The 57,671-nt window shown below is 72.2% G+C and carries 45 protein-coding genes, 2 tRNA genes and 1 pseudogene (1 of these 48 running past the window's edge); 31 read left to right on the top strand and 17 right to left on the bottom strand.

Annotated elements, in window-relative coordinates; genetic code table 11:
• On the top strand, positions 1-137 hold the final stretch of the coding sequence (locus tag D1350_RS13055; RefSeq protein ID WP_240644079.1) for an iron-containing redox enzyme family protein. The gene continues 1,003 nt to the left of window position 1, outside the view; 137 of the gene's 1,140 nt are visible here — the last part of the coding sequence; its start codon lies off the left edge, out of view; its stop codon occupies positions 135-137.
• Between the two features lie 8 nt (positions 138-145).
• Positions 146-1,261 (top strand): annotated as a pseudogene (locus tag D1350_RS24840) (glycosyltransferase family 2 protein); the annotation flags it as partial.
• Here D1350_RS24840 and D1350_RS24835 read toward each other — a convergent pair.
• A complete protein-coding gene (locus tag D1350_RS24835) occupies positions 1,170-2,948 on the bottom strand; it encodes an NAD-dependent epimerase/dehydratase family protein (protein ID WP_338068171.1) in 1,779 nt (592 codons plus the stop codon). The pseudogene D1350_RS24840 and the gene D1350_RS24835 overlap by 92 nt on opposite strands.
• Before the next feature lie 56 nt (positions 2,949-3,004).
• On the opposite strand from D1350_RS24835, the gene D1350_RS13035 reads away from it, so the two are divergent.
• The 8 genes from D1350_RS13035 to D1350_RS13000 all read left to right on the top strand — a co-directional run bounded on the left by D1350_RS13035 (position 3,005) and on the right by D1350_RS13000 (position 23,231).
• Complete coding sequence (locus D1350_RS13035; protein ID WP_125776469.1) at positions 3,005-3,910, top strand: DNA-3-methyladenine glycosylase family protein; 906 nt, start codon at positions 3,005-3,007, stop codon at positions 3,908-3,910.
• A 189-nt stretch (positions 3,911-4,099) separates the two neighbouring features.
• On the top strand, positions 4,100-13,525 hold the full coding sequence (locus tag D1350_RS13030; RefSeq protein ID WP_164545166.1) for a type I polyketide synthase: 9,426 nt from the start codon (positions 4,100-4,102) through the stop codon (positions 13,523-13,525).
• Positions 13,518-18,110, top strand: a complete 4,593-nt coding sequence (locus D1350_RS13025; protein ID WP_125776467.1) for a thioester reductase domain-containing protein — start codon at positions 13,518-13,520, stop codon at positions 18,108-18,110. The genes D1350_RS13030 and D1350_RS13025 overlap by 8 nt, the downstream gene beginning before the upstream one ends.
• Before the next feature lie 27 nt (positions 18,111-18,137).
• Complete coding sequence (locus D1350_RS13020) at positions 18,138-19,334, top strand: cytochrome P450 (protein WP_125776466.1); 1,197 nt, start codon at positions 18,138-18,140, stop codon at positions 19,332-19,334.
• Positions 19,334-20,884: a GMC family oxidoreductase N-terminal domain-containing protein gene (locus D1350_RS13015; protein WP_125776465.1), complete on the top strand. Its 1,551-nt coding sequence runs from the start codon at positions 19,334-19,336 to the stop codon at positions 20,882-20,884. The genes D1350_RS13020 and D1350_RS13015 overlap by 1 nt, the downstream gene beginning before the upstream one ends.
• Positions 20,885-20,924: 40 nt before the next feature.
• Entirely contained in the window at positions 20,925-21,839 is a 915-nt protein-coding gene (locus D1350_RS13010) for an SDR family NAD(P)-dependent oxidoreductase (protein WP_125776464.1), read from the top strand.
• Complete coding sequence (locus D1350_RS13005) at positions 21,832-22,629, top strand: 4'-phosphopantetheinyl transferase family protein (protein ID WP_125776463.1); 798 nt, start codon at positions 21,832-21,834, stop codon at positions 22,627-22,629. The genes D1350_RS13010 and D1350_RS13005 overlap by 8 nt, the downstream gene beginning before the upstream one ends.
• Positions 22,626-23,231 carry a TetR/AcrR family transcriptional regulator gene (locus D1350_RS13000; RefSeq protein WP_125776462.1) on the top strand — a complete coding sequence of 202 codons (606 nt, stop codon included), beginning with the start codon at positions 22,626-22,628 and terminating at the stop codon, positions 23,229-23,231. Before D1350_RS13005 ends, D1350_RS13000 begins: the two co-directional genes overlap by 4 nt.
• A gap of 67 nt (positions 23,232-23,298) precedes the next feature.
• Here the strand turns inward: D1350_RS13000 and D1350_RS23770 are convergent, their stop codons facing one another.
• The 3 genes from D1350_RS23770 to D1350_RS12985 all read right to left on the bottom strand — a co-directional run bounded on the left by D1350_RS23770 (position 23,299) and on the right by D1350_RS12985 (position 25,124).
• Positions 23,299-23,532: an EF-hand domain-containing protein gene (locus tag D1350_RS23770; protein ID WP_164545165.1), complete on the bottom strand. Its 234-nt coding sequence runs from the start codon at positions 23,530-23,532 to the stop codon at positions 23,299-23,301.
• A gap of 68 nt (positions 23,533-23,600) precedes the next feature.
• The gene (gene cutA, locus D1350_RS12990; RefSeq protein WP_125776460.1) at positions 23,601-23,930 is read right to left on the bottom strand and encodes a divalent-cation tolerance protein CutA; all 330 of its coding nucleotides are present in this window, start codon (positions 23,928-23,930) and stop codon (positions 23,601-23,603) included.
• A gap of 27 nt (positions 23,931-23,957) precedes the next feature.
• Positions 23,958-25,124 carry an aminotransferase class I/II-fold pyridoxal phosphate-dependent enzyme gene (locus D1350_RS12985; RefSeq protein ID WP_125776459.1) on the bottom strand — a complete coding sequence of 389 codons (1,167 nt, stop codon included), beginning with the start codon at positions 25,122-25,124 and terminating at the stop codon, positions 23,958-23,960.
• A 158-nt stretch (positions 25,125-25,282) separates the two neighbouring features.
• Here D1350_RS12985 and D1350_RS12980 point away from each other — a divergent pair.
• The 8 genes from D1350_RS12980 (at position 25,283) to D1350_RS12950 (ending at position 32,707) form a co-directional block, all read left to right on the top strand.
• Positions 25,283-25,357, top strand: a tRNA-Arg gene (locus D1350_RS12980).
• Between the two features lies 1 nt (position 25,358).
• Positions 25,359-25,429, top strand: a tRNA-Glu gene (locus D1350_RS12975).
• Between the two features lies 1 nt (position 25,430).
• Positions 25,431-27,614, top strand: coding sequence for a hypothetical protein (locus D1350_RS12970; protein WP_125776458.1), 2,184 nt, complete (start codon positions 25,431-25,433; stop codon positions 27,612-27,614).
• Between the two features lie 42 nt (positions 27,615-27,656).
• Positions 27,657-28,865 (top strand): MFS transporter, encoded by a 1,209-nt coding sequence (locus D1350_RS12965; protein WP_125776457.1) that lies wholly within the window; start codon positions 27,657-27,659, stop codon positions 28,863-28,865.
• 46 nt (positions 28,866-28,911) lie between these two features.
• Entirely contained in the window at positions 28,912-29,649 is a 738-nt protein-coding gene (locus tag D1350_RS12960; RefSeq protein ID WP_125776456.1) for an NUDIX hydrolase, read from the top strand.
• A complete protein-coding gene (locus tag D1350_RS12955; RefSeq protein ID WP_125776455.1) occupies positions 29,646-30,509 on the top strand; it encodes a hypothetical protein in 864 nt (287 codons plus the stop codon). The genes D1350_RS12960 and D1350_RS12955 overlap by 4 nt, the downstream gene beginning before the upstream one ends.
• A gap of 96 nt (positions 30,510-30,605) precedes the next feature.
• Positions 30,606-31,541, top strand: a complete 936-nt coding sequence (locus D1350_RS23765; RefSeq protein ID WP_164545164.1) for a hypothetical protein — start codon at positions 30,606-30,608, stop codon at positions 31,539-31,541.
• A complete protein-coding gene (locus D1350_RS12950; protein ID WP_164545163.1) occupies positions 31,538-32,707 on the top strand; it encodes an adenylosuccinate synthetase in 1,170 nt (389 codons plus the stop codon). The genes D1350_RS23765 and D1350_RS12950 overlap by 4 nt, the downstream gene beginning before the upstream one ends.
• A gap of 31 nt (positions 32,708-32,738) precedes the next feature.
• Here D1350_RS12950 and D1350_RS12945 read toward each other — a convergent pair whose 3' ends face one another.
• Positions 32,739-33,281, bottom strand: a complete 543-nt coding sequence (locus D1350_RS12945) for a hypothetical protein (RefSeq protein WP_125776454.1) — start codon at positions 33,279-33,281, stop codon at positions 32,739-32,741.
• Positions 33,282-33,373: 92 nt separating this feature from the next.
• Here D1350_RS12945 and D1350_RS12940 point away from each other — a divergent pair, with 92 nt between their 5' ends.
• The 3 genes from D1350_RS12940 (at position 33,374) to D1350_RS12930 (ending at position 35,200) form a co-directional block, all read left to right on the top strand.
• Positions 33,374-34,405, top strand: coding sequence for a C2 family cysteine protease (locus D1350_RS12940; protein WP_125776453.1), 1,032 nt, complete (start codon positions 33,374-33,376; stop codon positions 34,403-34,405).
• A 61-nt stretch (positions 34,406-34,466) separates the two neighbouring features.
• The gene (locus D1350_RS12935; RefSeq protein WP_125776452.1) at positions 34,467-34,781 is read left to right on the top strand and encodes a hypothetical protein; all 315 of its coding nucleotides are present in this window, start codon (positions 34,467-34,469) and stop codon (positions 34,779-34,781) included.
• A 14-nt stretch (positions 34,782-34,795) separates the two neighbouring features.
• Entirely contained in the window at positions 34,796-35,200 is a 405-nt protein-coding gene (locus D1350_RS12930; RefSeq protein WP_125776451.1) for a pilus assembly protein CpaE, read from the top strand.
• 2 nt (positions 35,201-35,202) lie between these two features.
• On the opposite strand, the gene D1350_RS12925 is transcribed toward D1350_RS12930, so the two are convergent.
• From D1350_RS12925 to D1350_RS12915, 3 genes are all read right to left on the bottom strand, one after another.
• Positions 35,203-35,727, bottom strand: a complete 525-nt coding sequence (locus tag D1350_RS12925) for a 2'-5' RNA ligase family protein (RefSeq protein ID WP_125776450.1) — start codon at positions 35,725-35,727, stop codon at positions 35,203-35,205.
• Positions 35,728-35,825: 98 nt separating this feature from the next.
• Positions 35,826-37,298, bottom strand: coding sequence for a non-reducing end alpha-L-arabinofuranosidase family hydrolase (locus D1350_RS12920; RefSeq protein WP_125776449.1), 1,473 nt, complete (start codon positions 37,296-37,298; stop codon positions 35,826-35,828).
• 170 nt (positions 37,299-37,468) lie between these two features.
• Positions 37,469-38,482: a LacI family DNA-binding transcriptional regulator gene (locus D1350_RS12915; protein ID WP_125776448.1), complete on the bottom strand. Its 1,014-nt coding sequence runs from the start codon at positions 38,480-38,482 to the stop codon at positions 37,469-37,471.
• 224 nt (positions 38,483-38,706) lie between these two features.
• On the opposite strand from D1350_RS12915, the gene D1350_RS12910 reads away from it, so the two are divergent.
• The 3 genes from D1350_RS12910 (at position 38,707) to D1350_RS12900 (ending at position 43,322) form a co-directional block, all read left to right on the top strand.
• Complete coding sequence (locus D1350_RS12910; protein ID WP_125776447.1) at positions 38,707-40,335, top strand: GH39 family glycosyl hydrolase; 1,629 nt, start codon at positions 38,707-38,709, stop codon at positions 40,333-40,335.
• Positions 40,336-40,431: 96 nt separating this feature from the next.
• On the top strand, positions 40,432-41,883 hold the full coding sequence (mptB, locus tag D1350_RS12905; RefSeq protein ID WP_125776446.1) for a polyprenol phosphomannose-dependent alpha 1,6 mannosyltransferase MptB: 1,452 nt from the start codon (positions 40,432-40,434) through the stop codon (positions 41,881-41,883).
• Positions 41,880-43,322 carry a hypothetical protein gene (locus D1350_RS12900; RefSeq protein WP_125776445.1) on the top strand — a complete coding sequence of 481 codons (1,443 nt, stop codon included), beginning with the start codon at positions 41,880-41,882 and terminating at the stop codon, positions 43,320-43,322. The genes mptB and D1350_RS12900 overlap by 4 nt, the downstream gene beginning before the upstream one ends.
• Here the strand turns inward: D1350_RS12900 and D1350_RS12895 are convergent.
• Positions 43,303-44,076 carry an ABC transporter ATP-binding protein gene (locus D1350_RS12895; protein WP_125776444.1) on the bottom strand — a complete coding sequence of 258 codons (774 nt, stop codon included), beginning with the start codon at positions 44,074-44,076 and terminating at the stop codon, positions 43,303-43,305. The genes D1350_RS12900 and D1350_RS12895 overlap by 20 nt on opposite strands.
• 17 nt (positions 44,077-44,093) lie before the next feature.
• Positions 44,094-46,511, bottom strand: coding sequence for an ABC transporter permease (locus D1350_RS12890; protein ID WP_125776443.1), 2,418 nt, complete (start codon positions 46,509-46,511; stop codon positions 44,094-44,096).
• A 313-nt stretch (positions 46,512-46,824) separates the two neighbouring features.
• Here D1350_RS12890 and D1350_RS12885 point away from each other — a divergent pair, with 313 nt between their 5' ends.
• A complete protein-coding gene (locus D1350_RS12885; RefSeq protein WP_125776442.1) occupies positions 46,825-47,418 on the top strand; it encodes an LPXTG cell wall anchor domain-containing protein in 594 nt (197 codons plus the stop codon).
• Between the two features lie 264 nt (positions 47,419-47,682).
• On the opposite strand, the gene D1350_RS12880 is transcribed toward D1350_RS12885, so the two are convergent.
• Positions 47,683-48,627 (bottom strand): YncE family protein, encoded by a 945-nt coding sequence (locus tag D1350_RS12880; protein ID WP_125776441.1) that lies wholly within the window; start codon positions 48,625-48,627, stop codon positions 47,683-47,685.
• A gap of 125 nt (positions 48,628-48,752) precedes the next feature.
• On the opposite strand from D1350_RS12880, the gene D1350_RS12875 reads away from it, so the two are divergent.
• The 6 genes from D1350_RS12875 (at position 48,753) to D1350_RS12855 (ending at position 52,341) form a co-directional block, all read left to right on the top strand.
• Complete coding sequence (locus D1350_RS12875; protein WP_125776440.1) at positions 48,753-49,679, top strand: hypothetical protein; 927 nt, start codon at positions 48,753-48,755, stop codon at positions 49,677-49,679.
• A 135-nt stretch (positions 49,680-49,814) separates the two neighbouring features.
• On the top strand, positions 49,815-50,306 hold the full coding sequence (locus tag D1350_RS24135; protein ID WP_125776439.1) for a hypothetical protein: 492 nt from the start codon (positions 49,815-49,817) through the stop codon (positions 50,304-50,306).
• Positions 50,307-50,429: 123 nt separating this feature from the next.
• Positions 50,430-50,681, top strand: a complete 252-nt coding sequence (locus tag D1350_RS12865; protein ID WP_240644078.1) for a hypothetical protein — start codon at positions 50,430-50,432, stop codon at positions 50,679-50,681.
• Between the two features lie 31 nt (positions 50,682-50,712).
• Positions 50,713-51,162 (top strand): hypothetical protein, encoded by a 450-nt coding sequence (locus tag D1350_RS12860; protein ID WP_125776437.1) that lies wholly within the window; start codon positions 50,713-50,715, stop codon positions 51,160-51,162.
• Positions 51,163-51,213: 51 nt separating this feature from the next.
• Complete coding sequence (locus D1350_RS24915; RefSeq protein WP_420807810.1) at positions 51,214-51,441, top strand: DUF5959 family protein; 228 nt, start codon at positions 51,214-51,216, stop codon at positions 51,439-51,441.
• A gap of 180 nt (positions 51,442-51,621) precedes the next feature.
• Complete coding sequence (locus tag D1350_RS12855; protein WP_125776436.1) at positions 51,622-52,341, top strand: hypothetical protein; 720 nt, start codon at positions 51,622-51,624, stop codon at positions 52,339-52,341.
• Positions 52,342-52,635: 294 nt separating this feature from the next.
• Here D1350_RS12855 and D1350_RS12850 read toward each other — a convergent pair whose 3' ends face one another.
• The 6 genes from D1350_RS12850 to D1350_RS12825 form a co-directional block, all read right to left on the bottom strand.
• Positions 52,636-53,883, bottom strand: coding sequence for an SMI1/KNR4 family protein (locus D1350_RS12850; RefSeq protein ID WP_125776435.1), 1,248 nt, complete (start codon positions 53,881-53,883; stop codon positions 52,636-52,638).
• A gap of 170 nt (positions 53,884-54,053) precedes the next feature.
• Positions 54,054-54,377 (bottom strand): helix-turn-helix domain-containing protein, encoded by a 324-nt coding sequence (locus tag D1350_RS12845; protein ID WP_125776434.1) that lies wholly within the window; start codon positions 54,375-54,377, stop codon positions 54,054-54,056.
• Positions 54,374-54,745 carry a type II toxin-antitoxin system RelE/ParE family toxin gene (locus D1350_RS12840; protein WP_125776433.1) on the bottom strand — a complete coding sequence of 124 codons (372 nt, stop codon included), beginning with the start codon at positions 54,743-54,745 and terminating at the stop codon, positions 54,374-54,376. The genes D1350_RS12845 and D1350_RS12840 overlap by 4 nt, the downstream gene beginning before the upstream one ends.
• Before the next feature lie 604 nt (positions 54,746-55,349).
• On the bottom strand, positions 55,350-55,748 hold the full coding sequence (locus D1350_RS12835) for an NUDIX hydrolase (RefSeq protein ID WP_125776432.1): 399 nt from the start codon (positions 55,746-55,748) through the stop codon (positions 55,350-55,352).
• Between the two features lie 77 nt (positions 55,749-55,825).
• Entirely contained in the window at positions 55,826-56,557 is a 732-nt protein-coding gene (locus D1350_RS12830; protein WP_125776431.1) for a hypothetical protein, read from the bottom strand.
• The gene (locus tag D1350_RS12825) at positions 56,554-57,534 is read right to left on the bottom strand and encodes an MDR/zinc-dependent alcohol dehydrogenase-like family protein (RefSeq protein ID WP_125776430.1); all 981 of its coding nucleotides are present in this window, start codon (positions 57,532-57,534) and stop codon (positions 56,554-56,556) included. The genes D1350_RS12830 and D1350_RS12825 overlap by 4 nt, the downstream gene beginning before the upstream one ends.
• Positions 57,535-57,671: the final 137 nt, after the last annotated feature.

The raw sequence follows: 57,671 nt of genomic DNA, 5'->3' as shown, positions 1-57,671 counted from the left end.
TGTGGGGTGCGGCGGTGTGCCTCGCCGTCGAGGGCGACGTCGCCACACACGTCCTCGAACGGTGGCGGCGGGGCGAGCCCGCGCTGCGCGACCCGGCCGGCCCGCCGGCCCCGCACACGCGGACCGCCGCGGCCTGAGGGGCGTCATGGTCCCCGGAGCCGTGTACGTCCTCCCGCTGCGGCGGCAGCAGGTCGTCCCCGACGAGGTCGCGGAGCTCGCCGCCTACCTCGCCCGCGTCGCGGCCGTCCTGCCCGTCGTCGTCGCCGACGGGTCGCCGCCGCCGGTCCGCGCCGCGCACGCGCGGGCCTGGGGCGCGCACGCGCGCGTGGTGCCCGTCCCGACGCCCGCGCCCGGCACCAACGGCAAGGTGGTGGGCGTGCTGGCAGCGCTCGCGGCCACGACGGAGGAGCGGGTCGTCGTGGCCGACGACGACGTGCGGTACGACGCCGTCACCCTCGCCCGGGTCGCCGGGCTGCTCGACGACGCCGACGCCGTCGTGCCCCAGAACGTCTACCACCCGCTGCCGTGGCAGGCACGGTGGGACACCGCGCGCTGCCTCGTCAACCGTGCGTTCGGTGGCGACTACCCCGGCACGCTCGCCTTCCGGCGCTCCGCCCTGGGCCCGGCCGGGTACGACGCGGGCGTCCTCTTCGAGAACCTGGAGCTGCTGCGCACCGTCACCGCGCGGGGCGGGCGGGTCCTCCGGGCTCCGGACGTCTACGTCCCCCGGCACCCGCCCACCGTGCGGAAGCTCGTCGAGCAGCGCGTGCGCCAGGCCTACGACTCGTTCGCCCAGCCGGCCCGGCTCACGGCCGAGCTTGCCCTGCTGCCGGTGCTCGGCACGGCGACGTCGGCAGCGGTGCTGGGACGGGGGAGGGTGCGGGGGACCGGGGCCGCGGCCCTCGTCGTGCTGGCCGGGGCGGCGGTCGCCGCAGCGGAGACCGGCCGCCGGCGCGCCGACGGCTCGCGCCGCTTCCCCCCGACGGCGGCGCTCTGGGCCCCGGCGTGGGTGGCCGAGCGGGCGGTGTGCGCGTGGGCGGCGGTGGCGTGGCGCGTCCGCGGCGGCGTCCCGTACGCGGGCACGCGCCTGCGCACCGCCGCCCACTCCGTGGGCGGCCTCCGCGCGGGGGCGACCGCCGCGCCGTCGTCGCGCGGGGCCGAGGTCACCGTCACCGCCTGCCCCGACGGGCCGCTGCTGGTGCGCGGGCCTGCCAGGATCGTCGGCTCGGACGGCGAGCCGGTGGCCCGCCGTCGGGCGACGGTGGCGCTGTGCCGCTGCGGCGGGACCGCCGTCCCACCGTGGTGCGACGGCACCCACAAGGTGAACGGCTACCGCACCTGACCGCCGGCTCAGCGCCCGAGGTCGTCCGCCCCTCGCGGAAGGCTCGCTCGCGCGCGTACTGGTGGAAGCGGTCGAGCATCTCGATCTGCCCGCGGGCGCCGTCGACGAGCTCGTCGAGCTGGGTGGGGTCCAGCCCCAGGTCGCCCGCGTGCTCGCGCAGGGTCTGCCAGCCGCCGATCTTGCCGAGCACCGCGGACCGCATGAGCTCCGCCTCCAGCACCGCCGACATCGGCGACCGCCGTTCGAGCCGGCCGTTCAGCTTGAGCCTGCCGGCTTTCTCGCCGAGCCAGGCGGTCGCGGCGCGGTACCGGCGCGGCGGGAGCCCCAGCCGCTCGATCAGGTCGCGGTAGAGCTCGCGCTCGCCGCGCAGCTGCTCGGTGGCCTCGGCGAGCTCCGCGTGGAAGGGCGTGTCCCGGTAGCGGCGGGTCATGAGCTCCATGCGCTCCAGGCCCGCGGTCGCGCCCGTGAAGTGGTCGGAGAGGTACAGCCCGAACAGGTACCGGTCCATCGACCCCGGGATCCGCAGCTCCCCGGTGTGGCGGAGCGGCAGCACGGACGACCCCGGAGGCCGCGGCGTCGCCGGCCGGAGGGGAGCCGAGCGCAGCCCCTGCCCGGTCGCGATGCCCTCCAGCAGCTCCTCGACCGCCTCGGCGGCGGTGCGCCGCGGTGCCCAGCCCAGCTCGGTCCGGGCGCGGGTCGTGTCGAGCACGGGAACCGTCAGGGCCATGTCGAGCCAGCCCGGGTCGGCGCGGACCAGGCGGCCGTCGTACGCGGCGGCGAGGGCGGCTCGGACCACGGCAGGCGGCAGCTCGACCAGGCGGCCGTGGTCGACGATCTGGGCCAGGTCCTCGCCGCGGAGCAGGTCGTCCGCCGCGACGTTGAACGCGCCGCTCGCCCGCTCCGCGATCACGCGGCGGTAGGCATCAGCGACGTCGTCGGCGTGCACCGCCTGCATGCGCAGCCCCTCGGGCAGCGGCAGCGCGGGCAGGCGACCCCGCCGCAGCAGCTGCGTCGGCACGAGCGGCCCCAGGAAGTAGCGCACCACCGACTGCGCGGCGCCGGCCTGGAAGATGAGCGACGGGCGCAGCCGCGCCACCGTCAGGTCGGGGTGCGCGGCCTCCACCTCGTCCAGCACCCGTTCCTGCGCCGCCTTGTCCACGCTGTAGTGCGATGTCGGGATGCCCTCGGTGGGCCAGTCCTCCTGGCGCGGCTCGTCGTCGCCGACGGGGGAGTACGCCCCGACCGACGAGGCGACGACGAGCTGCGGCACGCCCGCACGGACCACCGCCTCGGCGACCCGCCGCGTGCCCTCCACGTTGGTGCGGCGCAGCAGGTCGCGCTCGCGGTTCGGCTGGACGAGCCAGGCCAGCTCGACGACGGAGTCCGCACCACGGAACAGGTCGGCGAGCTGACCGACCACGATCTCGTCGAGGTCCTCGGCCGCGATGTCCACCGACGCCCACTCGGCGTCCCGGTACGGCTCGGCGCTCCGGTCCGGCAGGCGGCGGGCGATCCCGAGGACGGACGCCACCCGTGGGTCGGTGCGGAGGGCACGCAGCAGCGCGGTCCCGACGTTCCCGGTTGCTCCCACGACGACGACGCGCATGTGGCCACGGTGGCACCGGTGCGTGTCGCACGCACGCGGCGTGTTCCACTGGGAACGTGCTCACCGTCCGCCACACGTCGCCGCGCCGGCTCGACGTCGCCCTGACCCTCGCGCCGCTCGCGCACGGTCCGGCGGACCCGACGTTCCACCGCGCCGCCGACGGGACGTCCTGGCGCACCTCGCTGCTGCGTACCGGGCCGGTGACCCAGCGGTTCGCGCCCGCCGGGCCGCACGAGGTGGAGGTGCGGCTGTGGGGCGACGGCGCCCGCGAGGCGGCCGAGGCGCTGCCCGCGCTCCTCGGCGAGGACGACGACCCCACGGGCTTCACCCCGCCGCCGCAGGTCCGGGACGCCCACCGCCGTGCGGCCGGCCTCCGGATGCCGCGCAGCGGCCGGGTGCTGGAGGCGCTGGTGCCCGCCGTGCTGGAGCAGCGCGTCCAGACCGTGACCGCGCACCGGGCGTGGCGGTGGCTCGTCACGCGCTACGGCACTCCTGCGCCCGGACCAGCGCCCGCGGGCCTGCGGGTCGTGCCCGACGCCCGCACCTGGGCCCGGATCCCGGTCTGGGACTGGCACCGCGCCGGCGTCGACCCCGGCCGGGCCCGTACCGTGGCGCGGTGCGCGGTGGTCGCGCCCCGGCTCGAGGAGGCGTGCGCGATGGCGCCCGCCGAGGCCCGGGCACGCCTGGAGAAGGTGCAGGGCGTGGGTGTGTGGACGTCGGCCGAGGTGGCGCAGCGTGCCTTCGGCGACGCCGACGCCGTCTCCGTGGGTGACTTCCACCTGGCGGGCGCAGTCGGCTGGGCGCTGACCGGCGAGCGGACCGACGACGACGGCATGCTGCGCCTGCTCGCCCCCTACGCGCCGCACCGGCACAGGGTCGTCCGCCTGCTGATGATCGCCGGGCGACACCGTGCGCCGGGCCGGGGGCCACGGCTGCCGATCCCCGACTACCGCGCCTTCTGAGGCGGTCGCCGCCGGGTCGTGGCGAACTCGTGAACGGTCCGTGACGCCTTCGGAAACAGTGGCAGAAGACTCGCTCGCGACCCTCTGACCTGGGTGAAGCACGCCCGAATTGCATATATATGCGTGCTAGCGTTGACAGCGTCAACTTGACGACGTCGATGTCTCACCTCGACTGGCGGATGGATGCACATGCTTATAGGAGACGTGCTCGCGGAGCGCGCCGGAACTCGTCCAGACAGCATTGCCTTTTCGTTCACCGACTCGGACGGCTCCCGTTCGACCGTCACGTACCAGGACCTGTGGTCGACCGTGCGTGCGATGGCCGGGACGCTGCAGGGAGCCGCGGCGACCGGTGACCGGGTCCTCCTGCTCTGCGACCCTTCCCTCGGCTACCTCCAGTCCTTCTTCGCGATCGTCTCCGCGGGCCTGGTCGCCGTCCCGGCCTACCCGGCGTCCGCCACCCGGCACGCCGACCGCGTGCGCCGCATCGTCGAGGACTGCCGCCCGGCGATCGTGATCGCCGACGTGCCGGAACCGTCGGACCTCCAGGCCCTGGGGCTGCCGGAGGGCTGTGTCTGGCTCGAGGTCTCCTCCGTGCGGGACGGTGACAGGCCCGAGGGCGCCGCCCCGTTCGCGCGGCCGGACCTGGCCGGGGACGACCTCGCCTTCCTCCAGTACACCTCGGGTTCGACCGGGTCTCCCAAGGGCGTGATGGTCAGCCACGCGAACCTGCTGAGCAACGCCGAGTCGGCGCGGACCACCTTCGGGTTCCACCCGGGCTCCGTGATGGTCAGCTGGCTGCCCCCGTTCCACGACATGGGCCTGATCGGGTGCATCATCACGCCGCTCGTGGTCGGCTTCCCGTGCCATCTCATGGCGCCGTCCACCTTTCTCCGGCGGCCGCTCAAGTGGCTCGAGGCGATCTCGGAGCTGCGGGCGACCGACAGCACCGCCCCGAACTTCGCGTACCGGCTCTGCGCCGAGCGGGTGGACGAGGCCGACCTGGGCTCCCTCGACCTGTCCTCCTGGACCAAGGCGATGAACGGTGCCGAGCCGGTGAGCGTCGAGGCGCTGGAGAAGTTCGCGCAGGCCTACGCTTCCACCGGATTCGTCCCCACGTCCTACCGCCCGTGCTACGGCATGGCCGAGGCGACCCTGCTCATCTCGGGCGGGCACCCCGGCGACAGCACGCCCCGCTCCGCCTCCCCGCAGCGGGCCACGACCGAGGCGGGCGGCGGGGAGTTCGTCTCCTGCGGCACCCCCGAGCCGCACGCCACCGTCCGGATCGTCGATCCGGCGACCGGGACCCCGGTGCCCGACGGCAGCGAGGGCGAGATCTGGGTGTCCTCGCCCTCGGTCGCCCGGGGGTACTGGAACAAGCCTGAGGCGACGGCAGAGACCTTCGCCGTGACGACGACGGACGGCGAGGGCCCGTTCCTGCGGACCGGCGACCTCGGGTTCCTGGACGGCGGCGAGCTGTTCGTCACCGGCCGGATCAAGGACATCCTCATCATCAACGGGCGCAACCTGTATCCCCAGGACCTGGAGGACGCCGTCCGTGGCTCCCACCCGGAGCTCACCGGACGCGCCTCGGCCGCCTTCGAGGACGACGGGCGCATCGTGGTGACGGTCGAGGCGGTGCCGGGCCGCAAGGTGACGCGCGAGGACCTGGGCGCGATCGCCCGGGCTGCCGCGACGGGCCTGTCCCGGTCGTTCGAGATCGCCAGCCCGCTCGTGGTGGTCCTCCGGCGCGGCACGCTGACCACCACGTCCAGCGGCAAGATCCAGCGTTCGTCCGCCCGGACCGCATGGCGCGACGGCAGCCACGCCGAGCGGACCATCGCGCGGTCCGACACGGGGGCTGTGACCGAGCCGGCCGCTACGCCGGCCGCTGAGCCGGCCGCTACGCCGGCCGCTACGCCAGCCCCGATGGCGACCGGACCCCGCCCGGGCGCAGCCGGGGTCCGCGCGGTGGTCCTCGCGGAGCTGGCCCGGGCGTCGGGCCACGGGCGACAGCCTTCACCGGCGACGCTCCTGTCCGACCTCGGCCTCGACTCGGTGAAGGTCGCCGCGCTCGCGACGGCGATCGAGGACCGCACAGGGATCGAGGTGCCGCTCTCGCTGGCCTGGGAGGTGGACGACGTCGAGTCGTTCGTCGCTGCGGTCGTCCAGGCATCGTCCAGGGTGGACGGCCCGCTCCCGGTGGAGGCGACCGTCGAGGCCGAGCCCGGCCCGTCGTCGGCCCAGGTGGTGGTCGTGGGGGCCGCCTGCCGGCTCCCCGGCGGTGTCACCGGCCCGGACGCGTACTGGGATCTCCTCACCGCCGGGCCGGACCGGACCGGGATCTCGCCGGGAAGCGGCCGGACGGGCCGGCACCCCGCGGGCCTCGTCCCCGAGCTGGCCGACTTCGCCCCCGCACGGTTCGGGATCGGCGAGGAGGAGGCCGCCGCCATGGATCCCCGGCAGCGGCTGACACTCACCCTGGCGTGGGAGGCGATGGAGGACGCGGGCCGCGACCCGCGGCGGGTTCGTGGCGCTCGCATCGGTGTCTACCTCGGTGGCTCCGACGGCGAGTACCTCCGCACCGAGGGGTCGACGGCCTCCGCCGCGGCCCCCGGCTACCGCACGACCGGCGCCGCGGGCGCGCTCCTCGCCAACCGGATCTCCTACGTCCTCGGGCTGCGCGGTCCCTCGATGGTCGTGGACACGGCGTGCTCGTCGTCGCTGGTCGCGGTGGACCTCGCGGTGCAGGCCCTCCGCGCGGGCGACATCGACGGTGCCCTGGTAGGCGGCGTCAGCGCCCTCCTGGACGGGCGGGTCACCGAGACGCTGGCAGCCGCGGGGATGCTCTCGCCGCGCGGAGCGTGCAGCACCTTCGACGAGTCGGCCGACGGCTACGTCCGCGGCGAGGGCGGCGTCATGCTCTTCCTCGAGCGGCAGACGGCCGGCACGCTCGACGGACCGGACCCGTACTGCGCGATCGTCGGCTCGGCGGTGAACCAGGACGGCCGGAGCAACGGGCTCACCGCTCCCAGCGGGCTCGCACAGCAGGACGTCGTCCGGGAGGCCCTCGCGGCCGCCGGCCGGTCTCCGGAGGACATCGGCTACATCGAGGCCCACGGCACGGGGACGCCGCTCGGCGACCCGGTCGAGGTCCACTCCCTGCGTCAGGTGCTGGACCGGGACGTCGACGGCCCGACGATCTGGCTCGGCTCCGCGAAGGCCCAGATCGGTCACCTGGAAGCGAGCGCGGGCGTCGCCGGGCTGCTCCGCGCGGCCCTCGTCGTCCGGGCCGGCTCGGTCCCGGCGCAGGCGCAGTTCCGCACCCCTTCCACGCGCATCGACTGGAAGGGCTCCCGGCTGCGGGTCCCGACCGAGCAGGTCGCCTGGGACGCGCCGCGCCGGACGGCAGGCGTCTCCTCCTTCGGGTTCGGCGGTACCAACGCCCACGTCGTGATCGAGTCGGTGGACCGGAGGCCGGCGTCCGCCGCCCCTCGCGGCGACGAGGACCCCGTCCTGGTCCGGATCTCCGCCGACTCGGAGAACGGGCTCCGCCGCCAGGCGTTCGAGCTCCAGGACAAGGTAGGTGCGAGCGAGCCGGTCGGAGCGGTCGCCGCCGCGCTGGACCGGTCCCGCGCGTCCGGACGTTTCCGTGCCTGGACCGTCGCCCGGGGGTCGGACGACGCCCGGGAGGTGCTCGGGCGCCTCGGCGGGGAGCCGGTCGCCGAGTGCCGGACGGGCGGACCGGCGTCGGGCGCCCCCACGGTGGCCTTCCTGGCCGCCGGGCACGGGGCCCCGGTCGCGGGCTGCCTGGCCGGGATCTACGGCGACGACCCGGTGGTCACCGCGGTGCTGGACGACCTGGGCGACACGTCCCGGCTGCCGCTCCGCGCGCTGCTCGTGGACGACGAGGAGACGCGGGCGGCGATGCGTCGCACGGAGGTGGCTCAGCCGGCCCACTTCGCCCTCGCCGTCGCCCTGGGGGAGCGGCTGCGGGCGTGGGGCCTCGAGCCCGCCGTCGTCACCGGGCACAGCGTCGGGGCCTTCGCCGCTGCCGCCCTGGCCGGGATCTTCGACCGGAGCCGCGGCTACGAGCTCATCACGCGACGCGGGGAGCTCATGGAGGCCACCCCGGAGGGCGGGATGCTGGCCTGCCAGGCGGGGCTCGACGTCGCACGCGGGATCGCGGCCGAGGCAGGGCTGGACGTCGCCGTGGCGAACTCCCCGGTCGGCACCGTCCTGTCGGGCACGCTCGACGACCTGGCCAGGGCCGAGGAGCTCCTGCGCGGACAGGGCCTGCGCGGGACCCGGCTGCCCGTGACCCGGGCGTTCCACTCGCGGCTCATGCGGTCCGTCGAGGAGGGGCTCGCGGAGGCGGTGACCGCCGCGGGGCCGCGCCCAGCGTCGCGGGCCGTGTTCCTCTCGGACGTCGACGGCTCGACGGACGCCGCCGTCGCCACGCCCGGGTACTGGACCGGGCACGCGCTGGAGACGATCGACTTCCGTGCGGCGGCCCGGGCGGCCGCGGAGTACGACGTCGTCGTCGAGCTCGGTCCGAGCTACCTGCTGCCGTTGGTCCAGGCCAACGCCGGGGACCGCCCGCCGCTCACGGTCGCTGCTCTCGGGAGGGGCGGCGGGATGGCGTCGCTCCTCGAGGGCGCCGGGCGCCTGTGGGCGTCGGGGGTGACGCTGGACGGCGTCGCCCGGTGGACCGGCCGGATCCCGCGCCTGCCCACCACGGTGCTGGCGACGCACACCTACCCGCTGGAGCCGTCGTCCGGTGCGGGGCCCGTCGCGGGCCACGCGCTGGCCCCCGCGGCCGGCGCCGTCGTCCAGGCGCGCGCGAGCGAGGACACCGGCCGGCCCGGCGACCCCGAGGCCTGGGCCGCGCTCCTCTGCGACCGGCTCGGAGCACGGCTCGGGCTCTCCCCGGACCGCGTCCCGCGGGAGACCGGCCTCTTCGACCTGGGGCTGACGTCGGTGATCGCCAACGACCTGCGCGAGGAGGTCGCCGGCGTGCTCGGCCGGCCGCTCTCGTCCACGGTCGTGTTCGACCACCCCACCGTCTCCCGGCTCGCCGCCCACCTGAGCGCCCTGGGCTCCACGGAGCCCGCGGGCCGGGTGCCGTCGAGCGAGCCCGCGGTTCGCCTGCCGGCCCCGCAGGGGACCGCCGCGGCCCGCGGCCCGGTGTCGGTCGTGGGGATGGCCTGCCGCTTCCCGGGCGCCGAGACGCTCCAGGACTTCTGGTCGCTCGTGAGCGGTGGCGGGAGCGTCATGACGGAACCGCCGGCCGGCCGGTGGCCGGACGCCGACGAGGTGCCGCCGCCCGGTGAGCGCCAGTGGTCCGCCAAGGCCGGCTTCCTGGCCACGGACCCGGCGGTGTTCGCCGCCGACCACTTCGGCATCTCGCCCCGCGAGGCGCGCAGCATGGACCCCCAGCACCGGATGCTGCTGAACACCACCCACGAGGCGCTCGGCGACGCCGGGATCAGCCGCGAGGAGCTCCGCGGAGCGCGCGTCGGCATCTGGGTGGGGCTGTCGTCGGCCGACTACGCGAGCCTGCGGCCGCGGACGAGCGCTCCGGACGCGTACGCCGTGACCGGGAACTCGCCGTCCCTGGCGTCCGGGCGCATCGCCCACCACCTCGGCGTCGAGGGGCCGGCGGTCACGCTCGACACCGCCTGCTCGTCCTCGCTGGTCGCCTGCCACGAGGCCGTCCAGGCGCTGCGCGCCGGAACGGTCGACCTGGCTGTGGTGGGCGGGGTGAACCTCATGCTCTCCGCCAGGACCACGGCGGCGCTCGGTGACATGGGAGCACTCTCGGCCTCCGGCCGGTGCTCCACCTTCGCGGCCGACGCCGACGGCTACGCGCGGGGCGAGGGCTGCGGCGTGGTCGTGCTCCGCCGCCAGGAGGACGCGCTGGGCCGCGGCGACCGGATCTGGTTCGACCTGCTGGGGACGGCGGTGAACCACGACGGCGTCTCCGCCGGTCTCACCGTCCCGAACGGTGGCGCCCAGGAACGGCTCATCACCGAGGCCCTCCAGGACGCGGGCCTGTCCGCGCACCAGATCGACTACGTCGAGGCGCACGGCACGGGCACCCCGCTGGGCGACCCGATCGAGCTCGAGGCTCTGTCGAGGGTGTTCGACGACGGACGTGACCGCCCGCTTCCCGTCAGCTCCGTCAAGGCCCAGATCGGCCACCTGGAGGCCGCGGCCGGGATCGCGGCCCTGATCAAGGCCGGCCTGGTGGCTGGCAAGGGTGTCGTGCCCGCGCACCCGCGGGACCTCGTCCCCACGCCGCGGTTCGACTGGTCCGCCAGCCGCCTGGAGCTCGCGGGCGCGGACCCGTCGCACCGCCCGGAGGGGCCGCTGGCGTGCGGTGTCAGCTCGTTCGGGTTCTCGGGGACCAACGCCCACGTGGTGCTGTCGGGCGCGCCCGACCGGTCCGCGGACGACACGCCCGGACACCAGGACGAGGCCGGGGCCGACGTGCCGCAGCTGCTCCTGGTCTCCAGCGACACGGAGGACGGCCTGCGCGAGCAGCAGCTCGACCTGGCCGACCTGCTGTCCGACCACGAGAACCGGCTCGACGAGACAGCGCGGTCGCTCAGGCACCGGGCCGACCACGCCGAGCACCGGTTCGCGGTCGTGGCCCAGGACGCGGAGGAGGCGATCCGGGTGCTCCGGGCAGCCGCCGGCGCCGACCCGGGCGCCGACCCGGCCGAGACCGGGAGCAACGACGGGCACGTCGGCAGCAACACGAGCGGGCGGCGTGCGACCTGGCTGTTCTCCGGCGTCGGGTCCCAGTGGAAGGGGATGGTCAGGCACCTCCGCGGTGACCCGGCGACCCGGGAGCACCTCGCCCGGGCCGACGAGCTCCTGCGCGCGATGGGCCACCCGCCCCTCGAGGGCGACCTCTGGCACGCGAGCGGCCGGCAGGAGCACCTCCAGCCGGCCCTGACGGCCGTGCAGGTGGCGCTCGCCTCCGCCCTGCGCGGGCTGGGCGGGCACCGCGACGAGGTGGTCGGCTACAGCGCCGGTCTGGTGGGCGCTCTCGTGGACACCGCGTGGCTCGACCTGGAGACGGGTCTGCGGGTCGCGGCCTGGCGCGGACGCGTGACCGACGCGGCCGCCGGCACGGGAGCCACCGTGGCCTGCGGGCTCGGCGCCGAGGAGGTCCGGGCACTGTGCCTCCGCGACGGGCTCGACGACCTGGTGGTCGCCAGCGTGACGGGCCCGGCCAACTGCACCGTCAGCGGCGCGGTCGACCAGCTCGCACTGCTGGAGGACGAGTGCCGCAGGGCAGGAGCCTGGTGGATGCCGGTCTCCGACAAGGTGCCCTTCCACCACCCCCGGCTGAAGGACTTCGCCGATGCCGCCGCCGGGATCCCCGACCTCACCTGGGGCACCGGCGACGGTACGCCGGTGCACCTCGCCGGCGGGTCCACCGTCGAGGACCTGGTGGCCGAGCCCGGACGGCTCCTGGACGAGCTGTGGCAGCCGATGGACCTGTCCCTGGTCCGCTCGCGCCTCGCGGACCCGGCGCACCCCCGCACCCTCGTCGAGGTGGCCCCCCAGCCGTCCCTCGGCGCGGCGACGAGCGAGTGGCCCGGCGCACCCACGATGACCCCCGTCCCGCTCTCTGTCCCCGGGCGCCACCCCGCACGCCAGGTTCGCCGGGCAGCGGCGGCCCTGTGGGTGCAGGGTTCGGGCACGGCGCCGCAGCCCGCGGGTTCCGCGCGCTCGGCCGTCGCGCGCCTGGAGGGCGAGCGGTACTGGTGGGACGACCAGGTGGTCGAGCGAGCGGTGGGCTCCGTGCCCGACGACGGCTCGTCGTACCGCTTGCGGTGGACCACGGACAACGGGCGACCGGTGCGGTGCGCGGCGCGCCCGTCGGACTGGGTCGTCGTCGGAGGCACGGACCCGGCCGTCGGGGAGTCCCTCCGGGACGCCGTCGTCGCCCGGGGCCACACGGCCGGGCTGCGCTCGTGGGCGGAGCCCTGGGACGGCCCGGCCACCGACGGTGGACGCCACGGCGTCCTCGTCGACGCGACCGGCGCCCCGGACCCGCTGGCCGACGGCGCCTGGCACGAGCGGCTCCTGCGGCTGCTCCAGACGCTGGGCGGTGCCGGCACAGAGGTCTGGGTGATCACCCGGGGCGCCACCACCGCCGGCGGACCCGTCGAGGTGGGACCGGCCGCCGTGTGGGGTCTTGCCCGGGCGCTGAGCACCGAGCACCCCGAGTGGTGGGGCGGCGCGATCGACCTCTCCGCGGGAGAGGTCTGGTCTGCGCGGCTGGCGGCCCGAGTCGCCGACGAGGCCCTGGACGGCGGGACCGAGGACCAGGTGGCCCTCCGAGGCGGGGCGAGGCGGGTCCCGCGGCTCGCCCCGGTGCCCGCGGGGCACCAGCACCCCCTCGACCTCGCCGGCGACGCCGGCTACCTCGTCACCGGGGGGTCGGGAACCCTGGGCCGGCGCATGCTGCGGTGGCTCGTCGACCGCGGGGCGCGGCACCTCGTCCTGGCGGCGCGCTCGGGTGCGGCCACCCAGCGCGAGCGGCTCGCGGACCTGGCGGACGAGCTCAAGGCGCGCGGAGCCGAGCTGTACTTCGTCCAGGCGGACGTCGCGGACCTGGCGCAGCTGGAGCCGATCGTCGCGGAGACGGGCCGACCCTGGCCGGCGGTCCGCGGCGTGCTGCACCTGGCCGGGCACATGTCCTCCGGTCCGTTCTCGGAGGTCACCGCCGCTGACCTCCGGGCGTCGTGGGAGCCGAAGGCCGGGGGCGCGCTGGCGCTGGAGGAGATCGCCCGAAGGCATCCTCTGGACTTCGTGGTCCTGTTCTCGTCCGCCTCGTCCGTGTGGGGCTCCGCGATGGCCACCGCCTACGTGTCGGCGAACTACGGGCTCGACGTGATCGCCGAGCGGGCGGCGGCCCAGGGGCTGCCGTTCATGTCGGCGAACTGGAGCTGGTGGCCCGACACGGCGATGGCCGACGGCGTGCACGAGTACTTCACGCGGATGGGTCTCGGCCCCGTGGACGAGGACGCGGGCTGGGCGGCCATGGACCGGCTGGTCGGGCAGGGTGACGTCGGCCTGGTAGTGGCACCGATCGACTGGGGCTCGTTCCGGCCCGTGATGTCCGCGCGGCGTCCACGGCCGATGTTCGACGAGATCGGCCGCGGAGACTCCGGCCCCGCGGGCGCGGCGGGCCCCGGCCCCGCGGCTCGGACAGAGCCCTGGACCAGGGCCGAGATCGAGGAACGCCTCACGGTCGCGCTCCGGACGGTCCTCCGCACGGACGGGCCGGTCGACCCGCGGCAGGGGTTCTTCGACATGGGCATCGACTCGATCATGACGCTCGAGCTCAAGCGAGACATCGAGTCGTGGTCCGGGGAACGGCTGGACGACGCGTTCCTCTTCGAGCACCCCCGCCTCACCGACCTGACGGAGGCGCTGCTGCAGGTCCTGGCGCCCGAGACCCTCGAGCACGCCGCGGCCGCACCGGCCGGCGCGGCCGGCGCGACGACCGGCCTCGACGACCTGGGCACCGACGAACTTCTCTCCCTCCTGGAGCAGGAACTGGGCTCCGTGAAAGGACCTGGACATGACTGACATGCTTCTGACCACCGACGGCGACCTGCAACGCTCCACCATCACCAGGGCCCTGCGGGAGATCCAGTCCCTGAAGCACGAGCTGCAGCGCCGCCCCCCTGCTCGCAGCGAGGTCGTGGTGGCCTCCGCGGCCTGCCGGCTGCCGCAGGCCACGACCCCGGAGGAGTTCTGGGACCTGCTCCACGCCGGTGAGCCGACGGCGGCCCCCGTCCCCGGGGACCGCTGGGACAACGACGCGGTCTTCGCTCCCTTCCCCGGCAGGCTCGGCACGTCGTACGCCGACCGCGCGTCGTTCCTCGAGCGCCCGTACGCCTTCGATCCCGAGCCCTTCGGGATGTCGCCCCGCGAGGCCGCGTCGACAGACCCGCACCACCGGCTGGTCCTCCTGTGCGCCTGGGAGGCGCTGGAGCGGGCGGGCGTCGCGCCGACGTCGTTGCGCGGCAGCCGGACCGGCGTCTTCGTCGGCATGAGCGGCAACGACTTCGAGCGGCACCGCCTCGCTGCGGGGCGGATCGCCGACATCGACGGCCTGGCCTCCATGGGCAGCTCGGTGAACTTCGCCGCCAACAGGCTCTCGTACGTCCTGGGCCTCCAGGGCCCGAGCCTCGTCGTGGACACGGCCTGCTCCTCCTCGCTGGTAGCGCTGCACCAGGCGCGGCGGGCGCTCGAGGAGGGGGAGTGCGACCTGGCGGTCGTCGCGGGCGTGAACGTGATGCTCTCCGCCGAGGCGATGGTCGCCCTCAGCCAGAGCCGCATGCTGTCGCCGACCGGCCGGTGCCACACGTTCACCGACCGCGCGGACGGCTACGCCCGGGGCGAGGGATGCGTCGTCGTCGTCCTGCGGCGGGCGGAGGACCTCCCCGCCCACGCCGCGACGCCGCTGGGCACGCTCCTGTCCACGGCCGTGAACCAGGACGGCCCGACGTCGGGCATCACGGTCCCCAACGGGAGGGCCCAGGCCGACCTGATCCGGCAGGCGATCAAGGCCGCGGGCGTGTCGGCGGAGGACGTCGACTACGTCGAGGCCCACGGAACGGGAACTCCCCTCGGCGACCCCATCGAGCTCCGGGCGCTCGCCTCCGTGCACGGTGGACGACGGCGCGGACCGCTGCTGGTGGGCGCCACGAAGCCGGTGACCGGCCACCTGGAGGGTGCCGCGGGCCTGGTCGGGCTCCTGAAGTGCCTGCTCGTGGTGCAACGGGGTGCGGTCCCCGCCCAGCCCCTCGACGGCGGCCTGACGGAGGGGGTCGACTGGGGCGCGCTGCCCTTGTCGGTGCCGACGTCGGCGGTCGAGCTGGACAGCGAGCACCCGGTCGCCGCGGTGTCGTCCTTCGGGTACGGCGGGACGAACGCGCACGCCATGGTGCGCCGATGGGTCCCGGCCTCCCGTCCAGGGACCGTCCCCGGGGACGACCAGGCGGTGGCGGACCCCGCGCCGCTGTCGCTCCGGCTCAGCGGCGCGTCGGCGGAGGTGGTGGCCGAGCTCGCTCAGCGGTACGACGCCTTCCTCCGTGCGGAGGGCCCCGGCTCGGCCGCCCGCCTCTGCGCGGCCTCCCTCTCGGGGCAGGCCGACCTCGCCCACCGGGTGTCGGTGGTCGCGGCGGGCCCGGAGCAGCTGCTCGAGGGTCTCCAGGCGGTGACGCAGGGACGACCCCACCACACTCACGTGGCGCGCAGGACGATGACGGGCTCGGTCCAGGTCGTCGACGTGGACGGCTTCGGCGCTCCCCGGGCAGGGGACCTGTGGAGGCTCGAGAGGCTGGTTCCCGGTCTGCGGCAGGATGCCGAGCGTCTGGCGCAGTCGGCGCCGGCCGGGGCGGCCGTGCTCTGGGCCGCCCCAGGAGAGGTGCACGACGACGCACCCCTGTCGGCGCCACAGACGACGCTGTACTTCTGGGCGGTGCTGGGCTGGGCGGTCGGGCGCCTGGGGCTGACCCCCCGGTACGCGGCGGACGTGCCCGACCGGCACGATCCGTCGACCTGGCTCGTGCGGGGCGCCCAGGTGACGGTCCCGACGGACACGGACGGCGCCGAGGGCGCCGACGCGGAGCCGCTCGGGCTGCGGTTCCTCCGGGTGGTTCACGCGGCCTGGTGCGCGGGCGCGTCGGTCGCGTGGGAGGGGCTGCGCAGGCCCGCGCCCGACGGCGCCCCCGGCGTCCCCGTCCCGACCTACCCGTGGCAGCTCACCGACCTGCGTCCCACGGTGTCCCAGGCGGCGCTGGAACCCGCTGCCGGGACCGGGCTGAGCCTCCGCGTCCTCCGGACGGGGGAGCGCTCCGCCGAGGGGCGGGCGGAGATCAGCGTCCGGTCCGTCCCGCTGCTGCGGGAGCACACGGTCCACGGGCGCTTGGTGGTCCCGGGTGTGGTGTTCATGGAGCTCGTCCTCCGCCTGGCGGAGGCGGTCGTCGGCGCCTCGGCCCGCGTCGTCTCGCTCGACATCGTCCGCCCGTGCGTCGTCGGCGACGGCGAGGCCCGGAGCCTGTACCTCACCTGGGACGGCGTCGGGGAGCGGCACACGATCACGGTCGCGTCCGGGTCCGGCGGCGGGAGCCCGCAGCACCACGTCACGGCGACCCTGGCGGTGGACGGCCTGCGGCCGCCGGCCGCGGACGCGGGTCGGTTCCCGGTGGTTCCCGGCGAGCCGGTCCGCACCCTGGACCACTCCACGTTCTACCGGACGATGTGGCCCGCTGCCTTCCACATCGGGCCGAGCCTGACGCTCGTCGAGTCCCTCTGCGAGGACCCGGCCGGGGGGCTCCAGGCCGACCTGGCGCCTCCGCCCGACGACTGTGCCGCGCTCGTCAGCGGCATCCGGCGCGAGCTGCTCGTCCTCGACGCCTCGATCCAGGTGGCCGGCGCGCTGCGGACGGACAGGTCGGACGGCGTCGTGACGCTCGGCACCGGCTTCTCGGACCTGTCCCTGGCCGACGGCGCGGACTTCACCGGCGGCGCCCGGGTCCGGGCGGTGGCGACGGGCGAGGGCCGGGCCGACCTCCTGATCTGCTCCCCGGCAGGCGAGCCGCTCGCTGTCATCTCCCGGGTCACCAACCTGCCCGTCAGCACCGATCAGCTCGCTGCCGCAGCGGACAGCGCCCAGCGCCCCGCCACCGAGGAGCTGGACCTCGGGGACGGCCCGGAGGGCCTCGTGAGGCGGGCCGTCGCGTCGGTCCTCCGCAGCGACCCGTCCGCGGTGGACGGCCGGTCGCGGCTGGAGGACCTGATGGACTCGATCCTGCTGGTCGAGCTCGGCGAACGGCTCTCCCCGTACGCCCCCGGCCCCCTGGCAGTCCCGGACCTCCTGGACGCCGAGACGGTCGCGGGCCTGGCCGGCCTGCTGGGCACCGGGTCGGAGACCGAGGACGTGACGGCTCCCGCGAGCGCCGTCGTCAGCGGGCCACCGCTGCGGAAGCGTGAGCTGACGGTGGAGGCCATGACCGCGCTGGCCGCGGCCGCGGACCTGGAGCGCGTGGACGTGGTGCCGCGCGACACCCTCCCGCGGGGGATCCTGCTGACCGGTGGGACGGGCTTCGTGGGTTCGTTCCTCCTCCACGAGCTGCTGGCCACCACCGACCGCCACGTCTTCTGCCTCGTGCGGGCGGAGGACGCGGACGGGGCGTCGCAGCGGCTGCGGTCGGCCGCGGTCGCGCACGGACTGCCGACGGACCTCTTCGACGACCGGGTCTCCGCGGTGGTCGGCGACCTCGCGCAGGACCGGTTCGGCCTGGACACCAGGTCCTACGACCACCTGCGCGCCCAGGTGGGGGAGATCTTCCACAACGCCGGGGCGGTGAAGTGGACCTCCTCCTACGAGCAGCTCGCGCCGCACAACGTGGGCGGGACGGCGGAGGTGCTCCGGTTCGCGACGGCGGGACCGGCGAAGGTGGTCCACTTCACGTCGACCGTCGGGGTGTTCTCCTCCGACCGGGTGGACCTCGGCGCCGTGCACGAGTCCGTCCCGCTGACCGAGAGCGACGCCCTGATGGTCGGCTACGCCCAGACCAAGTGGGTCTCGGAGATGATGATCCGGCGTGCGGGAGAGCAGGGACTCCGGTTCACGATCCACCGCATCAACAGCGGGCCGTCGTCGACCGCCACCGGCTTCAACCGCCTGGACCACCTCTCCCTGATCATCAAGGGCTGCGTCGAGTCGGGGCTGGCGCCCCTCGACGGGCCGTTCCCGGTGCAGGCCGCGCCGATCGACCACGTGGCCCGGGCCTACGTCCGGCTGGCCCTCGACCCGTCGTTCGAGGGCGGGACGTCGCACCTCGTCAACGAGCCCGTCGTGGCGTGGTCGGAGTTCTTCGAGCACGTCCAGTCCTACGGCTACCCGCTCACGCGGCTGCCGTTCGAGGAGTGGCGCACCGCGGTCACGGGCCGGCGGTCGGGCACGCTCGCCCTCCTCGGCCTGGCGCCGTTCCTCACCCGGACCATCGACGACGTCCGCCTGGCGGACTTCGCCGCGTCGAGGACCCGGTCCGCGCTCGGGGCGGACGGGCCCTGGTGCCCCGTCGTCGACCGCGAGCTGGTCCACACCTTCCTCGACGGCTTCGTCGCGGGCCGGTTCTTCCCTGCTCCCACCTCGTAGTCCCCAGAACCACCAGAAGGGCACACCATGCACACGGGATCCCTCGATCTCGCGGACAAGACGTACCGCACCAACCCGTTCCCCACCTACCAGCGGCTACGGGCGGACCATCCGGTCCACTTCCTGCCCGAGTACACGTTCGAGGGTGACGACGTCTACGTCCTGAGCCGCTACCACGACGTGAACGCCGCGTTGAAGAACCCCGAGGTCTTCTCCTCGCAGGTACGCCAGGACGACTATCTGAACCTCCCGATGATGGTGAACCGGGACGCGCCGGACCACCGCCGGATGCGCCACTACACCAACCAGGCGCTCAACGCGCGGCGCATCAGGTCGATGTCCGAGTGGATCAACGGCCTGGTCGGCGAGCTGGTCGACGAGGTCCTGACGAGCGACAGGGTCGAGTTCGTGGAGGGCTACTCCACGGAGCTGCCCCTCCGGGTCATCAGCGCCATGCTGGGCATCCCGCTCGACCGGAGGCGCGACCTGCGGCGCTGGTCGCAGGCCGTGATGGACTTCTTCTCCGTCGCCGCGGGCCTGGACCCCGACGAGGTACCGGGCTTCTTCGAGGACCTGGTCGAGTTCGGCAACTACATCGAGGACCAGGCGCGCGCGCGGGAGACCGCGCTGTCCGACGACGTCCTGTCGAAGCTTGTGGAGGGCCAGCTGGCCGGCGAGCTGACCAAGGACGAGCTGGTCGCGACCGGCTGGTCGTTCGTCGCCGCGGGCCACGAGACCACCATGAACCTGCTCGGCGGCGGGATCCTGCTCCTGAGCGAGCGTCCCGACCTGCGTGAGGCGCTCACCGAGGACCCGTCCCGCATCGGGGACTTCATCGAGGAGTACCTCCGTCTGTACTCGCCGACGCAGTGGACCGTGCGCCGGACCCTCGTCGACCAGACCCTGCACGGGGTCCGGATCCCCGCCGGGGCTCTCGTCCACGTCCTCCTGGGCTCGGCCGACCGGGACGAGTCCGTCTTCGAGGCGCCCGACGAGTTCCGCCTGGGGCGCTCCTCCGAGGAGAAGCACCTCGCGTTCGGCGGCGGACCCCACTTCTGCCCGGGAGCCGCCCTCTCCCGCGTCATGGCCGAGGAGACGTTCCGGCAGTGGCTGCCGCACGTCCACCGGCTCCAGACCGACCCGTCGGACCCGCCGCTCCTGCGCGAGCGCCAGGGATCGTACGGCTACGCCCACATGCCCTTCATCGTCGCAAAGGACGCCTGATGCCCACGCCGGCCATCTCTCGCAGGACCTTCCTCTCCGCTGCTGCGGCCTCGGCGGTGGCAGCGGCCGTCGCGGCGCCGACGTCCGCCGCCGCTGCCGAGGACGCCGACGTGGTCGTCGTCGGCAGCGGCTACGCCGGCTCCGTGGCCGCGCTCCGGCTCAGCCAGGCCGGAGTATCGTCCCTCGTCCTCGAACGGGGGCGCCGGTGGGAGATCACCGGTTCGGGCGACACGTTCTGCACCGGTGACCAGCCGGACGGGCGGGCGCTGTGGCTCAGCTCGTCGTCCCCCGTCCTCGAGGGGACCGTCCCCCGCTACACGGGCGTCCTGCAGGCCGTCGCGGGCGCCGGGATCGTCTGCCTCGCCGGTGCCGGCGTGGGCGGCGGGTCCCTGGTGAACAACGCCGTGATGATGCAGCCCGAGGAGGCGGACTTCCGCCGCGCCTTCGGCGAGCGCCTCCCGTACGCGGACATGGCGGGCACCTGGTACCCGAGGGCCCGCGCCCTGATCGGCGCGAGCCCGATCCCCGACGACGTCCTGGCGAGCGCCGCGTACGCGAACGCCCGGCAGACGGAGTCCGAGCTCACGGCGGCCGGCATCGAGGCCGTCCGGCCCGACATCGCCGTGGACTGGTCGGTGGTCCGGCAGGAGATCGCCGGTACCGCCCCGTCGTCGCTCATCGACGGTCAGTGCATCTTCGGGGTCAACAGCGGGGCCAAGCTCAGCGTCGACCGCACGATCCTGGCCCAGGCGGAGCGGACCGGGCGGACGACCGTCCGCGAGCTGTCGTCGGTCGCTGCCCTCCACAAGACGGCGACGGGGTTCCAGATCACGGTCCAGGAGCTCGACACGTCGGGCGCGACGGTGCGCGAGTACATCGTGAACGCGCGCAAGGTGATCCTTGCCGCAGGGTCGCTCAACACCACCCGGCTCCTCCTCCGTGCCCGGTCCGAGGGGACGATCCCGCAGCTCTCCTCCGCCATCGGCACCGGCTGGGGGACCGGCGGGGACGGGATGGTGCTCTTCGGCGGCCTGCCCAACCCGCAGCCGGCCGTCGGCGGGCCCGCGCACATCGTGGGCCGCTACCGCGCGGCCTCCGGCCTGCCCGTCTCCCTGCTGAACTTCCCCCTCGGCGTCTCGCTCGTCGACGCCGTGGTGCGCGAGTCCCTGGCGGTCGGGCACGTCCCACCCGTGGGCCGTCTGATCCGGAGCTTCTCCGGAGGCATCGTGCCCGTCTGGAACCAGCTGGACCCCGGTGTCCTCGCGGCACGGCAGGCCATGTACGAGATGGTGGACCGGATCGACGCCGCGGTGCCTGACCGGAGCGCCTGGCTCACCACCCAGCTGATGACCTCCCACTCTCTCGGTGGGGTGGTCCTCTCGGACCTTACCGACCACGCCGGCCAGGTGAAGGGCGTCAGCGGGCTCTTCGTGATGGACTCGAGCCTCATCCCGGGTTCGACGGGCGGAGTCCCGCCGGCCCTCACCATCACCGCACTGGCGGACCGCTGTGTGACCACCGCGTTGGAGCAGGGGGTGCTCGGACGATGACGGGCAATGAAGTACGGACCACGACGAAGGGAACACCGCAATGACCGACCCGATCCTCATCACAGGTGCCACCGCAGGCCTCGGCAGGGCCACCGCCTTCGCGCTGGCGCGAGAGGGCAACCCGCTGATGCTGGTCGTCCGGGACGTGGACCGCGGGGAGAAGCTCGCGTCCTCGCTCCGCGAGGCGTTCCCCGGCGTACCCGTCTCGGTACGCGGCGCCGACCTCTCCGACCTGTCGAGCGTGCGGTCGCTCGCGGAGGACCTGATCCGGGACATGGAGTTCCCCCGGACGATCGTCTGCAACGCCGGCCTGCAGGTGGTGGACGGCATCCAGCGGTCGGTGGACGGGTTCGAGCTCACCATGGCGACCAACGTCCTGGGGCACGTCGCCCTGCTCGCACCGCTCCTCGACCACCTCAGGCCCGGGTCGCGGGTCGTGACGCTCGGCAGCGAGACGCACCGTGGAGGGCTGAAGGCCTTCGGGTTCCCCGCCGCGCGGTGGCCCGACATGACGACCCTCCTGCACCCGCCGGCGGACGCCCCCACGGGATCGAGCGCCGGCCAGGTGCGGTACTCGACGTCGAAGCTCGCCTGCATCGTCCTGGCGTACGAGATCGACCGGCGGTGGAAGGACCGCGGCGTCCGTGCGGTGAGCTTCGATCCGGGCCTGATGCCGGCGACCGGGCTGGCGCGGGAGTACCACCCGGCGGTCCGCGCGATCTATTCCGCTCTCACCCCGCTGCTCGTCCGGCTGCCGGGGGCCAAGACGGTGCAGGAGTCCGCCGACGACCTGGCGTGGCTGGCCAGCTCTGCGGACGCCGAAGGGCTCATGGGGCAGTACGTGGGCGCCCGGCGTGCCCAGCAGAGCTCGTCGCTCAGCTACCGGGAGGGCCTGGGCGCTGAGATCTGGGACACCTGTGTGGAGGTGGCGGGGATAGAGCCGGTCGGTGCCTGACCGGTACGGGCCGGCGCTCGCGGGGGTCCTCGTCGTCACGGACGACCGTACGGCGGGGACCCCGCCCCGCGGCGCGCGCGAGCGAGCCGAGTCCGAGGAGCTTCGGGCGCGGATGAGTCCCGACCGGTACGAGTCCTACCGGATGGGACGGACGAGCGCGCACGAGGCCCTGGCTCTCTGGTTGCCGCAGGCGGTCCACCTGCGGGCCGAGGTGCTCCGGGGACCCCTGGGGCAACCCCTGGCGACCCTCGACGACGCGGACGTGGCCGAGGTGTCGATCGCACACTGCCCGGGCTGGGCCGCCGCGGTGGCGTCCGAGCGGGGCCGGCCGCTCGGGGTCGACCTCGAGCCTCGGTGGAGCGGGTCCGAGGGCCCGGCGATGCGTGCGGCGTCGCCGGGCCAGCTGGCTGTGGCCGAGCGTGCCGGCCTCGTCCCGAGGACGGCGGCCCTCCTGCTCTGGACGGTGCGGGAGGCCGCCGGCAAGGCCCTCCGGACCGGACTGGTCGTCGCGCCCGGGGTCCTGGACGTCGAAGCCGTCGAGCAGGTCGGGAGGGACACGTTCGAGGTGCGTTTCAGCAGCCTGCCGGCGATGACGGGGGTCACCCGCGTCCTTGACGATGTAGTAGTCTCACTCGCCACGCTCTGCCGCAGGACGGCACGGCTGCGTCTCACGAACGAGTGGCGGACCACCAGCACCGCTGGTCGCGCCTGGGGGCTCGTCGTCCGGGAGCCCGTTGATGCGTTGGAGGAACAGGCCGATTCCGGCCCCCGGGAACTGGAGTGGTCATGAGCCTTCGCGACGACCTTGTCATCGCTGCGACCGAGCTGCTGGACGAGGGTGGCCCGGAGAACGTGACGCTCCGCGAGGTGGGCCGCCGGACAGGGGTCTCCCGCACCGCGCCCTACCGCCACTTCACGAGCAAGTCCGGCCTGCTGGCCACCGTCGCGGCGGAGGAGCTGCGGCAGCTCGTCGTCGACGTCGAGGCGTTGCTCCGCGCGGGGCGCCCGGCGGCCGAGGTGCTCCGGCAGGCGATGCTGCACTACGTCCGGTGGGCCCGCACCAGGCCGGAGAGGTTCCGGCTGGTCTTCGGTCGCTGGCAGGAGGAGAGCGACGAGCTGCAGCAGGCCGCGGGTCGCGCCAACGAGCTCCTGGTCGAGCTCGTCCACCGCAGCCAGACGGAGGGCGCCCTGCCACCGGGCGACCTGTGGAGCATGGCCGCGGCGATCCGGGCGTTCGCCCACGGCGTGGCGGTGCTCGAGCAGACCGGCCACCTCCTCGGCCGGGACCGGCGCCCGATGGACGCCGTGGTGCTGGTCGAGTCGTACCTGGCGATAGCACCCGACCAGGTGTTCCGGTTCGCGTCGCCGGCGGTCGACCCGGCCGCTCCCTGACCCCTCAGGCGCCGGCCCCCGACGCAGGAAGGCCCCCGGCCTGGAGGCCGGGGGCCTTCCGCCGGGGTCAGGCGTACCAGGCCTTGGTGAACTCGGGGAGGCCGATGGCGCCGTCCCCGTCGTGGTCGGCGGCCACGAAGATCTGGTCCAGCTCCGCGTCCGTGACGGTCTCGCCGCGGCCCTCCATCGCGAGGCGGAACTCGGCGGCCGTGATGAGGCCGTCGTTGTCGGAGTCGAACTCGTCGAAGGTCGCCGCGAGCTCGGCGGCGTCGCTGTCGGGGGCGGACGGACGATCGGGCACTTCGGACCTCCTGGGGTCGGTTGCGGGGCGGGCCCATGGTGCCACGACGGCGTGGCCGCGGGGGTCCGCTACGCCGTCGTGTCCACCTCGCCCGCTGCCCACGCGAGGTATTCGGCGTTCCCGCCGACGATCGGGGTGACCACGATCTCGGGCACGTCGTACGTGTGCAGCGCACGGAGATGGAGCACCAGCGCCTCGGCGAGCTCGGGGCGGGTCTTGAGGACCAGCCGCCACTCACGCTCTCGCTGGACCTCGCCCTTCCACCGGTAGACCGACGTGATCGGTCCCTCGAGCTGCGCGCACGCGGCGAGCCGCGCCCGGACGGCGCCGTCGGCGACCTCCAGGGCGGCGGCCTCGTCGTCGAACGTCGTCGCCACCTGCACCAATAGGGCTTCCATCGGGCCAGCGTAGGCCGGGTGAGCCACTCAGGCGGGACCGAGCTCACGCAGAGCCGGCAGTGCCTTCTCGAGCATCGCGCTGGTGGCGGTCAGGCTGATGCGGAAGTGCCCGGGGCGGTCGAAGACGGTCCCGGGCAGCACGAACACGCCGCGCTCGGCGAGCGCGGCGACGAAGGCGACCGCGTCGCCGCCCGGCGCGGCACCCCACAGGTAGAACGTGGCCTCCGGAACGGTGAGCGCATAGCCCGCCTCGCCGAGCGCCTGCACCATCCGGTCGCGTCGTCGCTGGAGCTCGGTGAGGTCGAGCGAGACCGTCTCCAGGGCGGGCACCGCGTACTGCATGAGGGCGTCGGGGAATCCCCACCCCATCCCCATCTGCAGCGGGAGCATGGCGGCGCGCAGCTCGTCGCGCACCGCCCGGGGGATCAGGGGCGACATCGCGAGGTAGCCGAGGCGCTGGCCGGGTGCGAGCAGCACCTTCCCGTAGCTGTAGTCGACGAGGGTCCACGGATAGCAGACGGCCGGGCTCGTGAAGCCGACGCCGTCGAAGCGGATGCGCCGGTACGGCTCGTCGGACAGCAACCAGATCCGGCGGCCGTTGCGCGCAGAGGCGGCTTCGAGCACTGCCGCGAGCTCGACCAGCCGGTCCTTCGCGTAGACCCGGCCGGTGGGGTTGGCGGGGGAGTTCACGACGACGATGCGCGTGCGCGACGTGATCGCGCGCTCGATGGCCTCGACGTCCAGGTCGAAGGTGTCGGCGGCGAGCGGCGCCTTGACGGGGATCAGGTCGGCCGCGCGGAGCATCGGGGCGTAGAACCAGCCCGGCTCGGGGATCACGACCTCGTCGCCCGCGTCGGCGACCAGCCGGAACGCGAGCGCGATGGCACCGAACGCGCCCTGGGTCATGGCGACGTCGTCCGGTTCGAACGGGAGGCCGAGCTCGCCCTGCAGGCCGGTGGCGACCGCCTCCCGAGCGGGGGCGAGGCTGGTCTTGTAGGCGAACCAGTCCTCGGAGCGCGGCTCGAGGTTCGCCCGCAGGGCGTCGACGAGGGCGGGCAGCGGCATCTCGTGCGGGTCGCCGAACGTCAGGTCGACGACGTCGGGTTGCCCGTCCATCGCGCGCAACGAGAGGAAGAACGAGGTGACGGGCTCGATCGCGTCCCGTGCTGCGTGTGCGCGCTGCGACAGCTCCATGCCCGGACTCCTCCCGCGGGACGCCGGCGCGTCCCGACGCTCCTCATGATGCTCCCCGAAGACCAGGGGTACCAGGCCTTCGTCACCCCGGGGATGGCGGGACCAGGGGAAAACGGTTCGACCCGGCGACCGGTGGCCCGGTACGTTGTGCGACACGACGGCGTGTAGTTCAGACGAAGAACACCCGGCTTCGGACCGGGAGGGCGCGAGCTCGACGCTCGCCACGCCGGCCATCGACGTGTAGCTCAGAGAAGAGCGCCGGGCTCTCAACCCGGAGGGCGCAGGTTCGGAACCTGCCACGTCGGCATGTCCTACGTCGAGCGTCAGCTCCTCGCCGCGGCGCAGACCGCCGCCACGCACACCGACCCCGCCACGCGGGAGCGGGCCGACCGGCGTGCGCAAGCCTGGGTGAGCCACGTCGTGGGCGTGCTGAGCGGAGCCATCAGGACCGGCGTGCGGACGCCGGTCGGCGGCCTTCCCGCCTGGGTGACGCTCGACGTGCTGCACGGCGGCTTCGCGTCCGGGGCGCCCGCGGCGGGCGGTCGCCTGGCCGACGACGAGCGGGACCTCGCCCGCGACCTGGGTCTGCCGCGCACCCGCGAGGCGCTCAACGCCTGGCACCTGACCGACGACGGCCGGGCCTGCCTCGATGCGATGCTCGACGACGGGCGCTACACGCTCGCTCACCCCGAGAACGCGGTGCTGCTCGTGGTCGCGTGGCTCGTCCGCGCGGGGGACCACGACGAGGCGCTGGCGCTCCTCTCGCAGGTCGGAGCGTTCATGGACCGCCTGCGGTTCTACCCGGCGGCGACCTCGCACGACGAGGCGCCCGCGGACCTCGTCTTCCGCCGGTCGGAGGCCGCGACACGGTCCGCGCTGGTGTCCCGGACGGCGAACGCGCGCGTCGAGGCGCAGCGTGAGGCGCTCACGGTCTGGGCCCCGTTCGCGGACGAGCTGCTCGCGCTGTGGTGGCCCGCCGTGGACCGGGCCGACGGGCCGGCCCTGCCGGACGCCACGGCCCTCACCCGGGCGGCGAGCCGCTACCGCGCGCTCGCCGCGCAGCACACGAGGTGCACCTCGCACACCAGCCGCAAGACGAACCTCGGCGTCCTCGTCGAGGCCACGACCCGCGCGGCCACCGACCGCGTCCTCGCACCGGCAGACCTGGCGCGCGCCGCGCACGCGGCGCGCAGCATGGTCCGCAAGCGGGGGCTGCCGACGTCGGACGAGCTGGCCCGCGAGCGCGCGGCTCACCGGGTGGCGGTCGCGGCACCCTCGCACGCGGCGGTCGCGCACGTGGTGGCCACGCGGCTCGACGCCGACGCGACGCGGCGAGGCCTCGGCGACCCCGCGGCCGTCGTCGGACCGGTCGGAGTGCCGGAGGCGAACGCTGCCGTGCCCGCCGGCACGCCCGTGCCGGACTCGGTGGTGCGCGCCGTGGGCCTGGCCCGCCAGGCCACCGTCGAGGAGCTGCACCGGTCGGGTGCCGTCCCGTCGGCGGAGGTGCTGGCCGAGCTGGCGCCGCAGCTGGTCGGCGCGCAGCATGCTGCGACCTACCCGGACCCTGCCCTCGGTGCTCTGATGGCCCGGACGTACCGGGCGTTCCGCGAGCGGCGCTCGCTGCTGCTGACCGACCTCAGCGCACAGGTGCGGATGACCGAGCTGCCCTGGGTCGCGGCGGTGGACGGGCACCGGCGCGTCGACGACGGCGCGCGGGACTCGGCCGCCGACGCCCTGCGGAGGGTGGGCGGCCTGTACCTGGAGTGGTTCCCGGGGACGCCCCTGCCCAACCCGCTGCTCGTGGAGCTCGAGGCCCTGGTCACGCAGGCGGGCCTCGACGTGCCACTGGTCCCGGAGCTGGCGGCCGACATCTTCCAGGACGCGTTCTCCGCGCGGTTCGTGCGGGCGTCGAGGCACGTCGCCGACCACGCCGGCCCCGCGTACCTGGCCTACTACGGGCTCGCCGACGACCTGCGCCGTCTCGCTCCGCGCGGCGACGACCGCACGGCGTTCGCGACGCTCTGCCGCCGCCGCGCCCGGGCCGCCGGGTCGGGGCCGTCCCGCTGGTCCGTGTCGCGCAACGGCATGGTCATCGAGCAGAGCCAGCTCCTGACGAGCCACAACCTGGCGTCGCTCGCGGCTCTCGGCGTCGTGGTGGACCCGGAGGCGGCGGTGAGGGGTGCGTTCGCCGACGTCGTCCGGCTCGCCCGGGACGCGACCCGCGCGGGCGAGAGCCGGCGGTACCTCGCCATGAGCCGCGCCCGCGCGGCCGGGCTGGCATGGCGGCACGTGGTGTGGTTCGCGGCGCTCCTGTCTCCCGAGGCGGGGCGCCGGCTGCTACGGGACCTGGCGGCGACCGGGCGGGAGCCCGCTGGGCTGCCCGGCGCCCTCGCGAGGGCTGTCGACGACCTGTGCGCGGCGTACGACGGTACGACGCCGGTCCGGCCGCTGCTGGGCTGGTCGAACGGTCCGCACCCGCTGCTGGGCTGAACCAGACGCTTGCCACGGCGAACCATCTGGCACCCTGGCGGCATGACGGGACCAGGACCAGCGCGCACGGGAGAGTTCCGCTTCCGGGACATCGCCGTCGTCGCCTACGCGCCGTCGGTCGTGAGCTCGGTGGGGCACGGCGCGGTGATGCCCGTGCTCGCGATCCAGGCGGTCGACCTCGGGGCGAGCGTGCCGGTGGCGGCGCTCGTGGTCGCGCTCATGGGCGTCGGCGCCCTGGCCGGCTCGCTCCCGGCCGGGGCGGTGGTGGCCCGGTTCGGGGAGCGCCGCACCCTGATGGTCGCCGGGCTCGTCGACGCAGTCGCGATGGTCGCCGCGTTCCTCGCCCCTGCCGTCTGGCCGCTGGGCGTGGCCGTCGTGGTCAGCGGCGCGAGCTGGTCGGCGTTCCTGCTGGCCCGGCAGGGTTTCCTGATCGACGCGGTCCCGGTGAGCCACCGCGCTCGCGGCATGGCCCTGCTGGGTGGGTCGATGCGGGTCGGCCTGCTCTTCGGCCCGCTCCTGGGGGCGGCCCTGATCCACCTGTCCGGGCTGCGGGCCGTGTTCCTGCTCGCGGCGTGCTCGGCGGTCGTGTCCGCCCTGATCGTGATCCGGATGCCGGACTTCGGCCGCCGGGAGCGCGGGACCACGCCGGCCCGGGTGCACACGGTGCTGCTCCGGTACCGGCGCACGCTGCTCACGCTGGGGGTCGCCGTGATCGTGATCGCCGCGTCGCGGTCGGTCCGCACGGGGCTGCTGCCGCTGTGGGCCGACCACGTCGGGCTCGACGCGGCCGTGGTCTCGCTGCTCTTCGCGATCGCCGCTTCGATCGACATCCTGCTCACCCTCCCGGGCGGCTGGCTGCTGGACACGCGGGGGCGGCAGGTCGTGGCGGTGCCGGTGGTGCTCGCCGTCGGGATCGGGTGCCTCCTCCTGCCGCTGACGGACTCGGCCCTCGGCGTCGGCGCGGTCATGGCCCTGATCGCGTTCGGCAACGGCCTCGGCTCGGGGATCGTGATGACCCTCGGCGCCGACGTCGCGCCGGTCGAGGGCCGGGCGCAGTTCCTCGGCGGCTGGCGGCTCTGCGGCGACCTCGGGAACACCGGCGGCCCGCTCCTGGTGACCGCGGTCGCGGCGGTCGCGCCGCTGGCGGCGGCGCCGGTGGTGCTCGGGGTCCTCGCGCTGGCCGGGGCGGTCTGGGTGGGCTACTGGACGGGCAAGGCGGACCGCGTCCGGCGGGAACGCCTCCGGCCCTGATAGGGTCACTATGACCCTATCGACTGGTAGCGAGGAGCGACCTGCCATGGACGAACCCACCGAGTACGACCCGCACGCCTATCCGCCCGTGGCGGTCACGGTCGACCTCGTGATCACCACCCTGCGCGGCGGCCGCGTCCACGTCCTGCTGGTCGAGCGCGGCGAGGAGCCGTTCCGCGGCGCGTGGGCGCTCCCGGGCGGCTTCGTCCAGCCGGACGAGGACGCCGGCACCGCCGCGCGCCGAGAGCTCGTGGAGGAGACCGGCATCGGCCTGGCGACGCCCGTGCACCTCGAGCAGCTGCGCACCTACTCCGCCCCGGGGCGTGACCCCCGCATGCGCGTCGTCTCCGTCGCCTACGTCGCCCTCGCCCCGGACCTCCCGGACCCCGTGGCGGGCAGCGACGCGGCCGGCGCCCGCTGGTGGGCGGTCGACGACGTGACCGACGGCGAGATCGACCTCGCGTTCGACCACGCCGAGATCCTGTCCGACGCCGTCGAGCGCATCCGGTCGCGGCTCGAGTACACGACCCTGGCGACGTCGTTCCTGCCGCGCGTCTTCACGCTCGGCGAGCTGCGCGCGGTCTACGCCGCGGTGTGGGGCGAGGCCCTCGACCTGCAGAACTTCCGCCGCAAGGTGCTGGCCGCCCCGGGTTTTGTCGAGCCTGTCGACGAGGTCCGGGTCGGCGTGCCCGGCCCGCGTGCGCAGCTCTACCGGGCGGGGGAGGCGGACGAGATCGTCCCGCCGTTCCGGCGCCCGTCCCGCACGGCGCGGGGCGACCGGTGACCCCGCCGCTCACGCCGGCCGCGGTCCTGGGCGCCGCCACCTGGACGGCGCTGGGCGTGCCGCGCACCCGCGAAGGGCTGCGCGCGCTGCGCCGGACGCTGCACCCCGACCTGTGCGCGGACCCGCTCGCCGGCGCCGCCTTCGCCCACGTCACCCACCTCTACGACGGGCCCGACGTCGTCCTGCGGCTCGCTACGGCCCGTCGCCACGGCCCCGGCCGCCTCGTCTGGACCCCGGTACCGGGGTTCGAGGACCTGGCCGACGTCGCGGACCTCGCCCACGCCGACCTTGCCCGTTGCCGCCACCCGAGGTTCTTCACGCGGACGGCCCCGGTGCCCGGGGCTCCGCGCCCCGGCTCCCGGCTCGCCACCTACGACGACGGCGGCCCGGCCCGCTGGTGGTTCCTGGCCGACGTCGGCCGGCTCGGCTCCCGCACCGCCGTGTGGGTGGTCAAGCGCCTCGCGGCGGCGATCGAGCAGGCCGCCGAGGTGGGCTGGGTGCACGGCGACATCCACCCGGGGACCGTGGTGCTGTGCCCCGAGGAGCACGGTCTGCGCCTGGACGGCTGGTGGTCGGCGGTCCGGGTGGGGGACCGGCTCGCCGTCGCGCCGGTGGCGGCGACCCCGCCGCGATGGCTCGGTGGCGCTCGCGCCGACCCCTGCCTCGCCGTCGCGCAGGCGGCCGCGACAGTCCTGGAGGTCGCCGACGTCGACGAGCCCCTCGCCGCCGTGCTGCGCCGCCATGCGACGGGCCACGGCCTGCCCGCCGACCTGCTGCGCGACGTCGACGACGCCGCCCGGAGCCTCTATGGCGCGCCGGTGTGGCACCCGCTGCCCGAGCCTTCGTCGCCCTCGCTGTGAGGCCACCGAGGCGTGGTATGGTCATTACGACCACATAAAAGGTGAGAATGAGCGCCCAGGCGGGATGGCCGCCGTCGGGCACGGAGGGAGAAGGCGATGGGTGGCGGAAGCTGGAGCAAGGACACCTACGACGCCGTGACGGGCGCCCGCGCCGCGTCCGGGGCGACGTTCGGCTACGACCGGGCGGCCCGCCGTTCGGGCAGGCTCGAGGCCCACCCGGACCTCGACCCGACGCGGCTCGGCAGCGGCGGCAAGAACGTCCGTGAGTCGCGCGACAGCGACGAGCACCCCAGGTCCGTGCCGATCGTGGTCGGGTTCGACTCGACGGGGTCCATGGGCTCGGTGCCGCGCGTGGCGCAGCAGAAGCTGGCGACGCTGTTCGGCCTGCTGGTCGACAAGGGCTACGCCACCGACCCCCAGGTCGCCGTCGCCACCTACGGCGACGCCACGTGCGACCGGGTGCCGCTGCAGGTGAGCCAGTTCGAGTCGGACAACCGGATCGACGAGAACCTCGACCGGCTGCTCCTCGAGGGTGGCGGCGGCGGGAACAACGGCGAGACCAGCAACCTCCTGCTCTACTACCTGGCCCACCACACGGTGACCGACGCCTGGGAGAAGCGCGGACGGAAGGGCTACGTCTTCCTCGTCGCGGACGAGAAGCAGGTGCCGATCACGCCCGAGCACGTGCGCCGGTTCGTGGGCGACCCGCAGCCGCTGGGCGGGCTGGACTTCGCCACCATCGCCGCGGACGTCTGCCGCACCTGGAACGTGCGCGTGCTGCTCATCAACAACGGGACGGCCCTGCAGCAGCGTTCCCAGGAGTTCTACGAGGGGCTGTTCGGCCCCGACGCGCTGACGATCGTGCAGGACCCGAACGCCATCGCGGAGACGATCGCCGCGATCGTCGGCTTCGAGGAGGGCAAGGACCTCGCCACCATCACCGACGACCTCACCGCCGCCGTCGGCCGGGAGGTCGCGCTCCGGGTCGGGACCAGCCTCGCGGCCCGTCGCCCCGCGGTAGGCCTGCGGTGACGGTGCGGGACCTGTCGAGGCCCGCCACCGCCGACGTGGTGGTGGGCCTCGGGTTCGGCGACGAGGGCAAGGGCGCCGCGGTCGACGCCCTCGTCGCCGCGTCCGGCGCGGACCGCGTGGTCCGGTTCAACGGCGGGCAGCAGGCCGCGCACAACGTGGTCGTGGGCGGCCGGCACCACACGTTCGCGTCCTTCGGGTCGGGCTCGTTCTCGGGCGCCCCCACCTGGGTGGCCGGCTACTGCACGGTGGAGCCGACGGCGGCCGCGGCCGAGCGGGCGGCCCTCGTGCGCCTCGGGCTCGCCCCGGTCCTGTACGTGGACGGCGGGTGCCTCGTCACGACGGCGGCGCACGTGGCCGCGAACCACGCACGCGAAGCGGGCCGCGGAGCGGCCCGGCACGGTTCCACCGGGACGGGCTTCGGCGAGACGGTCGCCTTCGCCCTCGCCCTGCCCGACGACGCCCCGCGCGCCGCCGACCTCGCCCGTCCCGCCGAGCACGTGGCCAAGGCCGTCGCCGTGGCCGAGACCCTGGTGGCCGACGGCGTGCTCGACCCCACCTGGGCGAGCACCGACCGGGCCGCCGCCGCGGCCCGGTCGCAGTGCGAGGCGGCGGCGGCGTTCACGCTGGTGGACCGGGACCGCCTGCTCGACGAGCTGCGGACCGGGCACACGGTGTTCGAGGGCGCGCAGGGCTTCTGGCTCGACGAGAGCTTCGGTTTCCAGCCGCACACCACGTGGTCCACGACGACTCCGGCCAACGCGGGAGAGCTGGCGCGTTCGGCCGGGATCGAGCGGGTGCGGACCGTCGGCTGTACGCGCACCTACGCCACCCGGCACGGGGCCGGGCCGCTGCCTGGCGAGGGCGCCCTCCCGTCCCGGCCGGCCGAGCCCCACAACGGCGACGACACCTTCGCGGGGGTGTTCCGCACCGGCGCGATCGACGCGGACCTGCTCCGTGCCGCCGTCGACCAGACGATGGCCGACGTGCTGGCCGTGTCCCACGCCGACGTGTTCGACGGGTTCGTCACGACCGGCGGCAGGCTGCCGCTGGACGCGTTCGGGCCGGTGGCCCTGGTGGGGCGGGGGCCGGCGAGGGAGGACCGCCGGGCATGGGGAGACCTCCCCATCGACCGGGCTGGCCGTCACCGGGCGGCGCCCGTATTGTGACCTCTCGCCAGGTCAGCGACGTGCGGGGGGATCAGTGGGTGAGCGTGCAGTCGCCGTCCGCCGACACCAGCGCGCCGTCGACGTCGACGTCGACCCGCCCCTTCGAGCGGAGCTCGAACACCGCCCCGGACGGGTCCTGGGCGGACAGCGAGAGCCAGCCACCCGTGCCGTCCCCCTCGACCGGCTCGGTGAAGCCGCGTCCCTCCAGGACGGGGGCCACGGCGTCGGCGATCTCGGACCACGTGGCCGCGTCCACGTCGACGTCGGCGCGGAGCCGCTCGGTCGAGAAGGCGCAGCCGGCGTCGGACCCGGACGCCGAGGCCTCGTACTCCGAGGTCCACTCGGCGGGAACGCCCGTCGCCGCGTCGACCAGGCCGGTGACCTCTCGCAGGAGGTCTCCGTAGTGCGCCTCGGCCTCGTCGAGCGCCACCTGTGCCACCGGGTCCTCCACCGACGGGAGGCGCGTGGTCACGTCGCCGGGCGGGTCGGCCTGAGCGGTGCACCCGCTGAGCATCCCGACGGCCAGTGCCGCCCCCGCGAGAGCGAGCAGGCTGCAGTGGTCGTTCTTCGGCATCGTTGTTCCCCCGCGCGTCGAGATCGTTCTGAACCATCCCGAAAGTACTGCACGCGCGGACAGTCCTGCGCCCTACCCCGTACGGAGACCACATGAGCGAGTTCTGGGGAGCGGACGTCCAGCAGCTCCGGGAGCTGGGACGACGTCTCGGCTCCTGGGGCGAGGACCTGCAGGGCGTGCCGCGTTCTGTCGACCCCGCCGTGGCGAGCGCACCCTGGAAGGGGCCCAACCGGGAGGCGTTCGTGGCTGAGTGGCGCGGTCAGCACCGCCCGGCCATCGCCGCGGCCGGCGCCGCGCTCGCCGACATGGCCACCCGGCTCGCGGCGAACGCCGAGGCGCAGGAGCGCAAGAGCAACGGCGGCGGTGGCTCGGGCGGCGGGGGAGGAGCCGGCGGTGCCGGCGGCGACGGCGCACCCCGGTCGACCGAGGGCAACCCGACCGACAACGGCGAGCACAAGCCGATCGGTCCCGTGGACCTGGACGAGGACGAGTTCCGGCCGGACAACATCTCCCAGGGTCAGATGGGCGACTGCAGCCTGCTCGCGTCGGCCGCGGCCATGGCGAAGGCGGACCCGGAGTGGCTCCAGGAGCACATGAAGTACGACGCGGACACCAACACCTACACCGTCACGCTCTACGACGAGGACGGCAACCCGGTGGAGGTCAAGGTCGAGGGAAGCCTCATCGACCCCGCGGCCATGGGCGCCGACGGCAACCCCGCCTGGGTCAGCGTCTACGAGAAGGCGGCTGCGCAGTTCCAGGGCGGCTACGAGAACATCCAGTCGCAGTGGCCGCAGGACATGATGAAGATGATGACGGGCAAGGACGCGGACGAGTACTCCACGGACGCGTTCCTGCCCTGGAACGAGCGCAGCACCGGCGAGATCCGTGACGACCTGGCCGACGGGAAGCCCGTCGTCGCCTGGACGCCGAAGGACGTGGACCACGACGACATCGTGGGTGGTCACGCCTACATGGTCGACAGCGTGGACAAGGACGGGAACGTTCGGCTGATGAACCCGTGGGGTCCGAACGCGGGTGAGCCCCACTACGTGACCCTCACCGAGGAGGAGTTCAAGAAGAACTTCAGCAACGTCGCGGTGAGCGAGAAGCCTGGTGACTGACGACGGACGCACCAGCACCCCGCCCGCCGACGAGGTCCCCCGAACGCAGCAAGGAGACGACATGACCGAGAACGCAGCCGAGGCCCAGCAGGACGACGTGGTGATCCCGCTGGCCTCACGCGCCAGGATCGGCGCCACGACCGTCGGCGTCATGACGGCGGTCCGCCGGGACACCGGCCTGATCGCCCGCCTGACCATCCAGGGGGAGGGCGGCGAGTCGGCGAAGGTGGTGCTCTCGCCCGGCGACGAGTTCAGCCTCTTCGACGAGGGCCAGGCCGTGCTCGTGGACGTCCGCATCCCGGAGACGGTGTCGGCCATGCCGGGTGGGTCTGCCGCGACGACGCCCAGCGTGGTGATCCGCCGGCTGGAGGGCTGAGGGATCATGGGTCGATGATCTCTACCGATCTCGCCACGGAGCTGCGTGAAGCCGGCCTCGTCTGGAACCCGGTGGACGGGGACCAGTTCCGTATCGACGCGCCGGAGCTCGCGAGCGATGTCTTCACCGTGAGCACGATGACCATCGAGGCGCGGGAGTACCCGACGGGCACGATCCTCGGCTTCAACGGCACCACCGAGTGGGCGCTCGACTCGGTCGCGATCGAGGACGCCCTGTGGCTGCCGCGCGAGGACCAGCTGCGCGCTCTCCTACGCTCGAGCTTCCGAGCCCTGCGCCGCGTCGACGGCGCCTACGAGGTCGAGGTCGAGGTCCTTGGCCGGACACGCGTCTTCACCGACCCGGATCCCGCCGATGCCTACGGCCGGGCGCTGCTCGCGCTCATCGAGCTCAGCCGCTGAGGTCAAGGGACCACCGCCAGCGGGTGCACGACGCCGGAACCCGCGTCCACGAGCGCTGCCCGCGTCATCGTGCCGGTCAACGGGAGGATCTCGTAGGCCGCTTCGAGCACCAGCGGTGTCTGCTCCAGCCGCACGCGCGTCGCCACGGTGACGTGCGGAGTCCAGGTGCCTGGGACGTAGTGCTTGTGCAGCTCGTCCTCCGTCGCGCCGAGCGCCTCGACGAGCCGCTCCTGGCGTGCCACCAGCTCGCTCGTCACGGCTGGGACGAGGTTCATCCGGCCACGTCGGAACGCCGCGACGGCGTCGAAGCGGATAGTGGTAGGTCCTGCGTCGGGCAGCGACTCGGCGGCGGCACGTACCTTGTCCAGGTCCCAGGAGCGCAGCACCGCCAGGGAAAGGTGCGGCACGTGCCGGCGGTGCGTGTGCGTGGCGAGCGTGGGCACGCCCTCGGCCTCGAGCCGCTGCCACAGCTGTCGCAGGACCCGCTCGGTCGGCCCGTCGAACAGCAGGCACACGGCCAGCGCCATCGTCCCAGCGTAGACGTCCACGGTGCCGTCACGCCGAGCGCCGAGCGCCGCGCTCCCAACCTCGGGTGCGCGGCGCTCGCCACCTGTCGTGCGCTGACCTATCGCTGGAGCGTGAGCAGGCCCGGTCGGTACGGCAGGAGGCCGTAGTCGCCGCCGGAGCTGGGGGAGCGGCCCTGGTACAGCAGCTGCAGGTTGCAGGGGTCGATCGTCATGGTCTGGTCGGCGGTGGTGCGGATGAGCTCACCGTGGCTGATGTCGCTGGTCCAGGTGGCGCCGCTGTTGGCCTTGCCCGCGAACGGGTTGCTCTCGGTCGCCGCCTGCGGTGTCCAGGAGCCGGAGAGGCTGGTGGCGGTGAACGAGCGGAAGTACCTGCCGTTGGCGCCGATGGCCTCGACGATCATGAGGTACTGGTTCTGACCCTGGACCTTGTAGACCTGGGGTGCCTCGAACAGGTTGTTCGTGGTGTCGCTCATGATCGTGGTGTACGAGCTGCCGAAGTTGCCCGGGAAGTTCCCGATCGGCATGCTGGCCCGGTAGATCTTGCCGTTGTCACCGGCGAAGAACAGGTACATGTTCGTGCCGTCGCCGATGACCGTCTGGTCGATCGGACCGGTGCTGGAGCCGGAGATGCTTCCCGTGAACATGGGGCTCGCGGCGGACCAGCCGTTGGGGTTCGTCGGGTCGTTCGACGTGCGGTACATGAACGCGGCCGCGCCCCACTGGTAGGTGAGCACCCAGATGTTCTTCGGCGCGAAGTAGAACAGCGACGGCGCCACGGTGGCGGAGGACATCGCGTTCTGCGAGGCCGAGCCGAGCTCGGAGAAGTTGTTCACCAGCCCGAAGTTCATCGATCCCCAGGACGTGCCGAAGTCGTGGGTCGTCGCGTAGACGAGGTGCTTGCCGTTGTACGGCGCGGTGGTGAAGTCCTTGAGCGAGGCCCAGCCGGACCGTGGCTGGGCGAGCACGCCGGTGGACGACCAGCGGTAGCTGGAGGGCAGGCTGCAGGAGGACCCCGAGCTGCTGACGAGCGAGGCGTCGTCGATGGAGAAGCCGTCGGTCCCGGCGGCCGTCTCCACGTAGAACGTGGCAGACGACAGCGTGCCGGACCAGCTCGCGGTCGCGGTCCCGGTCAGCTGCGTCCAGCCGGACGAGCTCACGGCGCCCTGCGCCAGGGTGAGGTAGTTCGTCGTGCCGCCGGCGGTGATGGCCAGCGTGACCCTGGCGGTCGGCGTTCCGCTCTGCGACCGCACCCACACGCTGGCCGTGTAGCCGGTGTTGTTCGCCAGGACGGAGGTCACGGCCTGGGCGGAGCCGTTCCAGGACGCCGTGCGTCCCGTCCTGGCGAGCGAGCGGGAGCCGCCGTGGACGGGGCTCGTGGAGGACACCAGCGAACCGGCGCCGAAGGCGGACCAGCCGGTCGTGCCGTTCTCCATGTCGCCGTTCGTGAGCAGGTTGCTGCTCGCGGCGGCGGCGGGGGAGACCTGGATCGGGGCTGTCGCTGCGACGGAGGTCAGCACCAAGGCGGCGGCGACCCCCAGTGCCTGCATGACGACGGACCTTCTTCTGCGCATGGTTCGCTCCTCAACTCGTCGTCCCGCTCGTCGCGTGGCGTGGCGGGAGAAATGGGTGGGTACAGCCAGGATGTGAGCGCTAACATCGTTGTTGCGAGAGCCTGGCCTTGGCTCCGTTTTAACGTTACATGGACGAAACGCGACACACAAGACATTCCGGAGGTCTGGCGTTACTTCCGGTCGTTGACGGGGCGGCGTGTGCTCCCGCGTACCACCAGGGCGACCTCGCTGACGACGTGCTCCGGCGTCGTTCCCTTGTTGTCCATCTGCTGGCGCAGGAGCCGCAGGGCGTGAGCCACCATGGCGTCGTGCCCGGGGTCGACGCTCGTCAGCCCGGGCCCGACGTGCTCGGAGACCCGGAGATTGTCGAACCCGACCACCTGGACGTCCTCGGGAACCACGAGGCCGGCGTCGCGCAGCCCTGCCATGGCTCCGATCGCGACCTCGTCGGTGACACCGAGGACGCCGTCGACCTCCAGCCCGCCCTGGACCCGCTCCCGGATCGCTGATCGGGCCTCCGCGATCGAGAAGGACTCCAGCGGGATCGCCAGCGAAGGGTCCGGGCTCAGGCCGGCCGCTTCGAGGGCCTGAGCCCAGCCTCGCGCCCGGTAGGTCGCCATCTCGGGGTGGGGTGCCTCGAGCCGGCCGCCGAGCACGGCGATGCGCCGCGCGCCGCACTCGACAAGATGCTCTGTCGCGAGCCGCGCCCCGGTGACGTTGCCCATCTTGACGCGGTGGTACCGGTCGGGCACGTCCTGCTCGCCGAGGAGCACGATCGGCACGTCGGGATGGATGCGGTCGAGGTCCTGGAAGTCCAGACCCACGGCGCTCAGCAGGACGCCGTCGTACTGCTGGAGCCGGGCGAGCGACAGGGCGGAGAGCTCACGCTCGCGGCTCGCGCCGGACTGCTCGACGACGAGGTGCAGGCCCTCCGGTGCGAGGACGTCGGAGATCCGGGCCGCCAGCTCGCTGTAGTACTGATGGTCGAACCGCGGCACGATGAGGCTCACCGTGCCGGTCCGGCCCGACCGGAGCCGCCGCGCGGCCAGGTTGATCTCGTAGCCGAGCTCGTCGACGACCTCCAGGACGCGGAGCCGCGTCTCGGCGCCGACGTTCGGTCGCCCGTTGAGCACGTTCGACACGGTCATCAACGAGACCCCGGCGGCTCGGGCCACGTCGCTCATCGTCCGTCTTTCTCCCACGTCGGGTCACTCTGCCACGGGTCACGGAACGGCGACGATCCATGGGTCCGGCTTGACGATCCACGACGCGCGATGGTGAACTCTCGACCACCTGGTTTATCGATATACCGTGCGGGCCGTGCGCGACCCACTGGTGGCAGCGAAGCCACCCCTGTCCAGAACGCGACCCGGTACCGACGCCGCGGCGCAGGCCACCGAAGGAGACCATGACTGACACGACACGACCCGACTTCTCCGTCGACGCGAGGCAGAAGTCCGGGCCTGCGCTCAAGCACATCTGGAACGAGTGCCTGGGCGCGGGCCGGGCGAACGAGGCCCTGCGGGCAGACTGGCAGGCTCAGTTCCGCGAGGCGGTCACCGAGCTCGGCGCGCGGTACGTCCGGTTCCACGGTGTGTTCCACGACGACATGTTCGTCTACCGCGCGAGCGAGGGCGGCGGCTTCGGCCCGCCCACCCCTCTGCCCGAGCCGGTGTACACGTTCAGCTACGTCGACAAGGTGTTCGACGCCATCCTCGCGGCGGGAGCCCGGCCCTTCGTCGAGCTCGGGTTCATGCCGCGCGAGCTCGCGACCGAGACCGAGACCGTCTTCTGGTGGAAGGCCCACTGCAGCCCGCCCCGGGACATGGACCGGTGGGTCGGGCTGGTGACGACGACAGTCCGGCACTGGATCGACCGGTACGGGCTCGACGAGGTACGCCGCTGGCCGTTCGAGGTGTGGAACGAGCCGAACCTGGTCCCGCACTTCTGGACCGGGACCAGGACCCAGTACTTCGAGCTCTACGCGGCGACCGCGACCGCGATCAAGGACATCGACCCGGGGCTGGTCGTGGGCGGGCCGTCGACGAGCGTCTTCGTGCCGGACGACCGCTACGCGGGCGAGACGCAGGACAGGTCCTCCGAGCACGCGACGGCTCAGGCCGCGGACCCGGACGCGCTCGACTGGCGCCCGGTGTGGATCGAGGAGTTCCTGACCTGGTGCGGTGATCGCGACGTGCCCGTGGACTTCGTCTCCACGCACCTGTACCCGACCGACTACGCCTTCGGCTCCGACGGCCGGGCCACGGAGATCCGGCGGCACGTCGATGCCACCTCCGACGACCTGACGGTCCTGCGGGATCTCATCGCTCGCAGCCCGTACCCCGGCGCCGAGGTGCACATCACCGAGTGGTCGAGCTCGCCGTCGAGCCGGGACGCCATGCACGACACGCTCTTCGCCGCGACGTACATCACGCGTGCTTTCCTCCGGTGCGCCGCGCTGGCCGACTCGATCGCCTACTGGACGTTCACGGACGTCTTCGAGGAGGGTGGTGCCGGCATCGGGCCGTTCCACGGAGGGTTCGGGCTCGTCAACGAGCAGGGCATCCACAAGCCGACGTTCCACGCGATGGCCATGCTCGGACGTCTGGGCGACACGGTGCTGCTTGACGCGCCGCACGGGGTCGTCACCCGGGCGAGCAGCACCGGCGCCGTGGCGGCGGTGTTCTTCAACTACCCGGACGAGATGGGTCGCCGACCCGTGGGCTCCGAGAGCTCCTACGAGGCCACCCGGCGGCTCGCCGCCTACGGTCCGAGCCGACGTATCCATCAGGCCATCGAGGGCCTGACGCCCGGGACCCTCGTGGACGTCGAGATCCTCGACTGGGACCGCGGGAACCCCGCCGAGGAGTGGCACCGGCTCGGTGAGCCGCTCAACCTGTCACGTGAGGTGGAGGCGCACCTGCGGCGCGTCGCCGACGACCTGCGTCGCTCCACGCTCGAGGTGCCCTCGACAGGAGTCCTCGTGCTCGACCTCGAGCTGCCGCCGTGGGCCGTGATGTCGATGGTCACGCGCTGACGCGCTCGGCGGTGTTCTCCGTCCGGACGTGTCCCGTTTGTACGGTGTTCACGCCCGCGTAGGCAGCGCGTACCGGGCCGGCCCTATCTTTCGAGCGTGCTGACCCGTGGCGTGGCCGGAAGCGTGCTGGTCCTGCTCGGGGGGTTGGTGGTCTCCACCCTTCCCGAGTCGGTGCCGATCCTGGGCGGGGATCAGCTGGCCTTCGTCCGCGGGCATACCGCAGGCCGGATGGCTGGGCTGTGCGTCGTGCTGCTCGGGCTGGGCATGCTCGGCGCCGCGTGGCTGGCGCTGTGCCGGGCCGTCGCGGGTGACGGAGGGGCAGAGCGTGCCGGAGCTCTCGCCCTGGTCCGGCGGGCCACCGTTCTCTGGTCCGTGCCCCTGCTCCCGGCGCCTCCGCTCTTCTCCCGCGACGGCTGGTCGTACGCCGCGCAGGGGATGCTGACCCACTTGGGGGTGTCGCCGTACGACAACGGCCCGGGGGTGCTCTCCGGGCCGATCGTCGAGGCAGTCGACCCTCGCTGGATGGACACGCCCGCCCCGTACGGCCCGGTGCCGCTGATCTTCGGGGACCTCGGCGCGAGCCTGACCGGCAACCCCTGGGTGCTGGTCGTCGGACACCGGTTGGTCGCGCTGATCGGGTTGGTGCTGCTCGCCTGGGCGGTGCCGAGGATGGCGGGATGGACAGGTGCCAACCCGGCCCTGGCCTCCGCCGTCGCCCTCGCCTCGCCGCTGATGATCGCCAACGGCGTCGGGGGCCTGCACCTCGACCTGCTGATGGTGGGCCTGATGGCCGCAGCCCTGGTGGCCGGTGCCGAGCACGGCTGGATCGCCGGAGCCGTGCTCGGTGGCCTCGCTGCGGCCGTGAAGCTGCCGGGCGGACTGGTCTGCGTCCTGGTCGTCGTGGTCTCGCTCCCGGCCGGGGCGCTGCTCGTCGACCGGGTGCGCCGCCTGGTGCTCGTCGCCGCGGTCTCGGTCGGGTCCTTGGTCGGGACCGGCCTCCTGTGGGGACTCGGGGTCGGCTGGATCGGGGCGCTGGGCGTCCCGGCAAGCCTCGACACCCTGCTCTCGGTGCCGACGCTCGTCGGCCGCGCCCTCGACTGGGCCTCCGGGCTCCTCGGGACCGGCCTGGAGCCGGACCTGTTCCGCAATCTGGTCCGAGGGCTCGCCATGGTCGGCCTGGTCGTCTACGCCGGGTGGACCGCCCTGCGCCGGCCCACCGGGGACCCGGCAGACGCCGTCCGGGGGACCGCCTTGCTCCTCGGCGCGACGTTGCTGCTCAGCCCCGTGGTGCACCTCTGGTACCTCCTCGGGCTGACGCCGTTCCTGGCGTCGCTGAGGCTGCCGCGCACCGGCACCATCGCGCTCGTCGCGATCTCCGTGCTCGCCGGCCTCGTGGCCCCGCTGGACTCGTCGCTGCACGGCGCCTACCTGTTCATCATGGTGGGCGCGATGTCTGTCGCGGTCCTGGCCCTGATGGTGCTGCTGACCGACCGTGGCCGGGACCGGGTCCGTGCCATCGCCGAGGCAGGCCTGGTCAGGATCACGTGATCCGCACGCTCAGGCGGCTCCCGGCTGGTCCCCGCCGCACCGCGGTCGGCGCGTCGGTTCTCTGCGCGGTCCTGCTCTCGCTGACCGTGCTGCTCACCGACCCGCCCTACGTCACCGGCGACGAGCCCGCGCACGTGGACTACGCCTACCAGGTGTGGCACGGCGAGCTTCCCGTCTTCGAGGAGGGCCTCGAGCTTCGGCCCGACGGCGCCCACCTGCCTCCCGTGCAGTGGACCGCCCAGCACCCGCCGTTGTACTACCTGCTCGTCTCCTGGCTCGTCGGGCCTCTGGCTGACGCCGGTCACCCGGTCGCCGCGGTGTACGCCGCTCGCACGGTGAACATGCTGCTGGCCGGGGTGTTCGTCGTCGTCGCCTGGTGGAGCGCCGGCCGGATGTGCCGTCCAGGGAGTGCGCTGCCGCAGCTCGTGGCCATGGTGGCGGGCCTCGCGGCCGCCGTCGCCCATGCCGGAGGGAACGCCTTCAACGACCTCGTCGCGACCCTCTGCGTGACCACGATGTTCGGCGTCGGCGCGACGGCGATCCGGCGCGGGCTGGGCACGCGGCTCGTCGTCCTCCTGTCCCTGCTGGCGGCGGCCTCTGCGCTGTCCCGGCTGTCCACGGCGCTCATCGCCGTCGTCGTGGTGGCGTTCGTCGTGGTGGCGGGGTCGGTACGGGCCACCCAGGGCAGGGGCCGGTGGGCCCCGGTCGTCGGCCTCGCCGCCGTTGCTCCGGCGACGGTCCTGGCCGCCGCCGGCTGGTTCTACGCCCGGAACGTGGCTCTCACCGGGAACGTCCAGGGTTCGCACTTCGACTGGGCCCTGCAGAACCAGGTCCGCGAGGTGCGGCCGGTGTGGGAGGTCGCGCTCGACCCGGTCACCTGGGCCCGGCTGCCGGACTTCTTCTGGTGGGCCGGCCGGGTCCCACCGACGACGCCGTATTCCGCCACGACGCTCGCAGTCACGGCGACCCTTCTCGTCTGGACGCCCCTGATCATCGCTCTGCTGGCTCGGCTCGCCCGTCACCCGAGCCGGACGGGCGCCACCGACGTGGGGGAGCACCTGGCGGACCGGCGGCTGATCGCCCTGCTGCCCTGGGCGGCCGTCGTCGTCTCCGTGTCGGCGCAGGTGCTGTACACCGCCGCAGGCGGCGGGACCTACCCCCGGTATCTGCTCCCCGTGGCCCTGCCGGTGTTCCTCGGTGTGGCCGCCGGGCTCGCCCGGCGCCCACGGCTGCTCGTGCCGCTCTGGGGTGCGGTCGCGACGGCGGACCTCATCAGCTGGCTCTTCGCCGAGCTCACCACGCCGCCGGAGCCCGGCCTCTACGGGGAACCGACGGCGCTCGCGGCGGTGGCCGGGGTGCTGGGGGTCGGGGGCGCGGTCGTCGCGGTCGTCGCGACGTCCCGCGCTTCCAAGGGGCGAGTCAGAAGCCCAGCTCTCTGAGCCAGGTGAGCAGGTCGTCCTCACGCTGCTGTGCCGTGTCCGGCTGCCAGGGCCCCATCTCGTTCGCGTCCACGAGGGCGCCGTCGCGCAGGTAGATGACGCGGTCGCCGCGGGCGGCGACGCCAGGGTCGTGAGTCACCATCACGATCGTCGTACCGTCCCGGTGCACGTCTGTGAGCGCATCCATGACCTCGTCCGACATGCTGCTGTTCAGCGCGCCGGTGGGCTCGTCCGCGAAGAGCACCGAGGGCTCGCCCGCCAGCGCACGGCAGATCGAGGCGCGCTGCAGCTGGCCGCCGGACACCTGCGTGATGCCGTGATCCTTGATGTGCGAGATGCCGAAGCGCTCCATGAGGGCATCGACGCGGGCGATCGCGGCGTCCTTGTCCTTTCCCTTGGCCGCGCCCTTGAGCGCGGGCAGCAGGATGTTGTCCCGCACGTCGAGATTCCTGAGGAAGTGCGGCTGCTGGAACACGAAACCCATCCGCGTCAGGCGGACGTTGCTCATCTCCGCATCGCTCAGCGACGTCAGCTCCCGGCCCTCCAGCGTGACGTTCCCGCTGGTGGGCTTGTCCATGCCGCTGATGCTGTACAGCAGCGTCGACTTGCCCGAGCCCGAGGCGCCCATGATCACGAGGAACTCGCCGGCACGAACCGACAGATCGATTCCGAGCAGCACCTCGGTCGGCGGGTCCGTGGAGTAGTACGTCTTGCTCAGCTCCCGTGACTCCAGGGTCACCGTTCCTTGACTCATGACTTGTCCCCTCGTTCTCAGAGCCACTGGCTCTTGTCGGCGCGCCGGATCCCGGCTGTGAGCAGGGCGACGCCGAGATGTCCCGCCCCGAGCAGCAGCAGCGGGTACAGCACGTACACCAGCCACGGGTTCGGGATGAACGTCAGGTCGGTGATCCCGAGCTGGGCGGCAGCCAGGGCGGCGCTCGCCAGCGACTGCCCCGCGGTCGCCGCGAACACGAGGCCCACCACCGTCCCGGCTGCCACCACCAGCAGCGTCTTGGTCCGTACCTGCCCCACGATCTCGTTCGCCGAGAACCCGATCGCGGACAGGACGCCCATCTTCGGCCGGTCGCGCGTGAGCCTGAGCTTGAGGAACAGGCTCGTGATCAGCACGGCCACCCCGAGTCCGAACACCAGTGCGATCCAGGCCGCGCCCCGCATCGAGTCGATCAGGACCCCCAGGGTCTCCCGCGCGTACTCCTGCGTCGGCTTCACACCCGCCGTCGGGAACTGTTCGCCGTACTCGTCGGCGATCCCTGCCGGGTCCGCGCCGTCGTCGGCCAGGTCCGCAAAGACCGTGTACGCCGAGGCGCCCTCGGTCACCTCGCCCGGCATCTTGGCGGTCTGCCCGCCGGCGGTGAGGTCCTGGTAGATCCCGCTGACCTGCACGGTGATCGACTCGTCGCCGTCGTCGATCGTCAGGTCGTCCCCGACACCCACCTGGTACTTCTCCGCGTTGAGGATCGACAGCGCGATCTGACCGTCCTGCGGCAGGCCGCCCTGGCTGAACCGGATCGCCCCGTCGACGTGGTTCCCGACCTCGACGCGCAGTCTCGCCCGCCCGTCCGCGCTGTCGGCGCTGTAGTCGACGTAGGCGTAGGTCTGCACGTCCGTCAGGCGGTCGTCGTCCGCCATCGCGGCGACCAGCCGGTCCTTGACGTCGTCCACCCCCTGCTGGAACTGCACGTCCGCACGCAGGTCACGCTCCGGCGCACCCAGGTAGGTGACGAACTGGGGGCTCTCGAACGTACTGACCAGGTTTGCCGGGAGCGTGATCAGCACCGCGGTCAGGCCGAACACCACCGGCACCAGCACCCATGCCCGGCCCTCGGCCCGCAGGTCGAGGAGGGCCAGGCGTCGGTTGACGCCCGCACCGGACGACGACGCCAGCCCCGTCCGCCGCACCCACCGCGCCTCCCGCTTCGCACGCCGGGCGGTCTGCTTCTCATCGAGCGTGCTGCCGTGCACCAGGGCGTTCACGACCTCGATCTTCTTCACCCGGCCGAGCACGCCGCGGCAGATCGCGACCACGATCACGTAGACCGCGGCGAGCGCGATCAGCGGCACGAGGAACGTCCAGATCCCCACCGGCGCCTGCGCGTAGCTCGTCTCGATGCTCTGCGTCAGCGCGTTCGCCGCGACGACTGCCAGCAACCCGCCGACGACGCAGGCGACCAGCGCCAGGATGCTGTACTTCGTCAGGTAGAGCGCGGAGATCGCGCGGTCCGGGATGCCGATCGCCTTCATCGCGCCGATCTCGTGGACCTCGTCCTCCAGGCTTCCGGAGATGACGAAGCGCAGGTTGAGCAGGGCGATCGCGACGAGGACCAGGCTGATGAACACCAGCGCGAACGCGACGAGCCCGTCGCTGATCATGCTGATGATCCGAAGCTGCTGGCCCGTGACCGGCTGGCCGTTGGTCGGAAGCCCGCCGGCGCCCTCGTACGCGGTCTGGATCGCGTTCGCGTCGCTGCCGGCCGTCAGCCGGTACTCCGCGATGATCTCCGGCACGGCGCCCCCGGCCCGCGCCAGCGCCTCGAAGTCTTCAGGATGGATCAAGAACCGCGACGACGGCGAGAGCGAGGCCGCCATCTGCGCGTCCTTCACCGACCCCCGCACCTCGAGCCGGTGCGGCCCGGCGTCGGTCGAGATCGTGAGGACGTCCCCGGCTGTCAGGCCGTACTGCTGCTCGTAGAGGACCGGGACGTACACCTCACCGGCGGCGGGTCGGACGACGCCGCCGGTCCAGTCGACCAGGAAGTCGAACTCCGCGTTCTGCGTGACGAAGAGGTTGTCGATCCGGCTGGCGGCCAGGTCGCCGTTCTCACCGGTGCTCGGCCGCTCCCAGGTGAGGGACGCGCTGTCGAAGCCGAGCATCTCCTCGACCAGCCACGCGGCGATCTCCGACTCGTGGTCCGCCGCGAACCGCTCCAGCGCGGCCCGGTCGTAGTCCCCGAGGTGCATCTGCAGGAAGTCCGGGGGCTTGCCCTGCTCGGACAGCCGGCTGATGGAACCGGCGAGCCGTTCGATCACCATCGAGCCTGTCGCCATGAGAAAGGCACTCAGGATCAGGATGACGATCAGGGCCGCGTTGACGCCCTTGTTCCTGCTCAGGTCGTTGTACGCGTACCGGAGGTAGAGCCGCTCCCCGTTCTTCACTGTGGTGCTCCGCATCCTCGGGATCCGCGACGACGTCTGCGCCAGGACGTCTCCATCCTGTCCCGGATGCAGTCCGGAAAGGATAGGTTCCTGCCCTGATGTGACCCTGGTTCTGCCGCAGGCGGACCCTGACCGCGGTCACGGTGGACCCTGACCCGTGATGGTCATTCGGGCGGCGTGGCTGATTGGCGCCAGCCGGAAGACGTCATGATGCTGGAATGCGCGGCTTAGCGAAATCCCGACATTGACCTGATGGGCATATCGGGAGACGGTCGGGCCAATATGTGCCATCATCGCCCAGGAGCGGCGCTCAGGGAAGGAATGTCTCGTGAGTGCCCGTCAGGTGTTGAGAATCCAGCACTTAACCGTCGCAGTTCCGTCGATCCTTGCAGGGGGCAAGAGAATGTTTCGACATTTGATAGGTGCCGCAGTGATTGCGCTCGTGGCACTCGTGGTGCCGGCCGGGAGTGCCGCGGCCGACGATTACACCCCGGACGACCAGCCGTACACCGTGTATGTGTCGTCCTCCACTGTCACCGCTGGCATGGCCTTTGCGGTGCTCACCACGGGCCCTGACGGTTCCGTGTCCCTCACGGTCGAGTGCAGCGCCGTACCGGACGGGTTGGTGGACATTGCCGGCGTCAGCGCCGAGGCCATCACGGTCGATGCCGACGGAGCGACGAGTTCCGTGACGATCCCGACCGCCGGCACGTGCACGATCTACGTGACGGACGCCAGCGGGGTCGTCTCGAACGTCATCACCGTCACGGTGGTAGCGCCGTCCGCTGCCGGGGTCGGGGGCGGCGGCCTGCTGCCGGTCACGGGCGCCTCCGGGACTGCGTACCTGGTCCTGGCGGGAGCGCTGCTCCTTGCCGGCGCCGCGGCGCTCGTCGCAGTACACAGGCGTACCCGGCCAAGCTGACCGGACCTGGGTCCTCAACGAACCGCGTCGCCTCCCGCCCCGGCTGGTGCGGGAGGCGGCGCGGTTCGTTCCGCCAGAGAATCGCGATCTGTGGAATCACCCGGTCTGGGAGCCCATACGGAGCTCCTGCCCACGGCCCTACGACTCGCCCGGCCGAGAAGCTGTAGCGCCCGGAGCCCAGGTCTTGACCGAGCCAGAAGTGGTCCGATCGACGGACACCGGTGCACGCGGCCAGCGGGTGCGTACGCCGGGTCAGGACGCTTACTAGGAGTGGTCCAGCTGGAACCGGCGAAGGCTCCGGGCAGCCCTTCTGTCGTATCGGTCATCGGCCGCGATCCAGGTGCCGTCGCCCAGCGGGAGCAGGTTGCGTGGAGTTGCGAACGGTTCGCCGATCACCGAAGAGGCACCCGATTCCAGGTCGACCCGGACCAGCAGAGCTTTCTGATCGACTTCGATCGTCGTCAGGAGTTGGCCGTTGTTCAGGAAGCCCGTCGTCCACTCGAACGTCGGTTCATCCGAGCGGTGCTGTTCCGGCAGCAGGTCCGGCGCCTTGAACGACGTCAGGATCTCGCCACCCGGCCAGCCATAGACCAGCAGTTCGTCCCACTCCCCGTCCGGGGACGCGACGACCCGGGTGCCATCCGGGGACAACGCCCTCAGGTACCGCCCGAGCCGCAACGGCCCTGCCGGCTCCTCGACCAGGAGCCGCCCGCCGTCGAACAACGCGTGGAAGTTGGCAAACTCACTCTGTCCCAGACCGACGGACACGATGATCGAACCGTCCGGGTGCGCGAAGAACTCGCCCCCATAGCCGACGGTCCACAGGTCCGCTTCGTCGAGAAGGCCACCGCTGGCCGCGTCAAGGACAAGGAGGTGGTCGCAGCCGTCATCCGTCATCTGAGACGCCCACACCCACACCACGCCGGCGTCAGGGCTCACCGCCACGGCCGCGCCCTCGTCTCCACCGGACCCCAGGTCATAGGACCAGACCACGGTCCCTTGGAGGTCGAGCCGGCGCACCTCGTTCCACGCGACATACACGAAGGCCTCACCATCGGGCATGACCGCGACGTGCACCTCCGAGGCGTCCCGATGATCGGCGGGCAGCGGCACGACGACGTGCATCGTCAGCAGGCTGCCGTCCGCCGGGCTACGGTCGAGGTCCGCGACGTGGATGTTCCCGCCCTGACACCACGGATACCAGCGCATCCGCGCACAGTACCGGACCCACATCAACCGGTAGCCGGGCGTCGCTGCCGTGCAAGACGATGCCCATCGTGCCCATCACGAAGAATCCGGTTCGCCACACGACAGGCGCCCGGTAGGTTGCCCGCATGGAGCCCGACGACGCCCGCAGCCGCCTGGCCGAGACGATCGGCCTCTTCCGTGAGGAGGTCCGTCCCGCGACCCGTGAGGCGCTCGTCGAGGCCGCGGTCGATGCGCTCGTCGCGGGTCTGGACTCACCGGCCCTGGCGGAGCTGGCCGGGCTGTACCCGGACGACGCTTGGTCGGAGCTCGGCCAGGTCGCGGACGCCGTCGTGCAAGAGCTCGACCTGTACGTACCGACGGGCGATGAGGTGGCTTTCGTCCGGCTGCGGCGCCAGATCGAGGCGTTGCTCGCGGGGTCGGTCTCCGCGCGTGAGCTCGCCGCGTGGGCGCACTCGGAGTACGGCCATGAGGGCTTGGACGCGGTCCAGGCGTTCGTCGTGGCGGACGACGAGTACGACGTCCTCGAGTACACGTCCCGCAGCAGCGACGAGCTCGACGCGTGGGTCCGTGACCAAGCCCAAGCTTTCCTCGACGGCCCACAGGAGGGCCAGCACGACGACCCCGACCGGGAAGGGGAGTCGACGCGGCAGCCCCTGACCGTCGTCCAGGGCGGCGTCGAACAGGTCTGGACGCTCACGGTGATCGAGCGGGCGCGTGACCACGCCTTGCACCTGGTCTCGCCCGCCGGCGCGGACTGGCGGGCCGAGGGCGGCGATGCCTGGCACGCGCTGCGGGTACTGCGTGCGGAGCTCGAGCCGCTGGGGGTGCAGCTCTGTTGCCAGGGTGCTCGGCCCGATGCTCACGTGTCGGACCTGTGCGGGTCGATGGCGGGCGGCCGACTCGCGTACGTCCTGCCGACGTGGCGCATCCCGAGGCCCCGGGACCTGGTCGACGTTCTCGCTCCGGCACCGTGGGGGAAGGTCGGCACCCTGGCACAGCAGGCTGACTACTTCGAGCGCTGGGCGCGGCGCCGGTGGCTGAGGGTCATCTGACCGACGGCAGATTGTCGTGCTGTACGGGCCTGATGTGTCAGATGCTGGACCAACGTCGGGGCAGGGGTGGAGATGCGTGCGAATGAAGGTCGCACTTGGTCAGGCTACTTTGGACCAGTTGATACTGTTGAATCGGTGCTGGTCCCCGGGTTTCTTGACAGCGATCGTCAACCTGCTTCGGTTGTTGGCTATCCGACCAAGATCTACTTGGGAGACGGGACCAGGTTTATCGAGTTTCGCGCGGACGGGTATTCTGGTCAGCTTGTTTTCGGGAACGTAGCCGATGTAGATTTGCCCGAAGAAATGTTGGACGAACTGTCTCCAATGTTTGTTGATCTGGGTTGGATGGTTCTTGGGGAGCCGATTCCACGGCGCTTGGAGAGCATTTCACTGTACCTGGACGATGCGTCGGACTTGCTGCGGAATCGAGCGAGGGCGGCCGTTGTCCTGTTTGCCGGCGGTCGAGTCTTGGTGTTGGACGCTCTCTCCACTCTGGGAATTGATATTGGCGGAGCCGAGAGTGTCCGGGATCTGGACCGCGAAATCCTGCAGGACGGGCGGGGATCCCGTGTCGTGGTGCACTGCCCGGCCAGAACCAGGGATGATCGCGATCTTCGACGGAGGTGACTGGCGGTGGCTCGACCCTCGGGGCTGGTCCTCATCGGGTACTGGGACGGTCCGCAAACAAGTCCGGGATGGCCGGGTCCGGAACGGTTCGTCGATTCCACGTGGGATGCGGACGATCGCGACATGGTGGCCGACTATCTGGGTGGAGGCCATGTTGTGCGCGCCTGCATGGGGTACTCGGACTGTCGGTTTTGCGGTCAGAGGAACGGAACGCTCGAACTGACCGACGGCAGCTTTGTCTGGCCGGAAGGGCTGCGGCACTACCTGGTCGAGCATGGGGTCCGGTTGCCTGCCCGGTTCGTTGAGCATGTTCGATCCCGGATCGAAGGGCTGGAGACTACCGATCGCGACGAGCAGTGGTGGCGCGCTCAGTGACGGCCGCTACCGAGGAGACGGATGCGCCACGTTGAGCGGAATCATGCAGAGGGATGGGTTTCGTGTCGGCCGCTACAGGCTGACAAGCGTGGACAAGGGAAGAGTTCACTACGCGGAGGTGACGGTTGCAGCTCGACCGTCGTCCACGAACGCGGTCACGGCCGGAGCCGCCCCGTTCTCGTGGAACATCGAGGCGTACGGGCCGTTCGCCAAGTCGTCGTCGATGGATCCCGTCTACGTTGCCGAGGCGCTGGACGGTGTGCGGCTTGCGCTCGACGAGTTGAACGGCTTCTTCTTCGACGCGGTGGTTGTGGAGATCCGGGAGACTCTCGTCGACACCCACCTGGGGGACGTGCGATATGCGGCAGCGCATGCGCTGTGGCGGGCGGTCGGCTTCGACCGGGTGGACCTACGGACCGTTCGGAATGGACGCCTCGTCCTGCCGGATGAGGTGAACGACGAACCGGACCCAGCCGGATAGACGCCGGAAGTAATGAAGTGCTACAGGTGGCCCTAGGGTTGAGGTGATCGAATGGAAGGTCCGGGCGCCACGTTCAACCTGATCGAATTCTCCGAGAGACTGGTTGTTCGGGTCACCGGTCGCGAGAGCGCGATTTCATTGCACAGTGAAATTGTCATTGGCACTGGATTCGTTCGGGGCAAGGCGCCCACGTCGATCGGTGTTGATGATCTTGAGAGCTGGCAGTCTGCTCTCGACTCGCTCGACGCCGGGCGGGACGTTTCGTGGCGGAAGTGGTAACGGGCGACGGCCCTCGAGATCACCCATGCTGATTGGGGTGCCGCCTGGGTAAAGGTCGTCCACGAGGATGTGTTGGTATCGGCCTCGGCCGAGCTGACTGACGGGTGGTTCGACCAGGCCTACCAGAATCTCGAGCTCGCGTTCAATGCGATAGAACGGAAATCGGACTGACCTTGTTCGGTGCAGCACGGATCGAGCGAAGAGCTCATACGAGGGGAACTCGAATTGATCGATCGGCTAGGTTCATTCCTCTCCCGCTGGTACGGCGAGCCGGACAGGGTGCAAGGCAGCGGTGTGACGACCGAAGGCCGACTTCACAAAGATCTCGCGGACTGGTGGCGGCTGGTTGAATGCTGGTCTGAGCCTGTGGTCAGGTTCAATATTGCAGTTGAGCCGGCCGCACTCCGGTCCGACGCTGGGTTTGTGACCTTCTGGATCGAGAACCAAGGCGGAATTACATGGTCTTACCCGGATTCGATGCACGATTCTACTGTCTATGTTGAGTCTGGAGGTCCCTGGGTGGACACCGAAAGGACGGTCGCTGACTTTCTGTTCGAGATGACTCTGTGTGAAGCGGCCATGGATCCGCCCTTCTCGGCGCGTGCGCGCCGCGTTCCCCGGCGGGAACTGGAGAAACTTCGGATCGACGGACATCGACTCCGGCTGGGGGATTGGGGTTGGCCTGCGGTTGGTGCGGAGCTCTACGTCGAAGGCTCCCACCTTATCGATGTTGTTCCAAGTTTCGGAGCTACGGACTACTTTGATGTGAGCTATTGCTTCCTTGCTGAGGCCGCGAGGAATGTCTGGCTATCGCAATACGAGGGTGGGATCAATTTTCTTCCCCGCAGACGACGTGAGCGAAAAGTCTTTGATGACCCGGGGGATCCGCCGCCATTCTGATCCGAGGGCCTCGATTGGCGTCGTCGGTCACGTCCGCATCGTAGAGGTTGGCGCTGCTGCCACGTCTATCTCACTTGGCTACCCTCACGATGTGGATGCGTTGGAGTCCGTCGGTGACGCCGACGCAGATGGCTGAGCCGATCGGCGTGTCTGGGGCGACGATCCAGCGTCGGATCCTGGCGGGGGAGTTCAGGTCCGAGCGCCCCGACCGTTGTCGCACCTCGATCTGGTCTTCAGCCGTGGGTCGAGGCTGAGGCTGAACGCCACCAGCAGCAGGTCGGTCCGCGTGTGCGCTCAGAGGGTGAGCCGGCCGGCAATGGTGCGGCGTGCGGCGTCCTGGGGTGCGATGTCGGACCGGCTGCGTAGTGCGTCGAACATGTTGCGCGCCCGGGTGGAGGAGTTGTCGTAGCGCGAGATTCCTGCGGCGAGCAGCGAGGGTGGGACGGCGTCGGCGGCGACGAGGGCTTCCCACTCGTCGAGCCCGATCCTCAGGTACTCGAGGCCGGTGAGCTTTGCGATGACGAGCGGGTCGGCGATCTTGCCGGGCATCGCGGTCAGGGTGCGGAGCCTGGGCAGGCCGATGAGGGGTGCCAGGTCCGTCGGTTCGGTGTCCAGCCAGCCGATCTGGAGCACCTCGAGGTCTGCGCCCGCAGCCCGTTGGATCTCCCAGCCGTCGGCGGAGTTGACCAGCACGACGGCGGGTGGCTTTCTGCCGGGCTCCCGGACGCTGTCGTCCTCGACAGGGCCGGGGGTGAGGTCGAGGCAGAGTGGTACTCCTGAGCCGTCGGACAGGTCGCCGATCACGAGCCAGCCGGGGGAGGTGATGAGGACCTGGACGGCGTCCGAAGGTGAGGTTGTCACTGCCACGGTGGCGGCGTCCTCGAACGAGAGACCTCGGTCGGTCGTGTCGGTGAAGTGCAGCTCCTCCAGGGGGCGCAGGACGAAGCCCAGCACTTCGGCCTCACGGGCATACCGGTCCCAGTCGCCGCCGTGCTCGGCGTTCGTGACGCGGTACACGGCTTTGAGCTCATCGGGCAGGGCGATGCCAAGCCGGTGCTCGGTCGCGGCGATCTCGGCGTCGGTCGCCCCGACGGCGTCGGGCAGCCGCTCCCGCAGGACCTGCTCGAGTCGGTCAGGGTCGGACGACGGCGCCGTTCTGGCCGGGTAGGCCTGCGGCTGACAGCGAACCGGTTCGGGACGCGCACCGTCGACGAGTACAAGCTCGGCGCTCGTCGGGTTCAGCCCGGGAACCGAGAACACCTGATCCACCGAGGCCGGTGCGAGTCGCACCTCGGCACGCCCGTCGTCCTCGTACTGCACCGAGAAGCTCACCGTCCACAGCCCGTCCGTGCGCAGAGCGTCCTGCACTTGCAGCAGCGCGCTGTCCAGCTCGGCACGGTCGAGGTCCGTGACGTCGTCGGCGCGGGGCACGACCGCGCCACCACGTCCGACGGCCCCCGCCCAACGTGCGACGGCGGGATTCTGCGCCCGCACTGCACGCAGCAGCGGCTCCCAGGTCTCGAACTCCCGAAGCGAACCCATGCAACACCCTCCGCAGCCCGGGTTGGCGGCCAACCCGACAACACAGAAGGCCCCCGACGTGGAGGTCGGGGGCCTTCTGAGTCGCTGTCTCAACGAGTGTCCGGAGGGGGACCTTGCAGGTATCCTCACGCCCTTACGAGCTGGCGAAAGCGGCGTGACCTGCGGAGATGTCAGGCTGCGTGGGTGCCCCGCAGGAGGTACATGTCGTCGCCGAACACAGCGGTGATCTGGACTGTGCCGCCGAGCGCCTCGACGTAGCGGGTGACAACGGCGAACGTCGAGACTTCGCCTCGTTCGATCTGGGACACGCGGCTCTTGGTGATGCCCATCCGGTCGGCGACGTCCTGCTGGGTCAGGCCGAGCTCTGCGCGCCGCTGGGCGAGCCGGTGTCCGTCGATGTACGCCTGGTTGCGTTCGTGTGCCTGGTCGAGCGCCTGCTCGCCCAGCCGCTCGACGATGCCAGGGCGGACGTCGGACCACTTCTTCGTCGTCATGGCTTGCCCTCCTCTTCCTCACGTTCCCTGAGGTACGCCGCGTACAGTTCTTCGGCCTTGGGGATTGCGATGCGGTACCACGCCGACCATGCGCCGGACTTGTCGCCGCCGACCAGCAGGATCGCCGATCGCCACGGATCGAACGCGAACAGCACCCGCACCTCGCTCCGGCCTGTCGAAGCGGGCCGAAGCTCCTTCATGTCGTGCACCTGTGAGCCGGTGATGCGGTCGACCAGCGGTCGGCCGAGCTGAGGCCCGGCGTCGCTCAGCCGGTCGATCGCGTCAGAGACAAGGGCCTGCGATGTGTCATCCAGCGTGGCGAACCACGCCAGGAACTCGTCGGTGACCCGGATCTCCCACTCTTCCAATCCTGCGAGTGTAGTAAATCCTCTACCATTGTCTCGGTCAAGACCTGGGCTCCGACAGGACGGGTGGAGATCCCGTGTCGTGGTTCATTGCCCGGCCTGAACCAGGGATGATCGTGATCTTCGGCGCGGAGGGGAGTGGCGGTGGCTCGATCCTCGGGGCTGATCCTCATCGGGTACTGGGACGGTCCGCAAACAAGTCCGGGATGGCCGGGTCCGGAACGGTTCGTCGATTCCACGTGGGATGCGGACGATCGCGACATGTCGGCACTGATCTGCGGCCGAGGCAGACACAACCGGATCAGCCGAGACGAGTCGGCCGATGAGCTGCGCCAGGTCGGGGCTCGGAGCGTCATGAACAGCACCCGTCGTCGGGATGGTGCACGATGCGCAAATCCCGGGCCAGGGCGTTGACCGATTTCTGGAGCGGTGTCTGGTCGGACTCCTCGGACTCGAGGTACGTGAGCCATCCCTCGTCTGCGGCGTGGTCGACGACGGCGTTCGCTCGGCTTTCGACGTCTGCCAGGTAGCGGCGTTCGCGCCACATCGTGACGATCGGCCACCAGTGCCGGTCCGACAGGTGGTCGACGGCCTCGTTCCTCCGGAGTCAGGTGCCGTCCAGGACCGGCTCGAGGGTGGTCATGGCCTGGTGGACAGTGAAGTGCGCGATCGGTGTCGGCCACTCGTAGGTGGAGTCCAGAGGGACGGTGTTGCGGATATGCCCGAGCGCCCGAATCGGCGCTGTCGTTCCGAAGACGGTGTGGAGGAGACGGTTCAGCGCGGCCGACAGTGGTTCGTCGTCGGCCACGATCGCCGCGGGCAGGTCGAGACCCGGACGCCCGCCTGAGCGGGGCACGCAGAAGATCGCCCCGTGCGGTGAGGCGACGAGCAGCCGCACGATGCTCACGGGCTCCGGAGCCCGGTCCCCGTGTTCGGCAAGGTAGACCTCCGCGCGGCCCAGCGGCGGTAGCCACGGAGCGTCCGGGATAGCCGAGAGCAGGATCACCGGCACAACCTACTCGCCCCGCGTGCCCGCCGATCGAACGCTGCGGTTGCCATGTCGCGAGCGACCCCAACCTTCCGTCAGGTGGGTGCGTCGGCCGGAGCGGCTCCGTAGAGCCGGCTCATGCGTTCGTCGTAGGGCAGACCGAGCAGGGCCGCCAGGTCCGCAAGCGCGCCGTCTGTACCCCGGAGCCGGTCGGCACCCGTTGTCACGTACCAGGCGGACATGATCTCCGCGACTGTCGGCTCTGATTCGAAGGGCAGGACGTCGATGGGGTCGTCGTCGACGATGAGGTCGTCGAGCCACTCACGGCTGACCGCCACGAAGTGCCGGTTCGCGACGTCGTCGTCGGGCCAGGAGGCGAGGGCGCGGGCGAGGTCACCGCTCACGGCGGCATAGGTCGCGAACGCCTGAGAGACGGGATGCAGCGGCTCGGGGGCCGTGACGAGGTCCTCCCACCACGCGTCGAACACCTCACTGATGACGCGGGCCTGGTCGTCCGGCCATCCGCGCCAGCGGGTGCGAGCCAGGCAGTGGTCTGCGGGCCAGAAGGTGTGAACCGTCCCGTCGGCCAGACCGCGAGCCATCTGCGGCAGGATCCTGCGAACCATCGCCGCGTGATCCTCGAACATGCTTGGTGTCCGGTAGGTCAGCGAGCCAAGCAGGTCCGGTCCAAGCAGCACGCCCGGGACGGTGAGCTCGGGAATCCCGTCATCGCCGTAGCAGTGGGTGCACGGGTTGTCAGCCGCGCACGTGAATCGACCGAACGTGCGGTCGACGGCGTCCAGCGCGGCCAGCAGACGAGGTGTCACCCGGCGCATCCTGCCAGTCCGGGCCAGAGATCCTCACCGGAGCGGTCCAACTGAAACCGGCGAAGGCGCCGGGGGCCGCTTCTGTCCTTCCACTCATCGGCCGCGATCCAGGTGCCGTCGCCCAGCGTGTGGCCCCGAGGCGTCGCGAACGGTTCGCCGATCACCGAAGAGGCACCCGATTCCAGGTCGACCCGGACCAGCAGAGCCTTCTGATCGACTTCGATCGTCGTGAGGAGTTGGCCGTTGTTCAGGAAGCCCGTCGTCCACTCGAACGTCGGTTCATCCGAGCGGTGCTGATCCGGCAGCAGGTCTGCCGCCTTGAACGACGTCAGCAACTCGCCACCCGGCCAGGCATGTACCAGGAGCTCGCCCCACGCCCAGTCCGGGAACGCCACCAGCCGGGTGCCTTCCGGGGACAACGCCACCAGCCACCGCTGGTCCCGCAGCGGCCCGATCAACTCCTCGACCACCAGCAAACCGCCGTCGAACCGCGCCTGGAAGTTGGCCGGGCCGCACTGGCCCTGGCCGACGGACACGATGACCGTACCGTCCGGGTGCGCGAAGAACCCGCCCCCGTACCCGACGGACCACAGGTCCGCCTGGTCGAGAAGGCCACCGCTGGCCGCGTCAAGGACAAGAAGGCGGTCGCAGCCGTCGTCCGTCATCTGGGAGGCCCACACCCAGACCACGTCGGCGTCAGGGCTCACAGCCACGGCTGCGCCCTCGTTTCCACCGGACCCCAGGTCATAGGACCAGACCACGGTCCCGTGGAGGTTGAGCCGGCGGACCGCGTTGCACGCGACGTACACGACAGCCTCACCATCAGGCACGGCGGCGACGTACACCTCCGACCAATCCCGGTGATCGGCGGGCAGCGGCACGACGACGTGCATCGTCAGCAGACTGCCGTCGGCCGGGCTGCGGTCGAGGTCCGCGACGTGGATGTTCCCGCCTTGATACCACGCATACCAGCGCATCCGCGCACCGTACACGACAACACAGAAGGCCCCCGACGTGGAGGCAGTTTCTAGGGGTCCTCGCAACACCTGATGGCCTACGTGGTCGTCAGTAGATCACGCAGACGCTCGGCTGGGGTATCCCAGCCGAGCGTTTG

The sequence above is a fragment of the Antribacter gilvus genome (genome assembly GCF_003946865.1).
Lineage (GTDB): Bacteria > Actinomycetota > Actinomycetes > Actinomycetales > Cellulomonadaceae > Antribacter > Antribacter gilvus.
This window is presented reverse-complemented; position numbering and strand designations above follow the sequence as displayed.

What these genes read in the sequence shown, in the direction of transcription:
- D1350_RS12925 (WP_125776450.1), bottom strand. Translation starts at nt 35,727, where the DNA reads ATGGCGCTGGCCGTGTGCCTGCTGTTCGACGGGCCGACCGAGCGGGTC.
- D1350_RS12985 (WP_125776459.1), bottom strand. Translation starts at nt 25,124, where the DNA reads ATGGAGCTGTCGCAGCGCGCACACGCAGCACGGGACGCGATCGAGCCC.
- D1350_RS12915 (WP_125776448.1), bottom strand. Translation starts at nt 38,482, where the DNA reads ATGAGCGACGTGGCCCGAGCCGCCGGGGTCTCGTTGATGACCGTGTCG.
- D1350_RS12970 (WP_125776458.1), top strand. Translation starts at nt 25,431, where the DNA reads ATGTCCTACGTCGAGCGTCAGCTCCTCGCCGCGGCGCAGACCGCCGCC.
- D1350_RS12910 (WP_125776447.1), top strand. Translation starts at nt 38,707, where the DNA reads ATGACTGACACGACACGACCCGACTTCTCCGTCGACGCGAGGCAGAAG.
- D1350_RS13020 (WP_125776466.1), top strand. Translation starts at nt 18,138, where the DNA reads ATGCACACGGGATCCCTCGATCTCGCGGACAAGACGTACCGCACCAAC.
- D1350_RS23765 (WP_164545164.1), top strand. Translation starts at nt 30,606, where the DNA reads ATGGGTGGCGGAAGCTGGAGCAAGGACACCTACGACGCCGTGACGGGC.
- D1350_RS12965 (WP_125776457.1), top strand. Translation starts at nt 27,657, where the DNA reads ATGACGGGACCAGGACCAGCGCGCACGGGAGAGTTCCGCTTCCGGGAC.
- cutA (WP_125776460.1), bottom strand. Translation starts at nt 23,930, where the DNA reads ATGGAAGCCCTATTGGTGCAGGTGGCGACGACGTTCGACGACGAGGCC.
- D1350_RS13000 (WP_125776462.1), top strand. Translation starts at nt 22,626, where the DNA reads ATGAGCCTTCGCGACGACCTTGTCATCGCTGCGACCGAGCTGCTGGAC.
- D1350_RS13015 (WP_125776465.1), top strand. Translation starts at nt 19,334, where the DNA reads ATGCCCACGCCGGCCATCTCTCGCAGGACCTTCCTCTCCGCTGCTGCG.
- D1350_RS12935 (WP_125776452.1), top strand. Translation starts at nt 34,467, where the DNA reads ATGACCGAGAACGCAGCCGAGGCCCAGCAGGACGACGTGGTGATCCCG.
- D1350_RS12890 (WP_125776443.1), bottom strand. Translation starts at nt 46,511, where the DNA reads ATGCGGAGCACCACAGTGAAGAACGGGGAGCGGCTCTACCTCCGGTAC.
- D1350_RS12895 (WP_125776444.1), bottom strand. Translation starts at nt 44,076, where the DNA reads ATGAGTCAAGGAACGGTGACCCTGGAGTCACGGGAGCTGAGCAAGACG.
- D1350_RS13010 (WP_125776464.1), top strand. Translation starts at nt 20,925, where the DNA reads ATGACCGACCCGATCCTCATCACAGGTGCCACCGCAGGCCTCGGCAGG.
- D1350_RS12875 (WP_125776440.1), top strand. Translation starts at nt 48,753, where the DNA reads ATGGAGCCCGACGACGCCCGCAGCCGCCTGGCCGAGACGATCGGCCTC.
- D1350_RS12940 (WP_125776453.1), top strand. Translation starts at nt 33,374, where the DNA reads ATGAGCGAGTTCTGGGGAGCGGACGTCCAGCAGCTCCGGGAGCTGGGA.
- D1350_RS12945 (WP_125776454.1), bottom strand. Translation starts at nt 33,281, where the DNA reads ATGCCGAAGAACGACCACTGCAGCCTGCTCGCTCTCGCGGGGGCGGCA.
- D1350_RS24835 (WP_338068171.1), bottom strand. Translation starts at nt 2,948, where the DNA reads ATGCGCGTCGTCGTCGTGGGAGCAACCGGGAACGTCGGGACCGCGCTG.
- D1350_RS12930 (WP_125776451.1), top strand. Translation starts at nt 34,796, where the DNA reads ATGATCTCTACCGATCTCGCCACGGAGCTGCGTGAAGCCGGCCTCGTC.
- D1350_RS13030 (WP_164545166.1), top strand. Translation starts at nt 4,100, where the DNA reads ATGCTTATAGGAGACGTGCTCGCGGAGCGCGCCGGAACTCGTCCAGAC.
- D1350_RS12825 (WP_125776430.1), bottom strand. Translation starts at nt 57,534, where the DNA reads ATGCGCTGGTATGCGTGGTATCAAGGCGGGAACATCCACGTCGCGGAC.
- D1350_RS12865 (WP_240644078.1), top strand. Translation starts at nt 50,430, where the DNA reads ATGGTGGCCGACTATCTGGGTGGAGGCCATGTTGTGCGCGCCTGCATG.
- D1350_RS12920 (WP_125776449.1), bottom strand. Translation starts at nt 37,298, where the DNA reads ATGCGCAGAAGAAGGTCCGTCGTCATGCAGGCACTGGGGGTCGCCGCC.
- D1350_RS12845 (WP_125776434.1), bottom strand. Translation starts at nt 54,377, where the DNA reads ATGACGACGAAGAAGTGGTCCGACGTCCGCCCTGGCATCGTCGAGCGG.
- D1350_RS13025 (WP_125776467.1), top strand. Translation starts at nt 13,518, where the DNA reads ATGACTGACATGCTTCTGACCACCGACGGCGACCTGCAACGCTCCACC.
- D1350_RS12850 (WP_125776435.1), bottom strand. Translation starts at nt 53,883, where the DNA reads ATGGGTTCGCTTCGGGAGTTCGAGACCTGGGAGCCGCTGCTGCGTGCA.
- D1350_RS12960 (WP_125776456.1), top strand. Translation starts at nt 28,912, where the DNA reads ATGGACGAACCCACCGAGTACGACCCGCACGCCTATCCGCCCGTGGCG.
- D1350_RS24915 (WP_420807810.1), top strand. Translation starts at nt 51,214, where the DNA reads ATGGAAGGTCCGGGCGCCACGTTCAACCTGATCGAATTCTCCGAGAGA.
- D1350_RS12880 (WP_125776441.1), bottom strand. Translation starts at nt 48,627, where the DNA reads ATGCGCTGGTATCCGTGGTGTCAGGGCGGGAACATCCACGTCGCGGAC.